Annotated in this window: 61 protein-coding genes and 1 other RNA gene (2 of these 62 only partly in view); 30 read left to right on the top strand and 32 right to left on the bottom strand. The window is 66.0% G+C overall.

Annotation, left to right across the window (positions count from 1 at the left end; translation table 11 throughout):
• From atpD to F3H87_RS08480, 3 genes are all read left to right on the top strand, one after another.
• On the top strand, positions 1-1,245 hold the 3' portion of the coding sequence (atpD, locus tag F3H87_RS08470; RefSeq protein ID WP_149788144.1) for a F0F1 ATP synthase subunit beta. Its footprint begins 180 nt before the window's first position; the window shows 1,245 of its 1,425 coding nt (coding positions 181-1,425); its start codon lies beyond the left edge, outside the window; its stop codon occupies positions 1,243-1,245.
• Between the two features lie 12 nt (positions 1,246-1,257).
• Positions 1,258-1,689 (top strand): F0F1 ATP synthase subunit epsilon, encoded by a 432-nt coding sequence (locus tag F3H87_RS08475; protein WP_149788145.1) that lies wholly within the window; start codon positions 1,258-1,260, stop codon positions 1,687-1,689.
• Between the two features lie 115 nt (positions 1,690-1,804).
• Positions 1,805-2,155: an H-type lectin domain-containing protein gene (locus F3H87_RS08480; protein WP_149788146.1), complete on the top strand. Its 351-nt coding sequence runs from the start codon at positions 1,805-1,807 to the stop codon at positions 2,153-2,155.
• 22 nt (positions 2,156-2,177) lie between these two features.
• Here F3H87_RS08480 and F3H87_RS08485 read toward each other — a convergent pair whose 3' ends face one another.
• Entirely contained in the window at positions 2,178-3,188 is a 1,011-nt protein-coding gene (locus F3H87_RS08485) for a ribose-phosphate pyrophosphokinase (protein ID WP_149788147.1), read from the bottom strand.
• Positions 3,189-3,292: 104 nt separating this feature from the next.
• Here F3H87_RS08485 and F3H87_RS08490 point away from each other — a divergent pair, with 104 nt between their 5' ends.
• A complete protein-coding gene (locus F3H87_RS08490) occupies positions 3,293-3,892 on the top strand; it encodes a 2-hydroxychromene-2-carboxylate isomerase (protein ID WP_149788148.1) in 600 nt (199 codons plus the stop codon).
• Positions 3,892-4,728: an alpha/beta fold hydrolase gene (locus F3H87_RS08495; protein ID WP_149788149.1), complete on the top strand. Its 837-nt coding sequence runs from the start codon at positions 3,892-3,894 to the stop codon at positions 4,726-4,728. Before F3H87_RS08490 ends, F3H87_RS08495 begins: the two co-directional genes overlap by 1 nt.
• A 3-nt stretch (positions 4,729-4,731) precedes the next feature.
• Here the strand turns inward: F3H87_RS08495 and F3H87_RS08500 are convergent, their stop codons facing one another.
• The 9 genes from F3H87_RS08500 to F3H87_RS08540 all read right to left on the bottom strand — a co-directional run bounded on the left by F3H87_RS08500 (position 4,732) and on the right by F3H87_RS08540 (position 11,183).
• Positions 4,732-5,778 (bottom strand): threonine aldolase family protein, encoded by a 1,047-nt coding sequence (locus tag F3H87_RS08500; protein ID WP_149788150.1) that lies wholly within the window; start codon positions 5,776-5,778, stop codon positions 4,732-4,734.
• Positions 5,778-6,236, bottom strand: a complete 459-nt coding sequence (locus F3H87_RS08505; protein ID WP_149788151.1) for a YcgN family cysteine cluster protein — start codon at positions 6,234-6,236, stop codon at positions 5,778-5,780. Before F3H87_RS08505 ends, F3H87_RS08500 begins: the two co-directional genes overlap by 1 nt.
• Positions 6,233-7,171 carry a bifunctional riboflavin kinase/FAD synthetase gene (locus F3H87_RS08510; RefSeq protein WP_149788152.1) on the bottom strand — a complete coding sequence of 313 codons (939 nt, stop codon included), beginning with the start codon at positions 7,169-7,171 and terminating at the stop codon, positions 6,233-6,235. The genes F3H87_RS08505 and F3H87_RS08510 overlap by 4 nt, the downstream gene beginning before the upstream one ends.
• Positions 7,172-7,240: 69 nt before the next feature.
• Positions 7,241-7,423 carry a hypothetical protein gene (locus F3H87_RS08515; protein ID WP_149788153.1) on the bottom strand — a complete coding sequence of 61 codons (183 nt, stop codon included), beginning with the start codon at positions 7,421-7,423 and terminating at the stop codon, positions 7,241-7,243.
• A gap of 113 nt (positions 7,424-7,536) precedes the next feature.
• Positions 7,537-7,842 (bottom strand): hypothetical protein, encoded by a 306-nt coding sequence (locus F3H87_RS08520; RefSeq protein WP_223228011.1) that lies wholly within the window; start codon positions 7,840-7,842, stop codon positions 7,537-7,539.
• A 95-nt stretch (positions 7,843-7,937) separates the two neighbouring features.
• Entirely contained in the window at positions 7,938-8,381 is a 444-nt protein-coding gene (locus F3H87_RS08525; protein WP_149788154.1) for a MaoC family dehydratase, read from the bottom strand.
• A gap of 101 nt (positions 8,382-8,482) precedes the next feature.
• The gene (locus F3H87_RS08530) at positions 8,483-9,358 is read right to left on the bottom strand and encodes a TIGR01459 family HAD-type hydrolase (protein WP_149788155.1); all 876 of its coding nucleotides are present in this window, start codon (positions 9,356-9,358) and stop codon (positions 8,483-8,485) included.
• Positions 9,359-9,431: 73 nt separating this feature from the next.
• Entirely contained in the window at positions 9,432-9,917 is a 486-nt protein-coding gene (locus F3H87_RS08535; RefSeq protein ID WP_149788156.1) for a VOC family protein, read from the bottom strand.
• Between the two features lie 345 nt (positions 9,918-10,262).
• The gene (locus tag F3H87_RS08540; protein ID WP_149788157.1) at positions 10,263-11,183 is read right to left on the bottom strand and encodes a manganese-dependent inorganic pyrophosphatase; all 921 of its coding nucleotides are present in this window, start codon (positions 11,181-11,183) and stop codon (positions 10,263-10,265) included.
• A 139-nt stretch (positions 11,184-11,322) separates the two neighbouring features.
• On the opposite strand from F3H87_RS08540, the gene F3H87_RS08545 reads away from it, so the two are divergent.
• A complete protein-coding gene (locus F3H87_RS08545) occupies positions 11,323-11,991 on the top strand; it encodes a DUF2161 domain-containing phosphodiesterase (RefSeq protein WP_149788158.1) in 669 nt (222 codons plus the stop codon).
• On the opposite strand, the gene F3H87_RS08550 is transcribed toward F3H87_RS08545, so the two are convergent.
• Complete coding sequence (locus tag F3H87_RS08550; protein ID WP_149788159.1) at positions 11,966-12,952, bottom strand: TraB/GumN family protein; 987 nt, start codon at positions 12,950-12,952, stop codon at positions 11,966-11,968. The genes F3H87_RS08545 and F3H87_RS08550 overlap by 26 nt on opposite strands.
• A gap of 115 nt (positions 12,953-13,067) precedes the next feature.
• Positions 13,068-14,090 (bottom strand): nucleotidyltransferase family protein, encoded by a 1,023-nt coding sequence (locus F3H87_RS08555; RefSeq protein ID WP_149788160.1) that lies wholly within the window; start codon positions 14,088-14,090, stop codon positions 13,068-13,070.
• A 283-nt stretch (positions 14,091-14,373) separates the two neighbouring features.
• On the opposite strand from F3H87_RS08555, the gene F3H87_RS08560 reads away from it, so the two are divergent.
• The 3 genes from F3H87_RS08560 (at position 14,374) to F3H87_RS08570 (ending at position 17,347) form a co-directional block, all read left to right on the top strand.
• Entirely contained in the window at positions 14,374-14,661 is a 288-nt protein-coding gene (locus tag F3H87_RS08560) for a co-chaperone GroES (protein ID WP_149788161.1), read from the top strand.
• A 72-nt stretch (positions 14,662-14,733) separates the two neighbouring features.
• Positions 14,734-16,377 carry a chaperonin GroEL gene (gene groL, locus F3H87_RS08565; protein ID WP_149788162.1) on the top strand — a complete coding sequence of 548 codons (1,644 nt, stop codon included), beginning with the start codon at positions 14,734-14,736 and terminating at the stop codon, positions 16,375-16,377.
• A 115-nt stretch (positions 16,378-16,492) separates the two neighbouring features.
• Positions 16,493-17,347, top strand: a complete 855-nt coding sequence (locus F3H87_RS08570; protein WP_149788163.1) for a DMT family transporter — start codon at positions 16,493-16,495, stop codon at positions 17,345-17,347.
• Here the strand turns inward: F3H87_RS08570 and F3H87_RS08575 are convergent.
• Positions 17,317-17,757: an NUDIX domain-containing protein gene (locus F3H87_RS08575; protein ID WP_149788164.1), complete on the bottom strand. Its 441-nt coding sequence runs from the start codon at positions 17,755-17,757 to the stop codon at positions 17,317-17,319. The genes F3H87_RS08570 and F3H87_RS08575 overlap by 31 nt on opposite strands.
• 60 nt (positions 17,758-17,817) lie before the next feature.
• Between F3H87_RS08575 and F3H87_RS08580 the strand changes: the two genes are divergently transcribed.
• From F3H87_RS08580 to F3H87_RS08590, 3 genes are all read left to right on the top strand, one after another.
• Positions 17,818-18,546: an alpha/beta fold hydrolase gene (locus F3H87_RS08580; RefSeq protein WP_149788165.1), complete on the top strand. Its 729-nt coding sequence runs from the start codon at positions 17,818-17,820 to the stop codon at positions 18,544-18,546.
• Positions 18,543-19,688: an alpha-D-ribose 1-methylphosphonate 5-triphosphate diphosphatase gene (locus tag F3H87_RS08585; RefSeq protein WP_149788166.1), complete on the top strand. Its 1,146-nt coding sequence runs from the start codon at positions 18,543-18,545 to the stop codon at positions 19,686-19,688. Before F3H87_RS08580 ends, F3H87_RS08585 begins: the two co-directional genes overlap by 4 nt.
• Positions 19,689-19,763: 75 nt before the next feature.
• The gene (locus tag F3H87_RS08590; RefSeq protein WP_149788167.1) at positions 19,764-20,180 is read left to right on the top strand and encodes an Hsp20/alpha crystallin family protein; all 417 of its coding nucleotides are present in this window, start codon (positions 19,764-19,766) and stop codon (positions 20,178-20,180) included.
• Between the two features lie 18 nt (positions 20,181-20,198).
• Here F3H87_RS08590 and F3H87_RS08595 read toward each other — a convergent pair whose 3' ends face one another.
• The 7 genes from F3H87_RS08595 to F3H87_RS08625 all read right to left on the bottom strand — a co-directional run bounded on the left by F3H87_RS08595 (position 20,199) and on the right by F3H87_RS08625 (position 27,313).
• A complete protein-coding gene (locus F3H87_RS08595; RefSeq protein WP_149788168.1) occupies positions 20,199-20,876 on the bottom strand; it encodes a nitroreductase in 678 nt (225 codons plus the stop codon).
• 44 nt (positions 20,877-20,920) lie between these two features.
• Positions 20,921-22,036 (bottom strand): TFIIB-type zinc finger domain-containing protein, encoded by a 1,116-nt coding sequence (locus F3H87_RS08600; protein WP_149788169.1) that lies wholly within the window; start codon positions 22,034-22,036, stop codon positions 20,921-20,923.
• A 43-nt stretch (positions 22,037-22,079) separates the two neighbouring features.
• Positions 22,080-23,189 (bottom strand): SPFH domain-containing protein, encoded by a 1,110-nt coding sequence (locus tag F3H87_RS08605; RefSeq protein WP_149788170.1) that lies wholly within the window; start codon positions 23,187-23,189, stop codon positions 22,080-22,082.
• Between the two features lie 42 nt (positions 23,190-23,231).
• Positions 23,232-24,158, bottom strand: a complete 927-nt coding sequence (locus F3H87_RS08610) for a DUF2927 domain-containing protein (protein WP_188129201.1) — start codon at positions 24,156-24,158, stop codon at positions 23,232-23,234.
• A 34-nt stretch (positions 24,159-24,192) separates the two neighbouring features.
• On the bottom strand, positions 24,193-25,392 hold the full coding sequence (locus F3H87_RS08615) for a toxic anion resistance protein (protein ID WP_149788171.1): 1,200 nt from the start codon (positions 25,390-25,392) through the stop codon (positions 24,193-24,195).
• Between the two features lie 31 nt (positions 25,393-25,423).
• Positions 25,424-26,293 (bottom strand): 5-bromo-4-chloroindolyl phosphate hydrolysis family protein, encoded by an 870-nt coding sequence (locus tag F3H87_RS08620; protein ID WP_149788172.1) that lies wholly within the window; start codon positions 26,291-26,293, stop codon positions 25,424-25,426.
• Positions 26,294-26,464: 171 nt separating this feature from the next.
• Positions 26,465-27,313, bottom strand: a complete 849-nt coding sequence (locus F3H87_RS08625; protein WP_149788173.1) for a pseudouridine synthase — start codon at positions 27,311-27,313, stop codon at positions 26,465-26,467.
• A 62-nt stretch (positions 27,314-27,375) separates the two neighbouring features.
• Here F3H87_RS08625 and F3H87_RS08630 point away from each other — a divergent pair, with 62 nt between their 5' ends.
• Positions 27,376-27,825, top strand: a complete 450-nt coding sequence (locus F3H87_RS08630; protein ID WP_149788237.1) for a nucleoside deaminase — start codon at positions 27,376-27,378, stop codon at positions 27,823-27,825.
• A gap of 62 nt (positions 27,826-27,887) precedes the next feature.
• Complete coding sequence (locus F3H87_RS08635; protein ID WP_149788174.1) at positions 27,888-28,328, top strand: DsrE family protein; 441 nt, start codon at positions 27,888-27,890, stop codon at positions 28,326-28,328.
• A 44-nt stretch (positions 28,329-28,372) separates the two neighbouring features.
• On the opposite strand, the gene F3H87_RS08640 is transcribed toward F3H87_RS08635, so the two are convergent.
• Complete coding sequence (locus tag F3H87_RS08640; RefSeq protein WP_149788175.1) at positions 28,373-29,065, bottom strand: metal-dependent hydrolase; 693 nt, start codon at positions 29,063-29,065, stop codon at positions 28,373-28,375.
• A gap of 124 nt (positions 29,066-29,189) precedes the next feature.
• Here F3H87_RS08640 and F3H87_RS08645 point away from each other — a divergent pair, with 124 nt between their 5' ends.
• From F3H87_RS08645 to rpmG, 8 genes are all read left to right on the top strand, one after another.
• Entirely contained in the window at positions 29,190-29,846 is a 657-nt protein-coding gene (locus F3H87_RS08645; RefSeq protein WP_149788176.1) for a ceramidase domain-containing protein, read from the top strand.
• 31 nt (positions 29,847-29,877) lie between these two features.
• Complete coding sequence (gene gatC / locus F3H87_RS08650) at positions 29,878-30,165, top strand: Asp-tRNA(Asn)/Glu-tRNA(Gln) amidotransferase subunit GatC (protein ID WP_149788177.1); 288 nt, start codon at positions 29,878-29,880, stop codon at positions 30,163-30,165.
• A 4-nt stretch (positions 30,166-30,169) separates the two neighbouring features.
• Positions 30,170-31,657: an Asp-tRNA(Asn)/Glu-tRNA(Gln) amidotransferase subunit GatA gene (gene gatA, locus F3H87_RS08655; protein WP_149788178.1), complete on the top strand. Its 1,488-nt coding sequence runs from the start codon at positions 30,170-30,172 to the stop codon at positions 31,655-31,657.
• A gap of 35 nt (positions 31,658-31,692) precedes the next feature.
• Positions 31,693-32,427 (top strand): hypothetical protein, encoded by a 735-nt coding sequence (locus F3H87_RS08660; protein WP_149788179.1) that lies wholly within the window; start codon positions 31,693-31,695, stop codon positions 32,425-32,427.
• Positions 32,428-32,522: 95 nt separating this feature from the next.
• The gene (locus F3H87_RS08665; RefSeq protein WP_262974977.1) at positions 32,523-33,155 is read left to right on the top strand and encodes an N-acetylmuramoyl-L-alanine amidase; all 633 of its coding nucleotides are present in this window, start codon (positions 32,523-32,525) and stop codon (positions 33,153-33,155) included.
• Between the two features lie 12 nt (positions 33,156-33,167).
• Positions 33,168-33,562: RNase P RNA component class A (gene rnpB / locus F3H87_RS08670), an RNA gene on the top strand.
• A gap of 411 nt (positions 33,563-33,973) precedes the next feature.
• The gene (locus F3H87_RS08675; RefSeq protein ID WP_149788181.1) at positions 33,974-34,684 is read left to right on the top strand and encodes a DUF533 domain-containing protein; all 711 of its coding nucleotides are present in this window, start codon (positions 33,974-33,976) and stop codon (positions 34,682-34,684) included.
• A 122-nt stretch (positions 34,685-34,806) separates the two neighbouring features.
• Positions 34,807-34,974 (top strand): 50S ribosomal protein L33, encoded by a 168-nt coding sequence (rpmG, locus tag F3H87_RS08680; RefSeq protein WP_005630270.1) that lies wholly within the window; start codon positions 34,807-34,809, stop codon positions 34,972-34,974.
• Positions 34,975-35,119: 145 nt separating this feature from the next.
• Here rpmG and F3H87_RS08685 read toward each other — a convergent pair whose 3' ends face one another.
• Both F3H87_RS08685 and F3H87_RS08690 read right to left on the bottom strand, forming a co-directional pair.
• Positions 35,120-35,899, bottom strand: a complete 780-nt coding sequence (locus F3H87_RS08685; RefSeq protein ID WP_149788182.1) for a Bax inhibitor-1/YccA family protein — start codon at positions 35,897-35,899, stop codon at positions 35,120-35,122.
• A gap of 111 nt (positions 35,900-36,010) precedes the next feature.
• Complete coding sequence (locus tag F3H87_RS08690; protein WP_149788183.1) at positions 36,011-36,241, bottom strand: DUF1127 domain-containing protein; 231 nt, start codon at positions 36,239-36,241, stop codon at positions 36,011-36,013.
• Between the two features lie 115 nt (positions 36,242-36,356).
• On the opposite strand from F3H87_RS08690, the gene F3H87_RS08695 reads away from it, so the two are divergent.
• Positions 36,357-37,232 carry a LysR family transcriptional regulator gene (locus tag F3H87_RS08695; protein WP_149788184.1) on the top strand — a complete coding sequence of 292 codons (876 nt, stop codon included), beginning with the start codon at positions 36,357-36,359 and terminating at the stop codon, positions 37,230-37,232.
• Here the strand turns inward: F3H87_RS08695 and F3H87_RS08700 are convergent.
• Positions 37,222-38,181 carry an NADPH:quinone oxidoreductase family protein gene (locus tag F3H87_RS08700; protein ID WP_149788185.1) on the bottom strand — a complete coding sequence of 320 codons (960 nt, stop codon included), beginning with the start codon at positions 38,179-38,181 and terminating at the stop codon, positions 37,222-37,224. The two genes, F3H87_RS08695 and F3H87_RS08700, sit on opposite strands and share 11 nt — an antisense overlap.
• Positions 38,182-38,436: 255 nt before the next feature.
• Here F3H87_RS08700 and F3H87_RS08705 point away from each other — a divergent pair, with 255 nt between their 5' ends.
• The 3 genes from F3H87_RS08705 (at position 38,437) to F3H87_RS08715 (ending at position 41,092) form a co-directional block, all read left to right on the top strand.
• Entirely contained in the window at positions 38,437-38,808 is a 372-nt protein-coding gene (locus F3H87_RS08705) for a helix-turn-helix domain-containing protein (RefSeq protein ID WP_149788186.1), read from the top strand.
• 51 nt (positions 38,809-38,859) lie between these two features.
• Positions 38,860-39,654: a histidinol-phosphatase gene (hisN, locus tag F3H87_RS08710; RefSeq protein WP_149788187.1), complete on the top strand. Its 795-nt coding sequence runs from the start codon at positions 38,860-38,862 to the stop codon at positions 39,652-39,654.
• A gap of 103 nt (positions 39,655-39,757) precedes the next feature.
• The gene (locus F3H87_RS08715) at positions 39,758-41,092 is read left to right on the top strand and encodes an 8-oxoguanine deaminase (RefSeq protein ID WP_149788188.1); all 1,335 of its coding nucleotides are present in this window, start codon (positions 39,758-39,760) and stop codon (positions 41,090-41,092) included.
• 50 nt (positions 41,093-41,142) lie between these two features.
• On the opposite strand, the gene F3H87_RS08720 is transcribed toward F3H87_RS08715, so the two are convergent.
• Positions 41,143-42,018 (bottom strand): 3-hydroxybutyryl-CoA dehydrogenase, encoded by an 876-nt coding sequence (locus tag F3H87_RS08720; RefSeq protein ID WP_149788189.1) that lies wholly within the window; start codon positions 42,016-42,018, stop codon positions 41,143-41,145.
• A gap of 159 nt (positions 42,019-42,177) precedes the next feature.
• Between F3H87_RS08720 and F3H87_RS08725 the strand changes: the two genes are divergently transcribed.
• Positions 42,178-43,005: a DUF6473 family protein gene (locus tag F3H87_RS08725; RefSeq protein WP_149788190.1), complete on the top strand. Its 828-nt coding sequence runs from the start codon at positions 42,178-42,180 to the stop codon at positions 43,003-43,005.
• Between the two features lie 59 nt (positions 43,006-43,064).
• Here the strand turns inward: F3H87_RS08725 and F3H87_RS08730 are convergent, their stop codons facing one another.
• The 6 genes from F3H87_RS08730 to F3H87_RS08755 all read right to left on the bottom strand — a co-directional run bounded on the left by F3H87_RS08730 (position 43,065) and on the right by F3H87_RS08755 (position 47,455).
• Complete coding sequence (locus F3H87_RS08730) at positions 43,065-43,991, bottom strand: electron transfer flavoprotein subunit alpha/FixB family protein (RefSeq protein ID WP_149788191.1); 927 nt, start codon at positions 43,989-43,991, stop codon at positions 43,065-43,067.
• Positions 43,991-44,749, bottom strand: coding sequence for an electron transfer flavoprotein subunit beta/FixA family protein (locus tag F3H87_RS08735; protein ID WP_149788192.1), 759 nt, complete (start codon positions 44,747-44,749; stop codon positions 43,991-43,993). The genes F3H87_RS08730 and F3H87_RS08735 overlap by 1 nt, the downstream gene beginning before the upstream one ends.
• A 445-nt stretch (positions 44,750-45,194) precedes the next feature.
• A complete protein-coding gene (locus F3H87_RS08740; protein WP_149788193.1) occupies positions 45,195-45,767 on the bottom strand; it encodes a cob(I)yrinic acid a,c-diamide adenosyltransferase in 573 nt (190 codons plus the stop codon).
• Between the two features lie 4 nt (positions 45,768-45,771).
• A complete protein-coding gene (locus F3H87_RS08745) occupies positions 45,772-45,978 on the bottom strand; it encodes a twin transmembrane helix small protein (protein WP_149788194.1) in 207 nt (68 codons plus the stop codon).
• A gap of 69 nt (positions 45,979-46,047) precedes the next feature.
• Positions 46,048-46,875, bottom strand: coding sequence for an SDR family NAD(P)-dependent oxidoreductase (locus F3H87_RS08750; protein WP_149788195.1), 828 nt, complete (start codon positions 46,873-46,875; stop codon positions 46,048-46,050).
• Positions 46,876-46,912: 37 nt separating this feature from the next.
• Positions 46,913-47,455, bottom strand: a complete 543-nt coding sequence (locus F3H87_RS08755) for an SH3 domain-containing protein (RefSeq protein ID WP_149788196.1) — start codon at positions 47,453-47,455, stop codon at positions 46,913-46,915.
• A gap of 153 nt (positions 47,456-47,608) precedes the next feature.
• On the opposite strand from F3H87_RS08755, the gene F3H87_RS08760 reads away from it, so the two are divergent.
• The 3 genes from F3H87_RS08760 to F3H87_RS08770 all read left to right on the top strand — a co-directional run bounded on the left by F3H87_RS08760 (position 47,609) and on the right by F3H87_RS08770 (position 52,430).
• Positions 47,609-50,035 carry a DNA topoisomerase IV subunit A gene (locus tag F3H87_RS08760; protein WP_149788197.1) on the top strand — a complete coding sequence of 809 codons (2,427 nt, stop codon included), beginning with the start codon at positions 47,609-47,611 and terminating at the stop codon, positions 50,033-50,035.
• An 84-nt stretch (positions 50,036-50,119) separates the two neighbouring features.
• Complete coding sequence (locus F3H87_RS08765) at positions 50,120-51,307, top strand: DUF898 family protein (RefSeq protein ID WP_149788198.1); 1,188 nt, start codon at positions 50,120-50,122, stop codon at positions 51,305-51,307.
• A 4-nt stretch (positions 51,308-51,311) separates the two neighbouring features.
• A complete protein-coding gene (locus tag F3H87_RS08770) occupies positions 51,312-52,430 on the top strand; it encodes a M48 family metallopeptidase (RefSeq protein ID WP_149788199.1) in 1,119 nt (372 codons plus the stop codon).
• On the opposite strand, the gene F3H87_RS08775 is transcribed toward F3H87_RS08770, so the two are convergent.
• Positions 52,411-53,209, bottom strand: partial view of a cytochrome P450 gene (locus F3H87_RS08775; RefSeq protein WP_149788200.1) — the 3' portion only. Its footprint extends 587 nt past the window's final position; 799 of the gene's 1,386 nt are visible here — the last part of the coding sequence; its start codon lies beyond the right edge, outside the window; the stop codon is at positions 52,411-52,413. The two genes, F3H87_RS08770 and F3H87_RS08775, sit on opposite strands and share 20 nt — an antisense overlap.

Genomic DNA, 53,209 nt, shown 5'->3' on the forward strand with positions numbered 1-53,209 from the left:
ACCGAAGGTCTGGTTCGCGGTCAGGACGTCACGGACACCGGCGGCCCGATCTCGGTTCCCGTGGGCACCGCCACGCTGGGTCGCATCCTGAACGTCATCGGCGAGCCGGTGGACGAAGGCGCACCGCTGAAAGTGGAAGAACGCCGCGCGATCCACCAGCCCGCGCCCGAATTCAGCGAACAGTCGACCGAATCCGAGGTGCTGGAAACCGGCATCAAGGTGATCGACCTGCTGGCGCCCTACGCAAAAGGCGGCAAGATCGGCCTGTTCGGCGGTGCCGGCGTGGGCAAGACGGTTCTGATCATGGAACTGATCAACAACATCGCCAAGGTGCACTCGGGCTACTCGGTGTTCGCCGGTGTGGGCGAACGGACCCGTGAAGGCAACGACCTGTATCACGAGATGATCGAATCCAACGTGATCAAGCCCGATAACCTGGAAGAATCGCAGGTGGCGCTGGTCTACGGCCAGATGAACGAACCTCCGGGGGCCCGTGCCCGCGTGGCGCTGACCGGCCTGACGCTGGCGGAACAGTTCCGCGATGCATCGGGCACCGACGTTCTGTTCTTCGTCGACAACATCTTCCGCTTCACGCAGGCGGGGTCCGAGGTGTCGGCGCTTCTGGGCCGTATCCCTTCGGCCGTGGGTTACCAGCCGACGCTGGCCACCGACATGGGCGCGATGCAGGAACGCATCACCTCGACCAAGTCGGGTTCGATCACCTCGATCCAGGCCGTGTACGTGCCTGCGGACGACCTTACCGACCCGGCGCCGGCCACGACCTTCGCCCACCTCGACGCAACCACGGTTCTGTCGCGTGCGATCTCGGAACTGGGTATCTACCCGGCCGTGGACCCGCTCGACTCGACCTCGCGCCTGCTCGACCCGGCCATCGTCGGCGAAGAGCATTACCAGGTGGCGCGCGACGTGCAGGGTATCCTTCAGCGTTACAAGTCGCTGCAGGACATCATCGCCATTCTCGGCATGGACGAACTGAGCGAAGAGGACAAGCTGACCGTGGCCCGCGCCCGGAAGATCCAGCGTTTCCTGTCGCAGCCCTTCGACGTGGCAAAGGTGTTCACCGGCTCGGACGGTGTGCAGGTGCCGCTTGAGGATACGATCAGCTCGTTCAAGGCGGTTGTCGCCGGTGAATACGACCACCTGCCCGAAGGGGCGTTCTACATGGTGGGCGGCATCGACGAAGTGATCGCCAAGGCCGAAAAGATGGCTGCCGACGCGGCCTAAGGAGGGCCAATCATGGCAGATACGATGCAATTCGACCTCGTCAGCCCGGAGCGGAGCCTTGCTTCGCTTCAGGTGGCGTCGGTGCAGATCCCGGGTGCGGATGGCGACCTGACGGCGATGAAGGATCATGCGCCGCTGATCACCACCCTGCGCCCCGGTGTGCTGACGGTTCAGGGGCCGGAGGGTGAGGCCAAATACGTCGTGACCGGCGGTTTCGCCGAAATCAGCGGCGAAGGCACCACCGTTCTGGCCGAACGCGCCGTGCCGGCCACGGACATGACCGAAGAGGTCTATCACGACATGGTCCGCAGCGCGCACGAGGCTCACGCCAAGGCGCGCGAGACCTTCCAGAACGAGCCGGGCCTGGTCGACGACGCGGCCAAGCTGCTGGCCGACATGGTGGCCATGGGTGGTCATATCGGGCTGAACCCGCCGAATTTCTGAGGCGGCACGGATATCTGAAAAGGCCCCTGCATCGCCGGGGCCTTTTTTTCTTTTACTCCAAAGTTTTGCCGGATTTGTCCGGTATCCGGCGCGCAAGTGAAAGAGTGTTGAGCGCATGAAACGGCTGGCGACGCACAGAATCGGGATCGACCAGGGCGACAACGTCCTGTTCTCGGATTACGAGGACGGGGGCGAGATGTGGACCGGCGAAGGCCCGCGCGAACGCCGCAAGCCGGTCAGGTTCAGCGATACATTTCGATCGGTGCCGGCCGTGCATTGCGCGCTCAGCATGTGGGACGTGGATCACGCCCATAACGTGCGCGCGGATGTCAGCGCCGAGAATGTCACCGAAACGGGGTTCGACCTGGTCTTTCGCACCTGGGGCGATACGCGCGTCGCGCGGGCCCGCGTCGGCTGGATGGCCATCGGCGAGGTCGCCGATGACGACGATTGGGACCTTTACTGAAATTGCCCGGCAAGGCGCCCGGTTACAGGATGCCTTCGTAGATCGGCGCCAGTGTCTCGTTCTCGAACAGCGACGACACGCTGGTGCCGTGCCAGATGTTCAGGATTGCCTGCGCGAACATCGGCGCAGTGGGCAGGATGCGGATGTTGCGCGCGGATTTGACCGCATCGCTCGGTTCGATCGAATCCGAGATCACCAGCGATTTCATCACCGAATTGGTGATCCGCTCGACCGCCGGGCCAGACAGGACGCCATGGGTGATATAGCTGTGCACTTCGGTCGCGCCGTGTTCCATCAGGACCTCGGCCGCCTTGCACAGCGTGCCGGCGGTGTCGCAGATATCGTCGACGATGATGCATTTCTTGCCCGAGACATTGCCGATGACGGTCATTTCGGCGATCTCACCCGGCTTTTCGCGGCGCTTGTCCACGATGGCCAGCGGTGCGTTGATCCGTTTGGCCAGCTCGCGCGCACGCGCCACGCCGCCCACATCGGGGCTGACGACCATCACGTCGCCCAGGCTGTCCTTGAACTGGTTCAGGATATCCAGCGCAAAGATCGGTGAGGCATAGAGGTTGTCCACCGGAATGTCGAAGAACCCCTGGATCTGCGCCGCGTGCAGGTCCATCGTCAGCACCCGCTCGATCCCGGCCTCGACCATCATGTTGGCGACCAGCTTGGCCGAGATCGGTGTGCGGGCCTTGGTGCGGCGATCCTGTCGTGCATAGCCGAAATAGGGCACAACCGCGGTGATGCGCGCCGCCGACGACCGGCGCAGCGCATCGGAAATGATCAGCAATTCCATGAGGTTGTCGTTGGCCGGGTTCGAGGTCGACTGGATCACGAACATGTCCTCGCCCCGGACGTTCTCATAGACCTCGACAAATATCTCCTGATCGTTGAACCTTTCGACCCGCGCATCGACCAGTTTCTGCGACATGCCGCGATGCATCGACATTCGGCGCGTGATGGCATTGGCCAGCGGAAGATTGGCATTGCCGGAAATCAGCTTGGGTTCGGTGATGGTGGGCATGGCAGCGGTTCCAGGAGGTGTGGGAAATGACAGATTCGTGACGTTGACACTGCCTAGCATCTGAATACGGTCGGGCAAACCTATGCATTCGGGGAACTGCGCAAATGGCTCATATCGACTACTTTTTTTCAACGCTGTCACCTTATTGCTATCTTGCCGGCACCCGGCTGGAGGAGATCGCCGCACGCCATGGCGCGACCATCACCTACAAGCCCTTCGATCTGCTGGCCGCGCTGCCCCGGACCGGAGGGTTGCCGTCCAGTCAGCGGCACCCGTCGCGCAACGCCTATCGCGCGCAGGAATTGCCGCGCACGGCCCGGAAACTGGGGATGCCGCTGAACTTCCAGCCCGCGCATTTTCCAACCAATGCCGCGCCCTCGTCCTATGCGGTCATCGCGGCGCAGGCGGCGGGCGGTGGCGACCTGGGGGCGCTGGTGCATGCGATCCCGCGCGCCGTCTGGGTCGAGGATCGTGACATCGCGCAGGACGACGTGATCCGCGATTGCCTGGGCGCGGCCGGTTTCGATCCCGCGCTGGCCGACAAGGGCCTGCTGGCGGGGGCCGAAACCTATGCCGCCAACCTGGAAGAGGCGGTCGGCCGCGGCGTTTTCGGGGCGCCCTTCTACATCACGGACGACGGCCAGATGTTCTGGGGGCAGGACCATCTGGACGATCTCGACGCCTGCCTGGCAGGCGATCTCTGATGCCCGTCGACAAGCGCGGCGGCGTGGACACGCATTGGGTGCGCATGGGGCATGGCCGGCGCAAGGCGCTGCTGCTGCACTGTTCCATGGGCCATGCCGGTGGCTGGCAGGGTATGGCGCGGGCGCTGGACGACATGCTGGACATGGTGGCCTTCGACCTGCCGGGCCATGGCCGCAGCGCCGACTGGGACGGGGTCAGCGACCTGCAGACGGTGTCGATGCAGATGGCGCTGGATTTCCTTGACCCCGCACAGCCGATGGACCTGATCGGCCACAGCTTCGGCGGCACCATCGCGGCGCGCATCGCTGCCGAACGGCCGGAACTGGTGCGCAGCCTCGTGCTGATCGAGCCGGTGCTTTTCGCCGTGGCGCTTCAGGATCGTCCCGACCTGAAAGAAGTGCATGGCGAGGAGATGCACGACTATTTCAGCGCGATCGAGGCCGGTGAACTGGAACAGGCCACGCGCATCTTCAGCCGGTTCTGGGGCGATGGCCGCGCGTGGGACACGATCCCCGAGCCGCAACGCGCCGCGATGATCAAACGCATTCTTCTGGTCGAGGCGGGGGCGCCGCAGATCTATGGCGACCTTTCTGGCCTTCAGTCCAGCGGCGCGCTCAACCGGATCGGCCACCCGACGCTGCTGATCGAGGGCGCGGCCTCGCCGCGCTATATCGCGGCGATCAATGACGGGCTGATGGCGCGGCTGCGCCGGGCCGAGCGCGTGGTGATCGACGGGGCGGGGCACATGGTGCCGATCACCCATCCCGACGAGGTCGCCGCACAGGTGCGTGGCTTCCTTGAAACCGTGCCCGAGGAACAGCCCACGTTGCCGTGACGGTCAGCCCTTTGCCAGATCCACGAACCGGTCGATCTGGTCGTCGCCGATCGACCAGTCGGTGACCATCCGGCTGGGCAGCAACTCGTCCGGGTCGCCGCTGTCGGCATCGCCCGCCAGCAGGTAATAGACCGCGCCGCCATCCTGCAGCCGCTTGTGCACCGCGCGCGGCATGTCGGCGAAGATGATATTGGCCTGCGGGTCGTGCAGCATCCGAACGCCCGGCACGCCCGCCAGCCCGTCGGCCAGCCGGCGGCAATTGGCGTTCGCGGCCCGCGCGCTGGTCAGCCACAGGTCGTCGGTCAGATAGGCCTCCATCTGGGCCGAAAGATAGCGGTGCTTGGAAAACAGATGCGCACCCCGCTTGCGGCGCAGCTCGAACTCCCACGCCTTGCCGGGGTCGAAGAATATCACAGCCTCGACACCGGGGCAGCCGTTCTTGGTGCCGCCGAAACTGACCGCGTCGATCCCGGCCTTCCACGTCATTTCCGACGGCGTGCAGCCAAGCGCCACCAGCGCGTTGGCAAAACGCGCACCGTCAAGATGCGCCTGCTGGCCGAAATCGCGGGAAACGGCGGTCAGCGCGGCGATCTCGTCCACGGTATAGACGCGACCCCTTTCGGTGGCCTGCGTGATCGACACCGGCCCACGCTGCGGCCCGTGCACGCCACGCGTTTCCTCGGCGGCGAACGCGGCGCGCAGGCTGTCGGGGGTCATCTTGTCGCTGTCGCCCACCAGCGTCAGCTTGGCGCCGCCGGTATAGAATTCGGGCGCGTTGCATTCGTCCTCGTGGATATGGGCCACGGGCGAACAGAACACCGTTTCGAAGGGCTGGCACATGCAGGCCAGCGCCAGCGAATTGGCCGCCGTGCCGGTGGCGACAAGGTGAATGGCGGCCTCGGGCGCCTCGAATACCTCGCGGATGCGGGCGGTGACACGCTCCATGATGGCATCGGCGCCGTAGGGCAGGGCATAGCCCCGGTTGGCGTCCAGCATCGCCTGCATGATCTGCGGATGGGCGGGGCCCGCGTTGTCGGAAGCGAAAAACATCAGGTCGGCTCCTCGATTATGTGCTCTTCCCAGTCGTCTTCATCGACCTCGAACTCGGGCACCGTTCTGCCCTGCATCGACACGCCCGCGCGGTGGACGGTGTCGGCATCGCCCGAAATCAGCGGGTGCCAGTCGAAAAGCGGGCGACCCTGCCACAGCAGCTTATAGGCGCAGGTTTCCGGCATCCAGTACAGGTTGCGATCCATGTTCTGCGGTTTCAGCACGATGCATTCGGGCACGAACTGGTGGCGGATATCGTACTGGCTGCACCGGCAGGTGGCGTCGTCGAACAATCGGCAGGCGACGTTGGTCAGCGCCACCTCGGCGGTGTCCTCGTCCTCCAGCTTGTTCATGCAGCACTTGCCGCAGCCGTCGCACAGCGCCTCCCATTCGGCGCGGGTCATGCGTTCCAGCGGCACGGTTTCCCAGAACCGGGGGCGAAGCGCGGGCGCGGTCATGGCGCGGCCAGGATCTGTCGCGCGCGGGTGCAATCGTCCTCCATCTGGGCGATCAACCCGTCGAGGCTGCCGAACTTTTCCTCGGGCCGCAGGAACTCGACCAGCCCGATCGACAGCTGGGCCCCGTAAAGATCGCCCGAGAAATCGAAGATGAAGGTCTCCAGGTTCGGCCGCTCGCCATTGAACATCGGCCGCACCCCGATCGAGGCCGCGCCGCGATAGCTGCCCCTGTGCGGCCCGCCCAGCACGTCGACCAGCACCGCGTAGACGCCGAAGCGCGGCGGGTGCAGGTTGTCGATCGACATGTTGGCGGTGGGATAGCCCAGTTGCCGGCCGCGCTGCTCGCCGCCGATCACCTCGCCCTCGATCCGGTGCCAGTGGCCCAGCATCGCGGCGGCGTCGCGTGGGCGCCCCTCGCTCAGCGCGTTGCGGATCGCGGTCGAGGATACCTCGCCATCGTCTCCGGCGATCAGCCTGGCGACGGTCACGCCGAACCCCAGTTCGCGGCCGAACCGCTCCAGGTCGGTGGCATTGCCCGCGCGGCCCTTGCCGAAACAGAAATCGGCGCCGACGACGACATGGCGCAGGCCCAGCCCGCGGTGAATCACCTTGTTGGCGAAATCCCCGGGGCTGAGCCCGGCCAGCGAGGCGTTGAAATTCAGCTCGTACAGCCGCTCGACCCCCAGCTTTTCCAGCCGGTGCGCGCGCGCCTCACGGCCCATCAGGCGAAAGGACGGGGCGTCGGGCGCGAAATACTGGCGCGGGTGCGGTTCGAACGTCACCACGCCCAGCGGTGCGCCGATATCGGCACCGGCCTTGCGGGCAAGGTCGATCACAGACTGGTGGCCCAGATGCACGCCGTCGAAATTGCCGATCGCCGCGCTGGCGCCCCGGTCGTCCCCGGCCACGAAGGTATAGTCGCGGATGATACGCATGGGCGCAGGGTTAGCCCCCCGCGCAGGCAGGTGCAAGCGCGATGGTGCGGCCGGCCGGGCGCCGCCGGGTCAGGACTGGTGCGGCCCGCGCAGTTCAAGCATGGCAAGGCGAATCCGGCGCCAGTTGTCGGCCTCGTCCCGGTCGCCCTTGTCCTCGCTTTCGCGCATGCGGCGGGCGGCTTCGGCGATGGCCCTGGGTCCGCGCGCCTGCATCAGGGCGCGGGCGTATTGCGTGGTCTGCATCGTATCCATGGTAAGACACCTCCGGTTCGATTTCCCGGTGTCACCGGGGCATCAAAGGTGCCGTGGCGATGGCCTGCAATCAACAGGGCAGGGGCCGGGGGGGCGATTCCGGCGGTAAGCCGCTAACGAAGGCAGAGGTACAGGCGCTCGATCGAATAGGCATATTGCCCGGTGGGAATATTGCGCGTGCTGGTGAACTCGGCCCGTTTCTTGTGGCCTTTCGAACAGATGCGGGCGGCTTCGGCGTTTGCCTTCTGGATCGCCGCGGCGCGGACATCCGGCGTTGCGAATTCCAGCATGTTCCCGTTGAGCTGGATGCTGACACTGTCACCGTTGTACTGGGACACTGCCGGATTGATATTGTCCACGGTAACACCACAAGCGGCCAGAACCACGCAACAGGCCACGAAAAGAACCGGCTTTTTCATTCTGCACTCTCACTTCATTACTCGTTGCCTACCAATCGCCCGGAAAGGCGGCGGGAGTCAACTTATAAGATAGTAAAAGTTTTTCAGTTCTCGTATCAGTCGAATTTCCCCGTGGGTGCCAGAACCGTCGCCTCGCCGATCAGCACCTTCTTGCCATCGACAAGGCAGCGGGTTTCCAGTTGCACGCGGCGCTTGGCATAGTCGATGCCGATCACCTCGACCTCGGCCAAGACGGTATCGCCGGGGCGCACCGGGCCCAGGAATTTCAGCGACTGGCCCATGTAGACGGTGCCGTGGCCGGGCAGTTGTTCGCCGATCACGGCCGAGATCAGCCCGGCGGTCAGCATCCCATGCGCGATGCGGCCTTCGAAGATCGTGTCGCGGGCGTAATCGTCGTCCAGATGCACCGGGTTCCGGTCGGTCGAGACCTGGGCGAACATCTCGATATCCTCGTCGGTGACGGTTTTGCGCAGGTGGCGCACCATCCCCATTTCGATTTCCTCGATGGTGATCGTTCCACGCGGCAGGTTGTCCAACATCCGGCCCTCCGTCTGCTTGTCCGGGTAATTTTCAGACGGTTTCCCGTCATGTCTGGCAACTTTATTACTTCGCAGGCGCAGAAAATCAAGCGCAAAATGCCTCAGCGCAACTGGCCTATGGCATAGGTCGGGTTGGACATTTCCCTTTCAAGATAGCTGTTTAGCGCCGCTTCGTCGGGCTGCTGCGTTGTCTTTGTTTCCTGCCGGGCCAGCCCGCCGGTGATGAAGAGGGAATCGATATCCTCACCCAGCGCACCCTGGATGTCGGTGGCGATGCCATCGCCCACCGCCAGAATCGCGTTGTCGCGGATATCGCGCCCCAGCGCCGCCAGCCGCCTGCGCGCCAGATCGTAGATCGGCGGGTGGGGCTTGCCGAAATAAAGGCTTTCGCCCCCCATCTCGGTATAAAGCCGCGCCAGCGCACCGGCGCACCATTCGCGCCGCTCGCCCCGGTCCACCACGATATCGGGATTGGCGCACAGCAGCTTCAGCCCCTTCTGCTTGGCATACAGGAATTGCGGGCGGTTCACCGCCGGGTCGGCCATCGGATCGAACGGGCCACAGCAGACGATGCCCTCGGCGTCTTCCAGATCGACAAGCTGCACGTCGACCGGGTTGTCGATGATCGACATTGGTTCAAAGAACTCTTCGTCGCGCTCCCATTCGCCCATGAACCACAGTTTCCGCCCGACCGCGCCAAGGAACATCGCCGAGCGGGCGCTGTCGCCGCTGGTGGCGATGGTGTCCCAGGCGTCCTCGGGCACGCCGAACTGGCGCAACTGTTCTTCGACCCCCTTGCGCGGCTTGGGCGAGTTCGTGACCAACACGACAACCCCGCCATTCGCGCGATAGGCCTGCAATGCCGCCACGGCCGAGGGGATCGCGCGCACCCCGTCATGCACGCATCCCCAAAGATCGACGAACATCGCGTCGTAGAGATGGGAGATGTCGGAAAGGGCTTCGATGATCCGGGGCATGGGGGAACCTGTCGCAAGTAGCTCTGCCCCGGTATGACCGAGACAGGCAGGCATTTCCACCGCGAATCCCGCCTCAGCGCGCCTCGGCCAGCAGCGCGTTCAGATCGAGCGGCGCGTTTGCCATCGCCAGCTCGCCCTTCGCGTCGCGCGGCCAGTCCTCGGGCGCACGGTCGCGGTAGATCTCGATCCCGTTGTTGTCGGGGTCGCGGAAATAGATCGCTTCCGACACGCCGTGATCGGCGGCGCCGTCCAGCTCTACCCCCGCATCCAGCACGCGCTTCAGCGCAGCCCCCAGCGCGGCACGGTCTGGATACAGGAACGCCACGTGATACAGCCCCGTATGGTGGGGCGCGGGCGGCGTTCCGCCCCGGCTTTCCCAGGTGTTCAGCCCGACATGGTGGTGATAGCCGCCGGCCGACAGGAACGCCGCCTGCCCGCCGTATCGCTGTTGCAGTTCAAAGCCCATGACATCGCGGTAAAAGGCGAGAGAGCGGTCAAGGTCGGCCACCTTCAGATGGACATGGCCGATGCGGGTTTCGGGATGTGTTGTATAGGTCATTTCGTATCTCCGTTTGCAGCGAAGATACTGGCTGCTGGCCTCATGCGGTAGGCACAGCCGCGCACGGGGTCTGTGCGGGCTGCGAAAGGTATGGTTCGATTGCGTCGCAACAGAAGGGCATCGCACGGTCGCGGTCGGGCGATCCGACGATCGGTGTTTGGCAGTTTATCGCGCAGCCACCTCGTCCCCCAGATCGTGGCACTTGCGGCAGCCAATCGCCCGGCCGGGGGGGCGGCCGTGCGATGCCCGGGCCGCTTCGCGGCTGTTCCGGGCAGGGTGCTCGGTTCAAACCTCGTGAAAGGGCCTTCCGGCCGTCACCAACCGCACACCCGGCCATCCCCGCGATCAGACGGTAAGGTTCGGGATGATCTGTTTCTTGCGGCTCATGATGCCGGGCAGAACCACGGTGTCGCCGCTGACCGTCGCGCCAAAGCTTTTCTCGGCCAGCGTCCTGACCAGATCGTTCGGCACCAGCAGCGTGGCCTCTTCGTTCAGGATGTCCACGACGAACAGCAGCACCTGGTCGGCGCCGTCTTCTTTCGCCACGTCCACCATCGAGGCCATCAGGCTGTCCTTGCGGTCCAGCACCAGCTTGGGCGCGGTGGTTTCCAGAACGCTGACGCGGAAATCCTTGCCGCCCACGGTGTATTCCTTGCTGTCCATGCGCAGCAGTTCGGCATCGGAAAAGGCGGACACGTCCGACTTCGCCGCGAACATCTCGGACGCGTAGGCGCCGATATCGACACCCAGATCGGCCGCCAGCTTTTCGGCCACGGCGCGGTCGTGATCGGTGGTGGTGGGGCTGCGGAACTCCAGCGTGTCCGACAGGATGCAGGACAGCATCAGGCCCTTGATCCGGTCCGGCGCGCTGGCGGCATCGTCACCCATCAGGTCGTGCAGGATGGTCGCGGTGCAGGCCAGCGGGCGCACCGTGATGTCGATCGGGCCCCTGGTTTCCAGCCCGCCCACCAGCTTGTGGTGGTCGATGATGGCGGTCACGTCCAGCGCGCTCACGTTGGCAGGCAGCTCGGCGGGGTTGTTGGTGTCGACGATCACCGCCTGTGTGCCGTCTGCGATCTCGGTCACGATGCGCGGCTTGGGGCAGTCCCAGCGGGTCAGGACAAAGGCGGCCTCGGTATTCGGTTCGCCCAGCAGGACGGCCTCGGCCGGGGTGTTCTTTACCTCGTTCAGGTACCAGGCCCAGATGATGGGCGAGCCGGTGGAATCGGTGTCGGGGGATTTGTGCCCGAATACAAGAGTGGTCATTGGCTGTGCCTCGTTCGAATGCGCATTTTCGCGCGCCTTATAGGAGGGTGTCGCGGGCTTGTCACCTGCTGCGTCGCAGCATGTCGGGCGATGCATGGCGGAATTGCACCAGCCCGCCCCGCAGGCTAGGGGTTTGGCCATGGCACGGGTGGCGGAAACCGATCTCTATGCGCCGGTCAAGGCGTTTCTCCAGGCGCAGGGATTCGAGGTCAAGGCCGAGATCGCGGGCGTCGACGTAATGGCCTGTCGCGACGATGCCCCGCCGGTGATCGTCGAGTTGAAGGCGGGGTTTTCGCTGGCCCTGCTGCACCAGGCCTGCGAAAGGCTGGCGGTGTCCGAGACGGTGTATGTCTGCGTCCCGCGGCAGACCGGGCGGGCCAGCTGGAAGGCGCTGCAGGCGAATGTCCGGCTGTGCCGGCGGCTGGGGCTGGGGGTGATGACGGTGCGGTTGCGCGACGGGCTGGTCGAGGTTCATGCCGATCCCGGCCCCTATGCCCCGCGCCGCGCGCCGCGCAAAACCGCGCGGTTGTTGCGGGATTTCGCGCGGTTGCAGGGCGACCCCAATACCGGCGGCACGCGCGGGCAGGTGATGACGCCCTACCGGCAGGACGCGCTGACGATCGCCGCGCATCTGGCGGTGTCGGGCGCGGCCAAGGGCGCCGAGGTCGCGCGCGCCACCGGCGTTGCCAACGCCACGCGCGTAATGGCAGACAACCATTACGGCTGGTTCGTCCGTATCCGAACCGGCATCTACGACCTGACCGGCGCCGGCCGCGCGGCGATCACGGATCGAACGCCAGCGGCGTGATGGTGAACCCCTGCTGTTCCAGCAGATGCAGAACTCCTGTCTCTCCCGGCAGATGCGCAGCACCGGCGGCGATGAAAACTGTCTTGCCCTCAGCCTCGGTCAACAGCAGGTCGACCCATGCCCGGTTGCGTTTTGTCAGCAGCAACTCCTCGAATATGGCAAAGTCCCGCTCGGCCTCCGCGCCGCCTTCGGTCAGGGACAGATGCCGGGAAAACTCCCAGATCAACGCGATCTCGCCCGCCAGGTAGCGTTGCAACAGGGTGTGTTGCAGATCGTCCGCCCGGTCGGCAAAGGCGAAGGACAGGCGCAGGATCTCGATCTGCTTGTCCGCCGGGTATATGTCGAACAGCGTCATCGCGGTGCGCCAGTCCTCGAGCGAGCGATCGGGCACGTCCGTCGCGGCGGCGGCCCTGGCCAGGCTTTCGTCGATGCCTTCGGCCGACAGCGCACCGTTGCGGGCCTGGCACGGGCCGATGCCCAGCATCATCGAGCCCCAGATCGGTTTCATCTTGGCGGCCATGAAGCCGGGAAAGCCGCGGGCCGCCATCTCGGCCTTGAACAGCTGCCATTCCCCGTCCTCGAGCAGGTCGGGCAGGGTGGGGCCGTCGGTGATGAACATCAGCCCGGGGTCCGAGCCGAAGGCGGCCTGCAGCCGGGCCTTGTCGGCGCGGTTCATCTCGAAATAGGCGCTGTCGGCCCGGGTAATGTACGGGGTCAGCGCGGCGGCATGGGCCTCGGTCCGGTCGTGCCGGATGTGGTAGGTGCCGAAGATCGTCAGGCGGGTATCGCCCCGCTCGGCCTGCCACAAAAGCCCCGTGGGGTAGGGCGTGTCGGCAATAGCGGCATCCAGCGTGGCGCGCGTGTCGGCGGGCAGCCCGGCGATCAGGTCGGTGCCTTCGCACAGCGCCAGGGCGGGCCCGGCAAGCCCGAGGAACACGAGAAACCCGATCACGATGCGCATGGCTTTTCCTTTTGCTTCTGCGGCAGGCTACGCGCCCGGAGCGGCGGTAGCAATTCCGGCAGGATTTTACCGTATCCGCAGATCATGCCGGTGCATCGGACCTGCTTTTCCGGGATCATGTCGACAGCGCTTCGAGAATGGCCTTTGTCCTGGGCATCCGTTCGAGGGTCGCCGAGATACGCGACCGCCAGGCCGGTCCGCGTTCCAGGGCTGTTTCAAGGGCCTCCTTCAGGTCTTCCGGGCGGTCCTGGTGCAAGACCTCGATCAGGAATTCCGCCTGGGCACGATCCTTTCTCGACTTCAATTCGTCCGGGCCTCCGCGGCGCCTGTCCGCAACGATCAGTTTGTGGATGGCAAACCGTTCGGGACGGGGGACCTGAATAAGGACGCCGGACCGGTAAAGAAGTGGGGATTGCAGTGGTTCGGCAATCAGGTAGTTGAGAAAATGCAGGCTTTGCGCACTGACACCAAGGGCGGGAAGGTCACGAAGTTCCTCTGTTGCGCTGAATGACGGGGTCAGGAATTCAACCAGCGTCTGACGATCCGTCTGCCGCCATTTCCAGACCCGGCCCTTGTCCAGGACCGGAACGGGATCGAATTTCATCTCGGTAAATACCTCGGCCAGCGGGGTGTCGACGTTGTCCCCCAGGGCAAGCGACAGGCGTCCGAAGCTGGCAATGTCGATATCGTCGGTCATGGCGGCCCGGTCAAAACCGATTCTTATGCCCAGTTCGCCTTCGTAGCATCTGAAAGCCTGAGTGCCGACCAGAGTTCCGCCAAGGCGAAACACGCCGACCCTGGCCATGGCGGAGATCACCTGGCCGGTTCCGACATCCGTCATCAGATACCCTTCGGCGCGGAGCGTCCGCATCAGGCGCGCGCGTTCACGCTCGGCCTGCTTTTCGGTTGTGGCGATTGCTTTCTGTCGTGAAAACCTTTCTCTGAGGTCTTCGCTGTCTTCGCCAATATACCGATCGATGATTTCGTTGCCGATCCGGTAATGATCGTACCAATAGGCCTTTTTGCCGATGGATTTCAGCTTTGGCGATCCACGCAGGTCGGAGACCGAGCTGTCCTTCAGGGATCGCAGGAGGTCGGTCCAGGCGGCTGTCCCGGTTGCGGAATGATAATCGACCATCGGCTTACCCCACGAAATAATTATTGTGGGGTAAGAGTAACCCAACTCTCTGCCCCACGAAATACTTTTTGTAGGGTAGGGTATTCCGCCTCCGCCCCGGATTTGCCGAAGGGTAGGAACAATGCGCTTTGCAGGCACGGCAAAAATTTTGATCCCGGATGTTGACTCGGATTTTTGTTGTCCCTAGCTATGCGCCGTTAGCACTCGATGCACATGAGTGCTAACGGTCCCTCGGGGAGCGAGGGGCCTTTAGGGAGAAACTTTGAGCCAAGGAGCCTCAGAGATGGCATTTACACCGCTTCATGACCGCGTGCTTGTTCGCCGCGTGGAGAGCGAAGAGAAAACCGCCGGCGGCCTGATCATTCCCGACAGCGCCAAGGAAAAGCCCGCGGAAGGCATCGTCGTGTCCGTTGGCGCAGGCGCCAAGGACGATGACGGCGATCGCATCGCAATGGACGTCAAGGAAGGCGACAAGGTGCTGTTCGGCAAGTGGTCGGGCACCGAGGTCACCATCGACGGCCAGGAAATGCTGATCATGAAGGAAAGCGACATCATGGGGATCATCGCCTGAGGCCGTGCGCCGCAGGACGACTGAGACCCGACCGCTTTTCCCGACAACCATTCAAGTTCAGGAGAGACTGATATGTCTGCCAAGGACGTCAAGTTCGACACCGATGCCCGCAACCGTATGCTCAAGGGCGTCAACATTCTTGCCGATGCCGTCAAGGTGACCCTCGGCCCGAAAGGCCGCAACGTGGTTCTGGACAAATCGTTCGGCGCCCCCCGCATCACCAAGGACGGTGTGTCGGTCGCCAAGGAAATCGAACTGGAAGACAAGTTCGAGAACATGGGCGCGCAGATGGTGAAAGAAGTCGCCAGCCGCACCAATGACGAGGCCGGCGACGGCACCACCACCGCGACCGTTCTGGCCCAGGCCATCGTCAAGGAAGGCATGAAGGCGGTTGCCGCCGGCATGAACCCGATGGACCTCAAGCGCGGGATCGACCTGGCCACCTCGAAAGTGGTCGACCACATCAAGAACGCCGCACGCGAAGTGAACGACAGCGCCGAGGTTGCGCAGGTCGGCACCATTTCCGCCAACGGCGAGGCCGAGATCGGCCAGCAGATCGCCGACGCGATGCAGAAGGTCGGCAACGAAGGCGTCATCACGGTTGAAGAGAACAAGGGCCTCGAAACCGAAACCGACGTCGTCGAAGGCATGCAGTTCGACCGCGGCTACCTGTCGCCCTATTTCGTGACCAACCCCGACAAGATGATTGCAGAACTCGAAGATTGCATGATCCTGCTGCACGAAAAGAAACTGTCGTCGCTGCAGCCGATGGTTCCGCTGCTGGAATCGGTGATCCAGTCGCAAAAGCCGCTGCTGATCATCGCCGAGGACGTCGAAGGCGAGGCACTGGCCACGCTGGTCGTGAACAAGCTGCGCGGCGGCCTGAAGATCGCGGCCGTCAAGGCGCCGGGCTTTGGCGATCGCCGTAAGGCCATGCTGCAGGACATCGCGATCCTGACCGGCGGCCAGGTCATCAGCGAAGACCTGGGCATGAAGCTGGAAAGCGTCACGATGGACATGCTGGGCACCGCCAAGAAGGTGTCGATCACCAAGGACGAAACCACCATCGTCGACGGTGCCGGCGAAAAGGCCGAGATCGAGGCACGCGTGGCCCAGATCCGCACCCAGATCGAGGAAACCACCAGCGACTACGATCGTGAAAAGCTGCAGGAACGCGTGGCCAAGCTGGCCGGCGGTGTGGCCGTCATCCGCGTCGGCGGCATGACCGAGGTCGAGGTGAAAGAGCGCAAGGACCGCGTCGACGACGCGCTGAACGCAACCCGTGCCGCCGTGCAGGAAGGCATCGTTGTGGGCGGCGGTGTCGCTCTGGTTCAGGGCGCCAAGTCGCTGGAAGGCCTGGAAGGGGCGAACCCCGACCAGAACGCCGGTATCGCTATCGTGCGTCGCGCGCTCGAAGCGCCGCTGCGCCAGATCGCGGAAAACGCCGGTGTCGACGGTTCGGTCGTCGCGGGCAAGATCCGCGAAAGCGAAGACCTCAAATTCGGCTACAACGCGCAGACCGATGAATATGGCGACATGTTCAAGTTCGGCGTGATCGACCCGGCCAAGGTTGTGCGCACCGCGCTGGAAGACGCCGCATCGGTTGCCGGCCTGCTGGTCACCACCGAGGCGATGGTCGCCGACAAGCCGCAGAAAGAAGGCGCAGGCGCCGGTGGCGGTATGCCCGACATGGGCGGCATGGGCGGCATGATGTAATCAGCCGCACGTTTCGTGCCGATGATCTGGGGCCGCCCGCTTGGGCGGCCCCTTTTCTTTGCGTGGCAAAGCTGCAAGGTGGCGGTTACGGTTTCCAACCCCGGCAGGAGCACCGATGATACGCCTTGCAGCCCTGACCGCGCTGACCATGCTGGCCTTTGCCGCCAATTCGCTGCTGAACCGCGAGGCGCTGGCCGATGGCCAGACCGGCCCGGCGGTGTTTGCGCTGATCCGCGTGGTCTCGGGCGCGCTGTGCCTGTGGGTGCTGGTGCGATTGCGCGGCGGCCCGTCCCGCCCCATCCTGCGGCCCTGGGGCGTGGTCAGCCTGGCGCTTTACGTGCTGGGGTTTTCCTTTGCCTATGTCACGCTGCCGGCGGGGGTCGGGGCGCTGATCCTGTTCGGCGGCGTGCAGGTCACGATGTTCGCGGGCGCCGTGCTGGGCGGTGAGCGCGTGGCGTGGCCGCGCTGGGCAGGGGCGGCTGTCGCCTTTGCCGGGCTGGTCTGGCTGCTGTGGCCCGGCGCGCAGGCCGCGCCGCCCGTTGCCGGGGCGCTGCTGATGCTGGCCGCGGCGCTGGGCTGGGGCGTCTATTCGCTGCTGGGGCGGGGCGTGCCCGATCCGCTGGCCGCCACCGCGTCCAATTTTGTCTGGGCCGTGCCGCTGGCGGTGCTGGCCTATGCCGTGCTGCCTGACGCGGCCTCGGCCCGCGGGGCGCTGCTGGCGGTCGTTTCGGGCGCGGTGACATCGGGGCTGGGCTATGCGCTGTGGTATGCGATCCTGCCACGGCTGACCGCCACGCTGGCGGCGGTGGCGCAGCTTAGCGTGCCGGTCATCGCCACCGCCGGCGGCATTGCCCTGCTGGGCGAAGAACTGAACGCGCGGTTCCTGATCGCCACGCTGCTGGTTCTGGGCGGGATCGGCCTGTCGCTGCTGCGCCCGCCTCAGCGCAGGATCGGCTCCAGCGGGTCGTAAAGCAGCCCCTCGCCCCAGGCGACTGCCGGCAGGCTGTCGGGCTTGAAGCGGATGCCGTCCATGTCGGTGCGCGAAAAGAACCGCCGCTCGGTCACGATCCCCTCGGGGTCGCGCCACGTATCGCTGAGCGTTCCGGCGGTGATGCGGCAGCGGAAATAGATATCGACCTGGTGAAAGCTGCCCGTCGGGTCGTGAAACTCGTTCACCAGGCAGGGGTCGCCCACCGCGATGCGCAGCCCGGTTTCCTCGTGCACCTCGCGCGCCAGGTTGTCGGGCAGCGATGCGCCGCGTTCGGCCCCGCCGCCGGGCACGCACCACAGGTCGGACAGGCCGCCGGGCCAGGCATTGACCAGCAACAGGCGGTTTTCGTGCAGGATCACCGCGCGCACGGCGATACGGGGGCTGGTCATGGCCGGGCCTTTCGCGTCATCGCCCTTTTGTAGGCGGGGTTTTGCGTCTATCTCAAGGGCATGAAACGCCTTGCGCTTGTTCTTTCCCTGCTGTTGCCCGTGCCCGCATTCGCGGATTGCGTGGTGCTGCTGCATGGGCTGGCGCGGACCGAGGCGTCTTTCCTGCTGATGCAGGAGGCGCTGGAGCGGCGCGGCTATCGCGTGGTGCGGCAGGGCTATCCCTCGACCGAACAGACGATTGCGACCCTGGCCATCGACACGCTGCCCGAAGCGGTGGAGGCCTGCGGCGACGAACGGGTGCATATCGTCACGCATTCGATGGGCGGTATCCTGACACGCTATTGGCTGATCGGGCACCGTCCCGAAAGCCTGGGCCGGGTGGTGATGCTGTCGCCGCCCAACCAGGGATCGGAAATCGTGGATACGCTGGGCCGGATCGAGGCGTTCGGCTGGTTCAACGGCCCCGCGGGCCAGCAGTTGCGCACCGACGAACAGGGGCTGCCCGCGCATCTGCCGCCGGTCGATTTCGACCTTGGCGTGATCGCGGGCGACCGTTCGCTCAACCCGATCTTCTCGGCGATCATCGAGGGGCCGGACGATGGCAAGGTTTCGGTCGAATCGACGCGCGTCAGCGGGATGACCGACCATATCGTATTGCCGGTGACCCACACCTTCATGATGAACAGCCCGCTGGTCATCGCGCAGGTGGTGCGGTTTCTGGAACTGGGGGCCTTCGATCGGGACATGACCCTGACCGAGGCGGTGGAGTTTCTGGCGGAGCGGGGATGATGCAGGCGGAATTTACTCTGACCGGCGCGCAGGTGTTGAGCGACGGGGCGCTGGACGATGGTGTGCTTGGCATTTCGGGCGGCCTGCTGTCCGACCGGGCGACGGGCGCGCAGGTCGCGTTGCCCGGCTGCACGGTATTGCCCGGCATCGTGGATATTCACGGCGATGGGTTCGAGCGGCACATGGCCCCGCGGCGCGGCGCCATGACCGACCTGACGGTGGGGCTGGCCGGGGTCGAGGCCGAGCTGGCCGCGAACGGGATCACCACCGCGATGCTGGCACAGTTCTGGAGCTGGGAGGGCGGAATGCGCGGCCCCGACTTCGCCCTGCGGGTGCTTGAGGCACTGGAACGATACCAGCCCATCGGCACCGATATGCGTATCCAGTTGCGGCTGGAAACGCATCTGCTGGACGATTACGACGCGATGGAACAGGCGGTCGCGCGGTTCGGCGTGGGGCAGGTGGTGTTCAACGATCACCTGCCGCACGAGGCGCTGGCGCGCGGCAAGCGCCCGCCGCGCCTGACCGGGCAGGCGCTGAAATCCGGCCGCAACCCCGAGGCGCATCTGGCGATGCTGCAGGACCTGCACGCAAGGCGCAACGACGTGCCGGCGGCGGTCGTGGCGCTGGCCGGGCGGCTGGCGGCGCGCGGCGTGATGCTGGGCAGCCATGACGACCCCGATGCGGACACGCGCGCCACATGGCGCGCACGCGGCGTGCCGCTGTCGGAATTTCCCGAAACCCACGCGGCCGCGCAGGCCGCGCGCGACGGCGGCGACGGTATCGTGCTGGGCGCGCCCAACGTGATGCGCGGCGGCAGCCATGCCGGCAAGGTATCCGCGCGCGACATGGTGGCGGCGGGGCTGTGCGATGCTCTGGCCTCGGATTATTTCTATCCCGCGCCGCTCAGGGCTGCGCAGATCCTGGGCGAGGCGATCGGCCTGCCGGCGGCATGGGCGCTGGTCTCTGACGGGCCGGCGCGGTTGCTGGGCCTGTCCGACCGGGGCCGCATCGCGCCGGGGCTGCGCGCCGACCTGGTGGTGCTCGACCCCGCCGGGCGGGTCTGCCTGACGGTGGCGGGCGGGCGCGTCACCCATGCCAGCGGTATCGGCGCGGCGGCGCTGATCGCGGCGCGTATTTGACGCGCGTCAATGCGACTCGGCCCGCGGCACGGCATTCTGTCGCCGTTCCACGGTTCAAACACAGGAGGCTTTGGTATGGTTGAGAAAACGCAATCCGGCGGTCTCTGGCCCGCCCTTTACGATCCGTTCCGGCAGATGGGGCACAGGCTGGCCGAATGGCTGTCGCCGGCGTCCGATGCATCGACCGACGGCAGCAGCTATCGCATTTCGATGGAACTGCCGGGCGTCGCCGAGGGTGATATCGACCTGTCGGTGCATGACGGCGTGGTGACGGTCAAAGGCGAAAAGTCCGACACGCGTGAGGAAAAGGGCGACACCTGGTATTTCAGCGAACGTCAGTATGGCAGCTTCAGCCGCACCTTCCGACTGCCCGCGGATGCCGATGACGGCAAGGTCGAGGCGCATCTGAAAGACGGGGTGCTGACCATCGCCGTGCCCCGCAAGAGCCCCGAGCCGAGCAAGGCCACCAAGGTCACCATCAACCGCGGCTGATCGCGCGGGGCCGGTGCGTCAGTCGCGGACCCAGGTGATCACCTCGTCGGGGCTGGCGCGTTCGGTGCGAAAGCCGTTGGCAGGGTGATCGGGATCGGCATGGCCCAGCGAGATCGCGCAAAGGATCAGGCGGGTGTCGGGAAGGTCGAGTTCCCGGCGCACCGTCGGGGCATAGGCGGCGATGGCCGCCTGCGGGATCGTGGCGATGCCAAGCGCCTGCGCGGCCAGCGTAAAGGCGGCGACGAAACCGCCGCAATCCATCGCGCCATAGGCACCCAGATCGGCCTCGGACGTGACGATGGCGACATGCGGGGCACCGAAGAAGCGGTAATTCTCCAGCATCTGTGCCCTGCGCGCACCACGATCCTCGCGCGCGATGCCGACCGCGTCGTATAGCTGGAAGCCGCAGGTGCGGCGGCGATCCTGGTAAACGCCGGTATAGCGCAGCGGCCAGTCGAGGTCGGGCCTGGGCGCGTCGGTTTCGACCGCCTGCAGCAATGCCTGGCTGAGCCGTTCGGTGGCCGCCGGATCGGTGACGCTGACCTGCCAGGGCTGCGCGTTGCACCAGCTTGGCACGCGTTGGGCGGTCTGCACGATCTTCGCGATCACCCCATGCGGGACGGGATCGGGCAGGAAGGCGCGGCAACTGTGGCGTTCGCCCAGAAGGTCCAGCAACGTCTGGTAACGGTCGGTCATGCGTCGGTCTTTCCTGTTTTCCGGTGTCACGCGGGTCATGCGCATCAGAGCTGCCCCTGGTTCAGCGCCACGACATAGCCCACGCCCGCCGCCACGATCAGGCCCAGTATCACGGCAATCGCGATCTTCCAGGCCGACCACGGGCGTTCGCCCTGCACCCGGCCGGTGCGGCCGTTGACGACGAAACGGTATGTCTTTCCGCGATACTTGTAGGCGGCCAGCCAGACCGGCAGCAGCACGTGCTTGAAGGTCACGTCGCTGACATCGGTGTCGATGTCGTGGATGCGCTGGCGGTCGCCACCGATGTCGAAACGCACGTCACGCTCGATCACGCGGTGCATGATCTGGCGTGCCTCGCCATAGCCTTCCTCGACATCCACAGTATATCCCTCGGCCCGGAACCCGGCCAGGTATTCCGGCTGATAAGGTTCCAGCGCGGCCAGGTCCCACGGTTCCAGCGCGTCGGTGAACCGCTTGGGCAACGAGCGCGAGGCCAGCACCAGCACATCGTCAAAGAACCGCTGCACCCGTCCCGATGCGGGCCGCCAGCGGATCTTCATCACGCGCTGCGCCTGCCGTTTGCCGTTCACGGTGACGTGGCGGGTTTCGTAATAGATCGTGCCGCGTTCGCCGCGATACCGGCTGCGGGTCTGGGCGTCGAACGTCCAGTAGGGGACATAGATGCCGTCCATGCGCCGCCCCTTGCGGGCGTATTTCTGCAACCCGTTCGGCGCGAACCACAGCCGGCCCAGCCAGTCGGTCATCGCCTTGCGCGCGGCCCCTTCATCCAGGGCAAAGGGCAGCACGCCGCGCGGCTTGATATGGCGATGCGTGCCGGTATCGGCCACCACGGGCGTGGCGCAGAACGGGCATTCGGTGGCATGGGTCGCGCCGGTGAATTCGACCTGCGCGGCGCAGTTGGGGCAGGTGGTGACGCGGGTTTCCTCGATCTCCTGCGCGGGGAGCTGATCGTGGATCGCGCGTTCGAAATCCAGCTCGCGTATGCCGCCCTGCCACGGCCCGTGATCGGCGACGGGTGCGGTGTTGCCGCAATGATCGCAGACCAGTTGCCCGGCTTGCGGATCGAAACGGAAATCCGCCCCGCATTGATCGCAGGGAAAGCGGTGTTCCTCGACAAGGGCGGCGGCGGTTTCGCTCATGGCCTCATGGGGTCTTTGTGTCGGGCGGGGTGCGGCGCCGAGGTCACGCCCCGGGCGGGGGCGGCGGTGGCAGGATGGTGAACAGTTGCGCCAGTTCCTGCACGTCCTCGGCGCGCATCCAGCCGTCCTGCCCCGGCGTCCAGACAAAGCTGTCGCGGGTCAGCTCGCCCGAACCGGCCATCTTGCCCATATCGGCCTTGGAAAACGGCCCCTTGGTCTGCCCGCCCTCGGCAATGTGCCAGACATGTTCGACCGGCGGCGGCGGCGGTGCTGCGGGTGCCGCGGCGGGCTGCGTGGCGCCCCACGGGCCCTGTTGCGCCATCTGGTTGGCCATCGCCATGCCCATCCCCATGCCAAGCCCCGCGCCCATGCCGGCCCCGGCCTCGCCGCCGCGGGCCATCGCCTCGGCCGCGGAATATTGCGTGAACTTGCCCAGGTCGCCCACCAGCCCCATGCTGGTGCGCTTGTCCAGCGCCTGCTCCACCGCCGGTGGCAGGCTGATATTCTCGATATAGAATTCGGGGATCGTCAGCCCGTATTCCGCCACCTTCTGCGAGATTTCGCCGGCCACCAGCTTGCCCAGTTCGCGGGTGTTGGCGGCCATGTCCAGAACCGGGATACCCGACCCGGCGATGGTGCGGGAAAATTCCTGCACGATGATGTTGCGGATCTGGTAACTGATCTCGTCCATCGTGAATTCGCCATCGGTGCCCACGATCTCGATCAGGAATTTCGCGGGGTCCGTCACCTTGACCGCATAGGTGCCGAAAGCGCGCAGGCGCACGGGGCCGAATTCAGGGTCGCGGCACATGATCGGGTTCTTGGTGCCCCATTTCAGGTCGGTGAACCGGGTGGTGTTGACGAAATAGATCTCCGACTTGAAGGGCGACCTGAACCCGTGATCCCAGTGCTGGAGCGTGGTCAGGATCGGCATGTTGTTGGTTTCCAGCATGTAAAGGCCGGGGGTGAACACATCCGCCAGCTGGCCCTCATGCACGAAAACCGCCGCCTGCCCCTCGCGCACGGTCAGCTTGGCACCGTACTTGATCTCGTGCCCCTCGCGTTCGAAGCGCCAGACCATCGTGTCGCGGCTGTCCTCTGTCCAGTGGATGACGTCGATGAATTCGCCGGTCAGGAAATCGAGAATACCCATGATTTTGTCCTTTCATGCCACCCGCACCAAGGCGGGAGAGGATTACGATGGCCCTCCGGCCAGTTCGCGCGCACGCGCGGAATAGATCGGGCGCGCCTCGTCCGGGGTCATGCCGGGTTTCAGGCGGGGATCATAAAGCATTTTCAGCAGCATTTCGTCATGCGTGGTCAGCAGGGCGAATTCGTCGTCGTCGTTGAAGATCGACGGCCGCGCCAGCGGGCTGTCATTGGCCAGCCCCAGCCCCTGCGCCACCTCTTCGTGGATGCAGGAGCGGCGCAGAAGATCGGGGTGCTCGGCCCGCACGACCGCGATGGCCTTGCGATAGACATGATCGTTCCTTGTGTCGGAGAACGCGATCACCAGGCAATGGATCGAGCGCGGGATGGTGCGGATGATATCCAGCGAGTTGGGATTGATATTGGGCACCAGTGCCTGGATGCGGGGCAGGGCTGCGGCGCGGTCGTCCTCGCTCAGCACCATGATGTGAAAGTTCCCGTTCGCCCCGGTCGAGATCGGATGCCCGGTGATGCGCGCCAGCCGCGCGACATAGCGGTCGATCACCAGCCGGTCGGTGGCGCGCTGCGCCTGCGACACCGATGCGCCGAATTCCACGGTCACGCGCACCGGGCTGGTCCAGCGCCGCAACTGCCCGGGCGTGCCCCGCGCCGATCTCAGGCCCTGGCCGCGCTCGTACTCGTCGAAAAAGGCCAGCTTTTCGAAGTTGCGGATCAGCATTTCGGCGTCATAGGGCGTGTCCGGCCCGCCGCCGTCGGTGCGCAACAGGCCCTGCGCCAGCAGGTCGGCCTGCACGCGGGCGTAATAGGTCGCCAGCGTGGCGCTGGCCTCGGACGGCATGTTGCGCGGCTCGGCCGGGGCGGTGCGCGGCTGGTCGGGGCGCGGCTCGGGCCGGACCGAGTTGCGCGGCGCCATGCCGTCACAGCCGGCAAGAGCGACGGCCCCGGCCAGCATCAGCGTGGAAAGACGGCGCCGCCGCACGGGCGGGTTATGCCCCGGGCACCGCGGTGCCGGCAGTGTCGCCCACACCGTCGCGCCGCGCCTTGGCCGAGGCCAGCGTATCGCGCAGCTCGGCCTCCATCTTCTTCAGCTCCTCTTCGGCCTTCGCGCGGCGTGCCTTGCCCTCGTCGGCGATCTGCAGCGATTCCTCGATGGTGCCGATCAGGTCGGCATTGGCCTGCTTCACCGCCTCGATATCGAAAACGCCGCGTTCCATTTCCTCGCGGATCATCCTGTTGCTGTCGCGCAGATTCCTGGCATTGGCGGTCAGCAGCTCGTTGGTCAGGTCGTTGGCATCGCGCACGGCCGAGGCCGCCTCGGCCGACCGCTGGATCGTCACCGCCTGCGCAAGCTGGGTTTCCCACAGCGGCACGGTGTTCACCAGGGTCGAGTTGATCTTGGTCACCAGGCTCTTGTCGTTTTCCTGCACCAGCCGGATCGAGGGCAGCGATTGCATCGTCACCTGCCGGGTCAGTTTCAGGTCGTGCACCCGGCGTTCCAGGTCGTCGCGCGCGGCGCGCAGGTCGCGCAGCTCCTGCGCCTTCATCACCTGGTCATTTTCCGGCGCGGCGGCGACTTCGGCCTCTTTCGCGGGGATGTCGGTGCCGTCCAGTTCCTTCAGCTTGGCCTCGCCCGCCGCGATGTAAAGCGCCAGCTCGTCATAGAAGGCCAGCGTCTTTTCATACAGCATGTCCAGCGACTTGATGTCCTTCAGCAGCGTATGTTCGTGTTTCAGCAGGTCGTCGGTGATCCGGTCGATCTGGCCCTGCACCTTTTCGAAACGCGCGGTGAACTTGGCAAAGGGCGCGGCGCGGCCCAGCAGCTTTTCCCACCAGCTGCGTTCGCGCCGCACGTCCAGCTCGCTGACCGAGAAGCCGCGGATCGTGGTGACGATGCCGCGCAGGCTGTCGCCCGCCGGGCCCACGTCCTTGTTGCGCACGTCGCTCAGCATGGCCTGGCTGATTTCCTGCAACTCGGCCTGCGCCGCCGACCCGAAGGACACGATCGAATTGGTGTCGCCCATGTCGATCTCGTCCATGCGCTTGCGGATTTCCGCCCCCACCGGCGCGTCCGCGTCGTCCAGCGAAACGATGGCGCCCGCCTCGCCCGGTTCGGGCAGGATGACGGCATTCACCTCTTCCACCATCGCCAGTGCATCCTGCGCTTTCTTCTGAATTTCGGTCGACATGGTTCTATCCCCCTTACCAGGTTGCGCGCGCTTACTCGGTCCGCACGCCTTCGCGCTGCAAACGGTCGCGCAGCACGTCGATTTCGATTGTCAGGTCGCTGTGGTCGTCCAGCAGCATCTTCTTGGTCTTGGCGTCGAACTGCTGCTCCAGATCGGTCAGCAGCGACAGGTAATCGGTTTTCGCCTGCGCGCTCTGGCTGCGGGCATAGATGTCGGAGAATTTCACCGTCGCGTCGCGCGCGCCCATCAGGTAGACGCCCATGTATTTGCGCGCCGCGGTCAGGTCGCGCGGGTCGTTTTCGACCGTGCGCAGCATGTCGCGCACCGTGGTCTGGAACCGCGCCACGCGGTCGGCCACACCCCGGTCGCCCGCGCGTTTCACGGCATCCGTCATGGCGGCAAGGTGCTTTTCGGCCTCTTCCACCGCGCGCGCCACGCGGTCGGTCTGGAACTGGTCGATGCCTTCCATGCCCTTGTCGGACATCGGGTCCAGCCCGAAGGACATCCCGTGCAGCACCGCGCCGAGAACGGCAAAGATGCCGGCCTCCGGCACGCCGAAGCCGGCGAATCCCGCCAGCCCCAGCCCCGCACCGGTCAGCACCGAGCCCAGCAGTTTGCGCGGCACGGCAGGGCGGCGGGCGACCTTGCGGTTGTCATACGCTTCCTGCGCCAGCACGCCCTCGCGGGTCAGCCAGGCCGCCAGGATCAGCAGTCCCAGCGCGACCAGGTATTGCGCCATCTGCACCGGATCGGCGGTAAAGGCCCGCCAGATCAGCAGAAGCGGCAGAAAGAACAGCAGGTTCACCCGCGCCCCCGCGCGCGACCGTGCCGCGCCGCGATAGGTGCCGGGGGCCGCGGGATCGCCGCCGGGGCTGTGTTTGCCGCCGAACCGTTGCGCCATACCTTACGCCCCCCCTGCAACGGAGACATAAAGAAACAGGATGACCAGCAGAAAATACGAAAGTTTCTGCAACCCCGACCCGGACATACGCCCCTCTTTCTGCGCTTCGACTTGCGAAAAAGGTAGGGGATAGTGGCGGCGCTTGCTAGGGGGAAGATGGGCGCCCGCGCGTCAGCGGCGGGGTTTGTCCCGGCGCGAGGCCGGGCGGGCAGGCCGTTGCGGCTGTTTCGCGGGGCCGCGCGGGGGGCGGCGGACGGTCTTGGCCTTCGGGGCCTCGGCGGTGTCTTCGGCGCTCAGCCCCAGCTGGTCGCGCAGGACCTTGCGGCGCACCTCTTCGACGGCGCCGCGCGCCAGCGTGCCCAGCTGGAACGGCCCGTAAGAGATGCGAATCAGGCGGTTCACGCCCAGCCCGACCGCCTCCATCGCGCGGCGGATCTCGCGGTTGCGGCCTTCGCGCAGGCCCACGGTCAGCCAGGCATTCGCGCCCTGCTGGCGGTCCAGCGTCACGTCCATCGGCAGGAACGCTTCGCCCTCGATGGTGATGCCCTTGCGCAACGGGTCCAGTATCCGGTCCTCGACCCGGCCCTTGACCCGCACGCGGTAGCGCCGTAGCCAGCCGGTCGAGGGCAGTTCGAGCTTGCGCTTGACCTCGCCATCGTTGGTCAGCAGCAACAACCCCTCGGAATTCAGGTCGAGCCGCCCGACGCTCATCACCCGCGGCATGTCCTTGGGCAGCGCGTCGAAAATCGTCTCGCGCCCCTGTTCGTCGCGGGCGGTCGTCACCAGCCCGGCGGGCTTGTGATACAGCCACAGGCGCGGCGGTTCGGGCGGGGCAAGCGGCTTGCCGTCCACGGTGATCGCGTCGTTCGCGGTGACGTTCAGCGCGGGGCTGTCGATCTGCTTGCCGTTCACGGTCACGCGGCCGGCCTCGATCAGGCGTTCGGCCTCGCGCCGGCTGGCGCGGCCGGCACGGGCGATGACCTTGGCGATACGCTCGCCGGATTTGGGTGCGTCTGTCATGGCCGGTATATGCCGCAAAGCGCGGGCTTGCGAAAGCGCCCTTTGCGGGGCATGTGCAGGGGATGGAGTTCGTCAGCCATATGCAGGCCGCCCTGGACGAGGCGCGCGCCGCCGCCGGTCGCGGCGAGGTGCCGGTCGGCGCCGTTGTGGTGTCGCCCGTAGGCGCGGTCGTGGCCCGCGCCGGCAACCGCACGCGCGAACTGCACGATCCCACCGCCCATGCCGAGATACTGGCGATCCGCGCCGCCTGCGAAACGCTGGGGCAGGAACGGCTGACCGGGCATGACCTGTACGTGACGCTGGAGCCGTGCCCGATGTGCGCGGCGGCGATTTCCTTTGCCCGCATCCGGCGGCTGTATTACGGCGCGGCCGATCCGAAATCGGGTGGCGTGGCGCATGGCGCGCGGGTGTTCGCGCATCCGCAATGCCACCACGCGCCCGAAATCTATGACGGGATCGCCGCCGACGCGGCCGAGGGTCTGTTGCGCGAATTCTTCGCCGACCGGCGCTGAACGGGCTTGCCCTTGGCCGGGCAGCACCGTTTGGTGGACGGATCGACAAAGGAGGAAACGCAATGTCATTCATCAAGCGGGCAACCGCCGCCGCCGCCGTGCTGACCCTGTCGGCCACGCTGGCATGGGCCGAACCGGCCGCCAAGGTGGCGATCCACGTGGACGAGGACAACGTCAAGACGATGAACATGGCGCTCAACAACGCTGCCAACATCGCCAAGTATTACGAGAGCCAGGGCCAGGAGGTGGTGATCGAGATCGTCACCTACGGCCCCGGTGTGCACATGCTGCGGCAGGACACGTCGCCGGTGAAGGACCGTATTTCGGCCATGTCCCTTGAAATGGACAATATCCAGTTCTCGGTCTGCCTGAACACCGTGCAGGCGATGACGCAGCAGCTGCAGACGGATGTGCCGCTGCTCGACGAGGCGACCGAGGTGCCCTCGGGCGCGGTGCGGCTGATGGAGCTGCAATACGACGGTTACGCCTATCTGCGGCCCTGACCGGGCCTTGCGGGCACGCCGCCGCGGACGGCGTGCCCGGCACCTCAGAAGCGCATCGGCTTCATCACCTCGGCCTCGATCACGTCGACACCCGGCAGCGCCTCTTTCATCGCGTCGGCCGACTGCTCCAGCAGCGGGAAGGTCTTGTAGTGGCAGGGGATCACCGTCTTGAAATCGAAGAAGGTCCTGGCCGCATAGGCCGCGCGCTTCATGTTCATGGTGAAATGCCCGCCGGCGGACAGGATGCCGATATCGGGTTTGTGCAGGTCGTTGAATACCTTCATGTCGGCCATCACGTCGGTGTCCCCCGACAGGTAGACCGTGTGCCCGTCACCCTCGATCATGTAGCCGCATTCGGTGCCCACCACCTTGGGCCCCTGGTCGGTCGCCATCGAGGTCGAATGCACCGCGTGCACCATCGTCACCTTCGGTCCGCCCAGGTCGATCGTGCCGCCCTTGTTGAAACCGATGGTCTGGACATGCTCGTGCTCTTCCCAGTAACTCATAAGGTCGTACTGGCCGACCACCGGCACCTTCAGCCTGCGCGCCAGTGACAGGGCATCGACGACATGGTCGAAATGCGCATGGGTCAGCAGGATATGCGTCGCGCCTTCGACGGCGGCGTCGTGCTGATCCTCGGGCAGGACGGGGTTGCCGGTCAGCCACGGGTCGATCAGCAGAACCTGCCCCTCGATTTCGAACCGGAACGAGCCGTGCCCAAGCCATGTGATCTGCATGTATCTTTCTCCCTTTCGGTGTTCGCGTTGCTTCGCCCGGCAAGGTAACATGGCGGGCGTGACTGAAAAGGGGTATTGAACCGCGGCCGCCGGACGGTATCTGCAACGGGCATGGAGGGCGCGGATGGACTGGACACGCCAGATCGACAGCTATTGCGAAAGGCTGGGCCCGGATTACTGGGCCGAGCCGGTGAATGCGCTGACCAACCTGGCCTTCGTCATCGCCGCCGCGATCATGTGGCCACGGGTGCGGGGCCTGCCGCTGGCGCAGGCGCTGTGCGTCGTGCTGGCGGTGATCGGGGTCGGGTCGTGGCTGTTTCACACCCATGCGACCGCCTGGGCCGCGCTGGCCGACGTGCTGCCGATCCTGATCTATATCCTGGTCTATATCTACGCCGCCAACCGCGCCTATTGGGGCCTGCGCCCCTTGCCCGCGCTGGGGCTGACGGCGCTGTTTCTGCCCTATGCGGCCGCCACCGCGCCGCTTTTCGGCATGATCCCCGGACTCGGATCGTCGGCGGGCTATGCGCCGGTGCCGCTGCTGATCGCGATCTATGCCGTGCTTTTGCGTCACCGCCTGCCCCGGGTGGCGCGCGGGCTGGCCATCGGTGCCGGGCTGCTGATCGCCTCGCTTATCTTTCGCACGATCGATGAACCGTTATGCGGCGTGGTGCCATTCGGCACGCATTTCATGTGGCATATCCTGAATGCCACCATGCTGGGCTGGATGATCGCGGTTTATCGCCGCCACATGCTTGCGGGTCAGGCGGCGCGGCGCTAAACGCGTGTGGACTGAAAAACGGAGATCACTCATGTCGATCGACCTCGAAACCGCGGCCAAGGTGGCCAAGCTTGCCCGGATCAAGGTGGAAGAGGACGCGCTGCCGGCGCTGGCCTCGGAATTCAACACCATCCTCGGGTTCATCGAGCAGCTGAACGAGGTGGATGTCGCGGGCGTGGAGCCGATGACCAGCGTCACGCCCCAGCGCCTGAAGCGGCGCGAGGATGTGGTGACCGATGGCGGGATGCAGGACAGGATCCTGTCGAACGCACCCGATGCCCGCGAAGGGTTCTTTGCCGTGCCCAAGGTGGTGGAGTAAGCGCATGACCGACCTGAACCGCCTGACCCTGGCCGAAGCGCGCGATCGCTTGCGCGCAAAAGAAACCACCAGCGTCGAACTGACCGAGGCCTGCCTGAGCGCCATCGACGCCGCCGACGCGCTGGGCGCGTTCGTGCACAAGACGCCCGAGATCGCGCTGGAGCGTGCGAAGGCCGCCGACGAACGGCTGGCGCAGGGCGACGCGCCCGCCATGTGCGGCCTGCCCATCGGGATCAAGGATCTGTTCTGCACGAAAGGCGTCGACAGCCAGGCCGCCAGCCGCATCCTCGAAGGGTTCAGGCCCGAGTACGAATCGACCGTCAGCCAGCAATTGCAGGATGCCGGGGCGGTCATGTTGGGCAAGCTGAACATGGACGAATTCGCCATGGGCTCGTCCAACGAAACCTCGTGCTACGGCAACGCCGTCAATCCGTGGCGGCGCGGTAACGACGACGCGGCGCTGACGCCGGGCGGCTCGTCCGGCGGCTCGGCCTCGGCGGTGGCGGCCGATCTGTGCCTTGCCGCGACCGGTACCGATACCGGCGGCTCGATCCGCCAGCCCGCGGCCTTTACCGGCATCGTGGGGATCAAGCCGACCTATGGCCGCTGTTCGCGCTGGGGCATCGTGGCCTTTGCCAGCTCGCTCGACCAGGCCGGGCCGATGACGAAAACCGTGCGCGACGCCGCGATCATGCTGGAAACCATGTGCGGGCATGACCCGAAGGATTCCACCAGCGCCGACCTGCCGGTGCCGGATTTCGAATCGATGCTGACCGGCGATATCAGGGGCAAGGTCATCGGCATCCCGAAGGAATACCGCATGGATGGTATGCCCGAAGAGATCGAAAAGCTCTGGGCCGACGGCACCGCGATGCTGCGCGACGCGGGCGCCGAGATCCGCGATATCAGCCTGCCGCACACGAAATACGCGCTGCCTGCCTATTACGTGATTGCGCCCGCCGAGGCATCGTCGAACCTCGCGCGCTATGACGGGGTGCGCTATGGCCACCGGGCGAAGCTGGCGCAGGGCGACGGCATCACCGAGATGTACGAAAAAACCCGCGCCGAGGGCTTCGGCCACGAGGTGCAGCGCCGCGTGATGGTGGGCACCTACGTGCTGTCGGCGGGGTTCTACGACGCCTATTACAACCGCGCCCGCAAGGTGCGCACCCTGATCAAGCGCGACTTCGAACAGGTCTTTGCCGACGGGATCGACGCGATCCTGACGCCGGCCACCCCCTCGGCCGCCTTCGGCCTGGGCGAGATGAACGATGCCGATCCGGTGCAGATGTATCTGAACGACGTGTTCACCGTCACGGTGAACCTTGCCGGTCTGCCCGGCATCTCGGTGCCTGCGGGGCTGGATGCCAAGGGGCTGCCGCTGGGGCTGCAACTGATCGGGCGGCCGTGGGAAGAGGGCGATCTGCTGAACACCGCCTATGCGCTGGAACGTGCGGCGGGTTTTGTGGCAAAACCCGATAAATGGTGGTAAGTCGCCCCAAAACATAATCAGGCAGGATACAGATCATGCGTGTCTTTCTTTGCTGTGCGGCGTTTCTGGGGCTGGTGGCCTGCGCGCCGCCCGTCCCCGACAGCGGTCAGGGCGTCGGTTTCGGCGACTACAGCACCTATCAACGCCAGCAGGCCGAACGCGAGGCGATGCTGACCGGCACGGCGATCCCGCCGGCAGGGGCGGTGTCGGACGAGGCGCCCGGCACCGGCCGCAACCTGCCGCAGGCCCAATCGGTTTCGGTTGCAGGGCAAAGCGATGCCGAACGGCTGGCCGCGGATACCGCGGCGGCGCTCAATTCCGGCGAGGCCCCGGTTCAGGCAAGCCCCTCGAACCCGCCGCCCGAGGCGGTGAATGCCGCCGGGATCAGCCAGGAAAACAACTTCGACAACGTGTCGAACCTGCGGACGATCGAAAGCGACGCGCAGCGCATCGCGCAGAACCGCGCGCAATACCAGGTGATCCAGCCCGAGGCGCTGCCCTCGCGCGTGGGCGCGTCGTCGCCCAACATCGTGGATTTCGCGCTGAGCACCACCAATCCCAGGGGAACGTCGCTTTACCGCCGCACAGGCCTGTCGGGGCAGACCCGATATCAGCGCAACTGCGCCAAATACGCCTCGCCCGACCGCGCGCAGGAAGAATTCCTTGCCAGGGGCGGCCCCGAGCGTGACCGGCTGGGGATCGACCCGGATGGCGACGGGTTCGCCTGCGACTGGGACCCCGCGCCTTTCCGCAAGGTGCGCGGGGGCTGATCGCGCTGACGGGCGCAATCTGGCATCCCTCGCCGAATTGCGGGCCGCGGCGCGATGGCGCCCGGCCCGATCTGATTGTCCTGCATTACACCGCGATGGACGGCGCGCAAGCCGCGCTTGAGCGGCTGTGCGACCCGCAGGCCGAGGTGTCGGCGCATTACCTGATCGGCGCGGATGGCACCGTCTGGCAGATGGTCGACGAGGCGATGCGCGCCTGGCACGCGGGCGCGGGGCAGTGGGGCGGTGTCGTGGACGTCAATTCCCGCTCGATCGGGATCGAGCTGGACAACCTGGGCACCCACCCGTTTTCCGAACCGCAGATGCAGGCGCTCGACTCGCTGCTGGCCGGTGTGATGGCGCGCTGGTCGATCCCGCCGGAGCGGGTGATCGGGCATTCCGACATGGCGCCTGAGCGCAAATGCGATCCCGGCCCGCGCTTCGACTGGCAGCGGCTGGCGCGGCAGGGGCTGTCGGTCTGGCCGGATGCGAAACCGCGCGGTTTGGCGGCGAAACCGCGCGATTTCTGGACCGAGTCCAGGATGCGCGCCTTTGCGGACGCGCTGCGCACATTCGGCTACCCGGTGCCGCCGGGCGGGCTGGCGCCGCTGGCGATGCTCGATGCGTTTCGCGCCCGGTTCCCCGGCCTGTCCGACGGACCCGCCATCCTGGCCGCCGCGCAAGACCTTGCCGCCCGCTTTCCCGTTGACCGGGACGCTTCCAGCACATAAGTCCGCGAATGCGCGGAGGGCCGGATGGCCGCGGGGGTGCAAACCCACGAGGAAAGTCCGGACTCCACAAGACGACGGTGCCGGGTAACGCCCGGGCAGGGAAACCTGACGGAAAGCGCCACAGAAATGAAACTACCCCGGCCTGTCCGGGGAAAAGGTGAAACGGTGGGGTAAGAGCCCACCGGGGGGCTGGCAACAGCCCCCGCACGGCAAGCCCCACCGGGAGCAATGCCGAATAGGGTCCCCGCGCGGGCTGATCGGGCAACCGATATCGCCGCAGGGCAAGTCCTGGCCCAGGGGATCGGGTAGGCAGCTGGAGGGGCACCGGCAACGGTGCCCTTAGATGAATGGCCATCCAGAGGGGGCGACCCCTTGGACAGAATCCGGCTTACAGGCCCTCCGCGCATATCTTTCCGGGGTCTGGCGGGACAGCGCCATGCAGGTTTGGCATATTGGCCGGACAAAATTTTTTACCGCCTGAGTATTTCGCAACCGAAGGGCATCGCATGGCCGCGGTCGGGCGATCCGACCTCTGTTGCGGTCACTTTATGGCGCGGCCACATCCTCCCCCTAAGCATGGCACTGGCGGCAGCCAATCGCCCGGCCGGGGGGCGGCCGTGCGATGCCCGGGCCGCTTCGCGGCTGCTCCGGGCTGGGTGCATCGTTCAAACGCCTTGAAAAAAACCAACACTGTTCTCTACCGCGCAATCCGCGAAGGCCCGGTGCGGTTACAACGGGTGCATCTTCCTGCCCCCTCACTGTCAGGTGACTGTTGCACAGACTGTGCTAATCTGGCCGAAACAACCGGAGGGATTGTCATGAGTTTCGTCAAGACGCTGGCCACGCTGGCCGTCGGGTTCGCCGCCGCGCGCGGTGTGCAGAAGGTAAGGGAAATGGGCGGTATGGCGGGCCTGAAGGACGCCATGCGCAAGGCCGGGGACCCGGGCGGTATGGCCGACCAGATGGGCGGCATGGCGCAGAAGATGGGCCTGCCGGTCGACCAGGCGCAGATGCGTGACATGTTCGCGCGTTTCGGCGGGCAGGCGGCGGATGCCACCGACGCCACCGAACAGGGCCTGGGCAACCTGATGGGCGCCATGACCAGCGCGGCCGGTGTCGGCGCCAGGGGCATGGGCGAGATGATGGAGGCGCTGACCAGGGGCACCGCCATCGGCGCCACCACGGAGGAGAACGCCCGCCTGATGATCCGCGCGATGATCCAGGCCGCCAAGTCGGATGGCGAGATCGACGCCGACGAGCGCAAGACGATCCTCGATCACCTGAGCGATGCCAGCGACGAGGAAATCGCCTTTGTCGAGGCGGCGCTGGATGCACCCGTCGATCCCGTCGCGCTGGCGCAGGACACCGGCGACGCGATGCGCGCGCAGGTCTATTCCGCCGCGCTGATGGCGATTGCGGTGGATACCGGGGCGGAACGCAGCTATCTGCGGGCGCTGGCGCAGGCGTTGCAGCTGGACGACGCCACCGTTGCAGACCTGCACAAGTCGATGGGGCGGCCCGCCTTGTGACCCCTTCGCCGGTTTTTCAGGCCGGAGCCGGGTTTCGCTGTTGACTCTCGGCCCGCCCTCGGTAAAAGGCGGGCTTCAAGAGATTTCACGGGCGCCATGCCGCCCTGTGCAGGAGAGCGACAATGGCGAAGCCGACCACCATCAAGATCCGCCTGAACTCGACCGCGGGCACCGGCCACTTCTACGTGACCAAGAAAAACGCACGCACCATGACCGAGAAGATGACCGTGCGCAAATACGACCCGGTCGCGCGCAAGCATGTCGAGTACAAGGAAGGCAAGATCAAGTAAGATCGCCTGACCCGGACCAGATCGAAAACGCCGCGCGGGCAAGGGCCAGCGCGGCGTTTTTCTTTGTGCGGGCCCAGGGTGGGCGGTGGAACGAAAAAGGGCCGGTCGCATGACCGGCCCTTTGATCTGTCTCGTTCAGGCTGCGTTATTCGCGGTTGCCCAGAAGTTGCAGCAGGAACATGAACATGTTGATGAAGTCGAGGTAGAGCCGCAGCGCGCCCATGATGGCGGACTTGCCCAGCCACTCGCTGTCGCCGTGATGGGCGTGGGCGAGATACTCGTTCTTGATGTCCTGCGTGTCATAGGCCGTCAGCCCGGCAAAGATCAGCACGCCGAGGATCGAGATGGCGAACATGATCGCGGGCGAGCCCAGGAAGATGTTGATGATCGACGCCACGATCAGGCCGATCACGCCCATGATCAGGAAGCTGCCCCAGCCCGAGATGTCCTTCTTGGTGGTGTAGCCCCAGAGCGACAGGCCGGCAAAGGCGATCGAGGTCACCAGGAACACCTGAATGATCGAATAGCCGGTGAACACCAGAAAGATCGAGCTGAGCGACAGCCCCATCAGCACGGCAAAGACGTAGAACACCAGTTGCACGCCGGCCGCCGACAGGCGGTTTACCGCGGCGCCGAAGCCGAAGAAAACAAAGGCCAGCGGTGCGAACATGATCACCCATTTCAGCGGCGACAGGTACAGTGCCTGACCCAGCCCGGTCAGGAACTGACCGTCGCGGATCATTACGGCACCTTCTGTGGGCACACTGGTGACCGCCAGCCCGGCAATTGCCCAGGCGGCAAGGAAGGTGATGAACGTGCCCACGGACATGGTGCCGTAGACCTTGTTCATGTGGGCGCGCAGTCCCTGGTCAATCTGGGCGGCGCCTACGCCTGCCGCCGTCCTGATTGTGTTGTATTCAGCCATTAAAGCCTCCGATGCGAAACCGTTAGTCCGAGGATACGGACCTTGTCGCAAATATCGGTAAGCCCGGGCGCCGTTTCAAGAGTTTTGCGCACCGGTTTATGACTTTTCCTGTCAGCTTTGGCGCCGGGGGGCCGCCGACCAGTGTGCCGGGGCGTCCCAGAACGGGCGCGCGGCCTCGGTTTCGGCCTCGTCTCGGCTGATGCCGATATCGTCCAGCGCCGCATCGTCCAGCCGCGACAACGCGTGGCGCTGGCGGCCAAGGGCGAAAAGCTCGGACAGGCCGGGGCGGCGGCTGCGCCACACCGGCAGAAAGCGGGACAGCGCGTGGGAAAGGGCGACCATGGCTTTTCCTTTCTCGATGGTTTGGGGTTGTTTCATCAATTTCGTTGAACATGTAGGTCGTGCCGTGCTATTTTGGAAACGAATGTTTTTGACCTAATCCATCAGGGTTTGTGATATGAGAAATCTGGACGTCACCACGCTGCGCTCGTTCGTGGCGGTGGCCGAACTGGGCGGGGTCACCCGCGCTGCGGCGCATTTGAACCTGACGCAATCGGCCGTGTCGATGCAGCTCAAGCGGCTGGAGGAGCTTCTGGCGCTCAACCTCTTCGACCGGACGGGGCGGCGTATCGCGCTGACACTGAACGGCGAGCAGTTGCTGGGCTATGCCAAGCGGATGGTGCAACTGAACGACGAGGTGATGATGCGCCTGACCGACCAGGCCTTCGAGGGCGAGGTCATCCTGGGCGCGCCGCACGACATCGTCTATCCGGTCATTCCGCAGGTGCTGAAGGCGTATAACGCCGCGTTTCCGCGGGTGAAGGTGACGCTGCGGTCGTCAAGCACGGTCAAGCTGCACGAGGCGCTGGAACGGGGCGAGGTCGACCTGATCCTGACCACCGAATCCGCGCTGCGCCCCGGCGGCGAAACCCTGACCGAGGTGCCGCTGCGCTGGGTCGGGGCAAGGGGCGGGCAATGCTGGCGCCTGCGGCCGCTGCGGCTGGCCTTTTGCAAGTTCTGCGCCTTCCGCCCCATCGCCATGCGCGAACTGGACAAGGCGGGGATCGACTGGGAAATGACGGTGGATTCCGATGACGACCGCTCGATCGAGGCGCTGATCAGCGCCGATCTGAGTATCGGCGCCCTGCTTGAGGACAGCATCCCCCCGCACCAGGAGGCGATCCCGCAGGGCAGCGGCCTGCCCGAGCTGGGCACGCAGCAGATCAATCTTTACGCCCCCACCGCCGATGGCGGCGGCATGATCGACGAGTTGCGCAAGGTGCTGCGCGCCTCGTTCGCCGGCAAACCGGCCGAGTTGCGGCTTACGGCGTGATCACCACCTTGCCGGTGGACTGGCGGCTGCGCAGCAGTTCCAGCCCCTCGCGGGTGTTTTCCAGCGGCAGGATATGGCTGACATGGGGCTTCAGCCGCCCCTCCTGATACCAGCCCAGCAGGGTGCGCAGGCTGCCCGTCACCACCTCGGGGCGGAACTTCATGTAGCCGCCCCAGTAGACGCCCAGCACGCTCAGGTTCTTGACCAGCAGGTGATTGGCGGGAATCCGGGGCACCTCGCCGCTGGCGAAACCGATGGGCAGCAGCCGTGCCTCGGGCTTGCAGGCGCGGAACGCCGCCTGCCATTGTTCGCCCCCCACCGGATCATAGACCACATCGGCGCCGCCCAGATCGCGGACGCGGGCGCGGATATCCTCGGTTTTCGCGTCGAGCAGGTGGTCGGCCCCGGCCTGCCGCGCGATCTCCAGCTTGTCGGCGCCGCGCGCGCAGGCGATCACCGTCGCGCCCATCAGCTTGCCCACCTCGACCGCGGTCAGGCCCACGCCGCCCGCCGCGCCCAGAACCAGCAGGGTTTCGCCCGGCTGCATCCGCGCCCGGTGGTCCAGCGCCACGTGGCTGGTGCCATAGGCGATCTGAAACGCCGCCGCGTCCGCCGCGCTCATGCCGTCGGGCAGGGGCACCGCGCGGTCGGCGGGGAAACAGCCATACTCGGCCAGCCCGCCCTGTCCGCCGAACACGGCCACGCGCGTTCCCGGCGCGGGCCCCTGCGTGCCGGGCCCCAGCGCATCGACCACGCCCGCCACCTCCATGCCGAGCGTAAAGGGCGGCTCGGGCATGTCCTGATACTTGCCCTGTTCCATCAGCAGGTCGGCGAAATTCAGCCCGCAAGCCTCGATCCTGACGCGAATTTCACCGGCGCCCGGATCGGGGACCGGGCATTCGGTCAATGCGGCAGGCCGGCCTGCCCCGGTTACACGAAAAGCGCGCATCGGCATCTCCAATCGACATCGGCGGCAAGATGCGCGGCGCGCCCGGCGGTGTCAAACCGGCACCGGGACAATCACCCAAAAATTGAGTCTCAAAGGAATAGTATCTCGCATTTGGGGTGAAAAGGCATTGTTGGACGCGGGAATATGCGCCATTCTGATTTGGGGTGAGAGGCATGGCCGCGCGGGCGCTTATTATTGATAGGCACCGGCAAGCCATCAGTCTTTCCGAGACACTAACGCGATGGAGTTCTAGAAATGGCACATCCTGTAGATGTCCACGTGGGTAAGCGCATTCGTCAGCGCCGCTGGCTGGTCGGTATGACCCAGCAGCAACTGGCCGAAAGCGTCGGGATCAAGTTTCAGCAGATCCAGAAATACGAAACCGGCGCCAACCGGGTCAGCGCATCACGCCTCTGGGACATCGCCGAGGCGCTGGATGTGGAGGTCAGCTTTTTCTTCGAAGGGCTGAGTTCCACGTCGCAGGATGGCAGCACGCCGCAGGACATGCCGCAGGACCTGATGGGCGACAAGGAGGCGATGGACCTGGTCCGGTCGTATTACGCGATCCCCGAGAACCAGCGCCGCCGGCTTTTCGAACTGGCGCGTGTCCTGTCCGACGTGGCTTGAGGCATACCGCGCGCTGCGCTAGGGCTGCATTACCAGCCCGGAGCGCAGCGCATGCAGCATGATCAGGATATCGTCGAGACCGCCCATGCGATGGCCGATGCCGCGCGCCGGGCGGTTCTGCCATTCTTCAGGGCGGCGGACCTGACCGCCGACAACAAGGATGCCGGCGGTTTCGATCCGGTGACCGAGGGCGACCGCGCCACCGAATCCGCGATGCGCGCGGTGCTGGCCGAACGCCGCCCGCAGGACGCCATCATCGGCGAGGAATTCGGCCCCAAGGCGGGCGACAGCGCCATCACCTGGGTGATCGACCCGATCGACGGCACGCGCGGTTTCCTGTCGGGCACGCCCACCTGGGGCGTGCTGATCGCGGCGTCGCGGGACGGCGCGCCGGTGTTCGGCGTGATCGACCAGCCCTATATCGGCGAACGGTTCTGGGGCGGGCTGGGACAGGCGGCGATGTCAGGCCCGCATGGTACGCGGCCATTGGCGGTGCGTGGCGACCGCTCCCTCGACCAGTCCATCCTGTTCACCACCTTCCCCGAGGTCGGCAGCGCCGAGGAGGCGGCCGGTTTTCACGCCGTTGCGGGGCAGGCGCGGCTAACCCGCTATGGCATGGATTGCTATGCCTATGCGCTGCTGGCCGCCGGTCATATCGACCTGGTGATCGAGGCCGGGTTGTCCAACTACGATATTCAGGCCCCGATGGCGGTGATCGAGGCCGCGGGCGGTATCGTCACCGACTGGCAGGGCGGCCCCGCGCAGGAGGGCGGCCGCGTCATCGCCGCCGCCGGGCGGGAGCAGCACCAGGCGGCGCTGGAGATACTGGCGCGTCACGCCCCTTGATCGCGGGCCCGGCACCGGGCTAAGTGATCGCGCGCGCTTCTTGCCCTTTTCCGGTGCGCCCTTGATGCCAGAGGGGGCGTGCTGGCATGAAAAGGGGCAAGGAATGGCCGAGATCCTTCTGAAATCCGCGCAAACCGTCCTGACGATGGACGACGACCGGCGCGAACTGGCGCAGGCCGATATCCTGATCCGCGACGGGGTGATCGCGGATATCGGCACCGGGCTTGCCACCACGGGCGAAACCGTCAGCGCCACCGGCTGCGTGGTGACGCCGGGCCTTGTGAACACCCATCACCATCTTTACCAGACGCTGACCCGCGCGGTGCCGGGCGGGCAGGATGCGCTGCTGTTCGGCTGGCTTCAGACGCTTTATCCGATCTGGGCGCGGTTCGGCCCCGAGGAAATGTTCGTCAGCGCCCAGATCGGGCTGGCGGAACTGGCGCTGTCGGGCTGCACGCTCAGCTCGGACCACCTCTATCTCTATCCCAACGGCGCGCGGCTGGACGATACGATCGCCGCGGCGCAGGAGATCGGGCTGCGCTTCCACCCCACCCGCGGCGCGATGAGCATCGGCGAAAGCGATGGCGGCCTGCCCCCCGACAGCCTTGTCGAACGCGAGGCCGATATCCTGAACGATTGCATCCGCGTGGCCGACGCCTTTCACGACCCGGCCGAGGGCGCGATGCTGCGCATCGGTTTTGCGCCCTGTTCGCCGTTTTCGGTCAGCCGCGACCTGATGCGCGATGCCGCGATCCTGGCGCGCGACAAGGGCGTTATGCTGCACACCCACCTGGCCGAGAACGACGAAGATATCGCCTATTCCGAGGCCAGTTTCGGCTGCCGCCCCGGCCAGTATGCCGAGGATCTGGGCTGGACCGGCCCCGATGTCTGGCACGCCCATTGCGTGAAGCTGGACGGACGGGAAATCGACCTGTTCGCCCGCAGCCGCACCGGCGTCGCGCATTGCCCCTGCTCCAACTGCCGGCTGGGCAGCGGCATCGCCCCGGTGCGCGCCATGCGCGATGCGGGCGTGCCGGTGGGGCTGGGCGTCGACGGATCGGCCAGCAACGACGCCGGCAACCTGATGCTCGAGGCGCGGCAGGCGATGCTGTTGCAGCGGGTGGCGAACGGCGCCGACGCGATGAGCGCGCGCGAGGCTTTGGAAATCGCGACGCGCGGCGGGGCCGATATCCTGGGCCGGCCCGATTGCGGGCGGCTTGCGCCGGGCAAACGCGCCGATATCGCGATCTGGGACGTAAGCGGCATCGAAACCGCCGGAAGCTGGGACCCGGCCGCGCTGCTGCTGGCGGGGCCCACGCGGGTCCGGCACCTGTTTGTCGAAGGTCGGCAAGTGGTGCGCGACGGCCAGATCGCCACCATCGACCTGCCGCGCGTCATCGAACGTCAGAACAGGCTGGCCCGCGCGCTGGTGGCCTGACTTCATCTTGCCGCAAGTACTCTGGGGGTTTGGGGGCAACGCCCCCAATCTCACCGAGTCGGCACCGGCTCGTCGCCGCGATAATCGTAAAAGCCGCGTTTCGTCTTGCGGCCCAGCCAACCAGCCTCGACATATTTCGTCAGCAGCGGGCAGGGGCGGTATTTCGTATCTGCCAGCCCGTCATGCAGCACGTTCATGATGGCAAGGCAGGTGTCCAGCCCGATGAAATCCGCCAGTTCCAGCGGCCCCATCGGATGATTCGCGCCCAGCTTCATCGACTGGTCGATCGAGCGCACGTTGCCGACCCCTTCGTACAGGGTATAGACCGCCTCGTTGATCATCGGCATCAGGATGCGGTTGACGATGAAGGCGGGGAAATCCTCGGCCGAGGCGGCGGTCTTGCCGATGCGTTCGACCACGGCAAGGCACGCCTTGTAGGTCGCCTCGTCCGTGGCGATGCCGCGGATCAGCTCCACCAGTTGCATCACCGGCACCGGGTTCATGAAATGGAACCCCATGAATTTCTCGGGCCGGTCGGTGCGGCTGGCCAGCCGCGTGATCGAGATCGACGAGGTGTTCGAGGTCAGGATCGTGTGCGGCTTGAGATGCGGCTGCAGGTCCTCGAAGATCGCCTGTTTCACGGTTTCGCGTTCGGTCGCGGCCTCGATGATCAGGTCGGTGGGGCCCAGGTCGGTCAGGGTCATCGTGGTCCTGATGCGCGCCATGGCGGCATCCTTTTCCGCCTGGCTGATCCTGTCGCGGCTGACCTGACGCTCCAGGTTCTTGTCGACCGTCGCAACCGCCTTGTCCAGCGCCTCCTGGCTGATATCGCTCATCAGCACGTCATAGCCCGCCAGCGCCATCACATGGGCGATCCCGTTGCCCATCTGCCCGGCGCCCACGACGCCGATGGTCTGAATTTCCATGCGCTGCCTCCTGTCTGCTTCCCCCGCACAATAGGCACGCGCGCGCGCCGGTCGCAAGGGCGGGCTGACCGGTGCAATTCGCCGAGAATACGCCGCTTAACGGTTTCGCAACGCTCCGGGCCGATTCTGGGCGCGGGTGAGACAAAAACGGTGGGAGCCATGACATATCAACAGCCGGGGCCGCAGGGTCTCGATTACAGGGCGTGCCGCTATGGCACGTCGCGCCTGACATTTCGCGGACCCGCGCGGATGCTGGACAAACCCTATATCGCGTTTCTCGGATCGACCGAGACCTACGGGAAATACATCCCCGTTCCGTTTCCCGCACTGGCCGAACAATCGTTGCAGGTGCCCTGCGTGAACCTGGGCTGTGTGAATGGCGGGCATGATACCTATCTGCATGACCCTTACGTGGTGGAAATGGCCGCGCAGGCGCGGGTCTGCGTGGTCCAGATCGGCGGCGCGCATAACATGTCGAACCGGTTTTACACGGTGCATCCGCGCCGCAACGACAGGTTTCTCAGGGCTTCGCCGCTGATGCGCCAGATTTTCCGCGATGTGGATTTCACCGATTTCGCCTTTACCCGGCACATGCTGGAAAGCCTGCGCCGCTTCGCGCCGGATCGTTTTGCGATGCTGCGCGAAGAGTTGCAGGCGGCGTGGGTCGCCCGCACGCGGCTGCTGGTTCAGCGGCTGGGCGGCCGGGCTGTGCTGCTGTGGTTCGCCGGGCATCGCCCGCCGGACGGGCCGGACGCGAAGGGGCTGGGCCCCGATCCGCTGTTCATCGAGCGTTGGATGATCGACGCGTTGCGCGAGGATGTGGCGGATATCGTCGATGCCACGCTCGGCACCGCGGCGCAGGCCGCGGGCGGGGCGGGGATGGTGGTGCCGCCGGGCGAAGAGCCGGTCGCCGCCGGGATGCCGGGCCCCGCCGCCCATGCCGAGGCGGCGGAGCGGCTGTTGCCGGTTCTGCGCCGGCACCTGTGACCACGAAAAAGGCCCGCCTGTTCCAGCGGGCCTTTCCCTTGTCGAACCGTTTGGGCGGTTCAGAGTTTCTCGATCAGTTCCGGCACGGCCTCGAACAGGTCGGCGACAAGGCCGTAATCGGCCACCTGGAAGATCGGCGCCTCTTCGTCCTTGTTGATCGCGACGATGATCTTGGAGTCCTTCATCCCCGCAAGGTGCTGGATCGCACCCGAGATGCCGACGGCGATATACAGGTCCGGCGCGACGACCTTGCCGGTCTGGCCCACCTGCCAGTCGTTCGGCGCAAAGCCCGAGTCGACGGCCGCGCGCGATGCGCCAACGGCGGCACCCAGCTTGTCGGCCAGTTTCTCGATCAGCGCGAAATCGTCTTCCGAGCCGACGCCACGGCCGCCCGACACGACGATCCCGGCCGAGGTCAGTTCGGGGCGGTCGCTTTCGGCCACCTTGTCCTCGACCCATTCCGACAGGCCCGAGGCAGCGGCGCCGCCCACGGTTTCCACCGCGGCCGAACCGCCGGTGCCGGCAGCGTCGAAGCTGGCGGTGCGGAAGGACACGACCTTTTTCGCGTCGCCCGATTTCACCGTCTGGATCGCGTTGCCGGCATAGATCGGGCGCTCGAACGTGTCGGCATCCACGACGCCGGACACGTCGGTCAGCATCATCACGTCCAGCAGCGCCGCCACGCGCGGCAGCACGTTCTTGGCGTCGGTGGTGGCGGGCGCCACGATGTGATCGTAATCGCCGGCCAGCGACACGATCAGGTCAGCGGTCGATTCCGCCAGCCGGTGCCCCAGTGCGGCATCCTCGGCCACCAGCACCTTGGCCACGCCGTCGATCGTCGCGGCCTCTTTCGCGGCGTCGGCGGCCGATGCGCCCGCGCACAGCACCGTCACATCGCCCAATGCCTTGGAGGCCGTGACCGCCTTGGCGGTCGCGTCCATCGACAATTCGCCATTGTTGACTTCGGCAAGAAGAAGAACAGCCATCACACCGCCCCCTTTTCCTTGAGTTTCGCCACAAGCTCGTCGACCGAGCCAACCATCTCGCCGGCCGCGCGTGCCGGCGGCTCGGAGGTCTTGACCACGCTCAGCCGCGGGGTCACGTCGACGCCGTAATCGGCGGCGGTCTTTTCATCCAGCGGCTTTTTCTTCGCCTTCATGATGTTCGGCAGCGAGGCATAGCGCGGCTCGTTCAGGCGCAGGTCGACGGTGACGACCGTGGGCATCTTGACCTTGATGGTCTGCAAGCCGCCATCGACCTCGCGGGTCACCACGGCGCTGTCGCCCTCGATGTTGACCTCCGAGGCGAAAGTGGCCTGGCTCCAGCCCAGCAGCGCCGACAGCATCTGCCCGGTGGCGTTCATGTCGTTGTCGATCGCCTGCTTGCCCGCCAGCACGAGGCCGGGCTGTTCCTCTTCCACGACCTTGGCCAGGATCTTGGCCACGGCCAGCGGCTCGATATCCTGGTGCACGTCGTCGGCGGCCACCACCAGGATCGCCCGGTCGGCCCCCATCGCCAGCGCCGTGCGCAGCGTTTCCTGCGCCTGCTTGACGCCGATCGACACGGCGACCACCTCTTCGGCGGCGCCTTTTTCCTTCAGCCGGATCGCCTCTTCCACGGCAATCTCGTCGAACGGGTTCATCGACATCTTCACGTTGGCGAGATCGACACCGCTCCCGTCCGCCTTGACGCGGACCTTCACGTTGTAGTCGATCACGCGTTTCACAGGCACAAGCACCTTCATTGGCGTGGTCTCCCTTACAGTTGTCACGAGCCGCGTCGGCGACTCCTCCATGCGCTCTCCCGCGCTTGATATATTCTCGCGCCCGGAGGAAACAGGGAAAAAACGCCATGTTTGCGTCTTGCGACGTCGCGTCCCGCCGATTCCCCTGCTCGGACCGCTGCGCCGCTGACCAGGGTCAGCGGTTCGCGCCCGCCCGCGATGCGGGCCGGGGCTTCGCCCTTCCGGTCGCCACAACGTCCACCGGACGTTGCGCCGCTGACCAGGGTCAGCGGTTCGCGCCCGCCCGCGATGCGGGCCGGGGCTTCGCCCTTCCGGTCGCCACAACGTCCACCGGACGTTGCGCCGCTGACCAGGGTCAGCGGTTCGCGCCCGCCCGCGATGCGGGCCGGGGCTTCGCCCTTCCGGTCGCCACAACGTCCACCGGACGTTGCGCCGCTGACCAGGGTCAGCGGTTCGCGCCCGGAACCCAGAGGACGTCGGTCTTGCCGTTGTCGTTGGCGATACGCGCGGCGACGAAGAACCAGTCGCTCAACCGGTTGAGGTATCTTACGGCATCGGGGTTCACCGGCTCGACCGTGGCAAGCTCGACCGCCAGCCGTTCGGCCCGGCGGGCAACCGTCCGGCAGACATGCAACTGCGCGGCAAGGGCGGAACCGCCTGGCAGGATAAAGCTGCGCAGCGGTTCGAGGTCGCCATTCATGGCGTCGATCTCGGCCTCCAGCCGGGCGACCTGTTCGGCCACCATGCGCAGCGGCGGGTATTCGCGCGTCGAATCCTTGTCCATGTCGGGCGTGCACATGTCCGCGCCCAGATCGAACAGGTCGTTCTGGATACGCGCCAGCGCCTCGGCCATTCCGTCCGCCGCATGAAGCCGGGCCACGCCGACAAAGGAATTCAGCTCGTCCGAAGTGCCGTAGGTGGTGACGCGCAGCGAATGCTTGGCAACCCGTGTCCCGTTGCCCAGGGCGGTTTCGCCCTTGTCCCCGGTTCTGGTGTAGATCTTGTTCAAGACGACCATATGCTCAGTTCCCTCCGCCACGCAGCCAGACGAACAGCAGGATCAGCACGACCGCAAAGAACTGCGCGGCGATGCGCAGCTTCATCATCTGGTTCGATTTCTTGGCGGCCTCCATCGTGCCCTTGCCGAAATGCGAGATGCCCAGAATCAGGATGCCCACGACCGCCAGGCAGGCCGCGGCAACCACGAAGAAAAGCGGGTCGTCTGCCATTTGCCCTTCGTCCCTTGTTGGTTTGCCTGTCCCATGTAGGCGGTGCGGCGGGAAAAGCGAACCGGAAATTCACCCCCTGGCCAAAATCCAGTCCAGCGCCCGGGTGGGCAGGATGCGGCGCAGCGCGCCCGCGATATGGGTCGGCGTGGTCACGTAATACCGCGCCCGCGGCCTGCGCGCCTCAAGCGCGCGGATCAGCTTTTTCGTCACCGCCGAGGGCGGCAGTTCGAACATGTCCTTGCCGCGCGCCTCGTAGAGCCGTTTCAGCAGCCTGGCGCGATACTGGTCTGCGCGGGGGCTGTTTTCCCAGTCGATCCAGCGTTCGAAATGCGGGATCGAGTTGACGCGGATCTTTGACGTGACGGGGCCGGGTTCGATCAGCACGACATGGATCGGGGTGTCGCGCATCTCGATCCGCAGCGTGTCGGTCAGCCCTTCGAGCGCGAATTTCGTGCTGTTGTAGGCCGCGCGCCAGGGCTGCGCGACCAGCCCCAGGACCGACGAGCAGTTGACGATCCGCCCGTGCCCCTGCGCGCGCATCACCGGGATCACGCGGGTCGTCAGGTCGTGCCAGCCGAACAGGTTGGCCTCGAATATCGCGCGCAGGGCGTCGCGCGGCAGATCCTCGGCCGCGCCGGGGCAGGCATAGGCGCCGTTGTTGAACAGCGCATCCAGCGTGCCGCCGGTGGCGGCCAGCACCTGTTCCAGCGCGGCGGCGATGCTGTCGGGATCGCTGTAGTCAAGCTGCACGGCCTCGAACCCCTCGGCGGCCAGCCGGTCCACGTCGGCCTGCTGGCGGCAGGCGGCAAAGACGCGCCAGCCCTGCGCGCGCAGCCCGTGCGCCGCGTCATGGCCGATGCCCGAGGAACATCCGGTGATAAGGATCGATCTGCTCATGCGCGCGATTTCTGGCGAAAACCGCGCGGTTTGGCAATCACCCGGCGGCGGCTGTCACCAGCGTGTCGGACATCCAGCCGATCCGCCCGGTTCCGACGACCCGCAGTTTCAGCCATCCCTCGCCCGGATCGCCCAGCACCTCGACGACCTCGCCCAGCCGCAGCTTGGCGATGATCCCGTGTTTCGTGCCGGGACCCGTCCGCAGGTTCACCACGCTGCCGCTGATCTCGCGGATGTCCTTTGGCGGTGGCGCGGCCGGTTCCGCCGCGGCGAGCGTCACGGTGGCCGGTCGGGGCGTGGCGATGGCCGCGGCCTTTTCGATTGCGGGCGCGATCCCGGCGGGGGCGGCGACGGCGGCGGTGATGCCGGGCAGGCCGGTCAGGTCGAGCGCCGCGCGCGACACCTCGGCCCCGGGGCGGGGTGCGCCGGCGATCCCGGTCACCGGGACATGGGGCGCCCTGAACACGGTATAGGATTCGGCCTGCAGCGACCCCGCGCGCGGCTCGTAACCCGGGCCGCCGCTCAATTCATAAAAACCCCAGCCGAGAAAGGCAAAAGTCACAAGGATCAAACGCCACATACCGAACCCCCCAAAACGCAGCACCACACCGGCGGCAAAATTCCGCTTACCTTTCTTATACACGATTCGGAATGAGTCTTGAGGGGTATTTCCGGCGCGAATTCCCCCAATGCCGCTTTACGGGGAATCGCGCTGCGTCTATCAGACATGCCTATGAGCGATGTGAACGACGATCCCGAGGGCGGCCTGCCCAGCATGTCCGAACCGCTGCGCCGCGCCATCGGCGAGCGTTACCTGACCTATGCGCTGAGCACGATCATGCACCGTGCGCTGCCCGATGCGCGCGACGGGCTGAAGCCCGTGCACCGGCGTATTTTGTATGCCATGAGCCGGCTGCGCCTGTCGCCCACGGGGAAGTTCCTGAAATCCGCCAAGATCAGCGGCGACACGATGGGCGATTTCCACCCCCATGGCGACGCGGCGATCTATGACGCGATGGCGCGGCTGGCGCAGGATTTCGCGGTGCGTTACCCGCTGGTCGACGGGCAGGGGAATTTCGGCAATATCGATGGCGACAACCCCGCCGCCAGCCGATACACCGAGGCGCGGATGACCATCATGGCCGAGGCGCTGCTTGAGGGGCTGGATGAGAACGCCGTCGATTTCCGCCCCAACTATGACGGTCGCCTGACCGAACCGGCGGTGCTGCCCGCGGCCTATCCGAACCTTCTGGCCAACGGGTCGTCGGGGATCGCGGTTGGCATGGCCACCAATATCCCGCCGCACAATATCGACGAGCTGATCGGCGCCTGCCTGCACCTGATCAAGACGCCCGACGCGCGCGACGATACCCTGCTGCAATACGTACCCGGCCCCGATTTCCCGACCGGCGGGATCATCGTCGAGCCGCCCGAGAACATCGCCGAGGCCTATCGCACCGGGCGCGGCGCGTTCCGCCTGCGCAGCAAATGGGAGACCGAGGATCTGGGCCGTGGCCAGTGGCAGGTCGTGGTGACGGAAATCCCCTACCAGGTGCAGAAGTCCAAGCTGATCGAGAAAATCGCCGAGCTGATCCAGACCAAGAAGGTGCCGATCCTGGCCGATGTGCGCGACGAAAGCGCCGACGATATCCGCATCGTTCTGGAGCCGCGCTCCAAGAACGTCGATCCCGAGGTCTTGATGGGGATGCTGTTCCGCAATTCCGACCTGGAAACGCGGTTCAGCCTGAACATGAACGTGCTGATCGACGGGGTGACGCCCAGGGTCTGTTCGCTGAAAGAGGTGTTGCGCGCCTTTCTCGATCACCGGCGCGAGGTGCTGATGCGCCGCGCCGCACACCGGCTGGCCAGGATCGACCACCGGCTCGAGGTGCTCGAAGGGCTGATGGTGGCGTTCCTGAACCTCGACCGGGTGATCGACATCATTCGCTATGACGACGATCCGAAGGCCGCACTGATGTACGAGGACTGGTCGGCGGGCCACCAGGCGACGATCCGGCGCGCCACGTCCGAGGCCGATTACTTCTCGCCCCTGCTGGGGGTGGATCGCGCGGCGCTGGTGCTGGTGGCCGATCCCACCGCCGACCTGCCCGACGCGCTGGCCGACGAGGGCGAGGCGCAGGGCGGCGTGCCGCAGCGGTTCGACGGGCGCGAAGAGGGGCTTTCGGACATCCAGGCCGAGGCGATCCTGAACATCCGCCTGCGGTCGTTGCGCCGCCTGGAAGAGCTGGAACTGCGCGCCGAGCAGGACAGGCTGATGGCCGAACGCGCCGACATCATGGACCTGCTGGAAGACGACAGCCTGCAATGGGCCCGCGTGGCCGACGAGCTGCGCGAGGTGCGCAAGAAATTCGGCGCCAAATCCGAAGGCGGCGCGCGCCGCACCCAGTTCGCCGAGGCCGGAGAGGTCGAGGAAGTGCCGCTTGAGGCGATGATCGACCGCGAGCCGATCACCGTCGTTTGCAGCCAGATGGGCTGGATTCGGGCGATGACCGGCCATATCGACCTGACCCGCGAGCTGAAGTTCAAGGATGGCGACGGGCCGCGTTTTATCTTCCATGCCGAAACCACCGACCGGCTGCTGGTCTTTGCCTCGAACGGGCGCTTCTATACGTTGCAGGCCGCCAACCTGCCCGGCGGGCGCGGCATGGGCGAACCCCTGCGCCTGATGGTGGACCTGCCGAACGAGGCCGGGATCGTCGATCTGTTCATCCACAAACCGGGGCGCAAGCTGCTGGTGGCGTCCAGCGCCGGTGACGGTTTCGTGGTGCCCGAGGACGACATCGTGGCCCAGACCCGCAGCGGCAAGCAGGTGCTGAACGTCCGGGGCGACGTGCGCGCGCAGGTCTGCACGCCGGTAAGCGGGGACAGCGTCGCCGTGGTGGGCGAGAACCGCAAGGTGCTGGTCTTCGATCTGGCCGAGCTGCCGGAAATGGCGCGCGGCAAGGGCGTGCGCCTGCAGAAATACAAGGATGGCGGGTTGTCCGACGCGCGCACCTTCCAGCGCGAGGACGGGCTGAGCTGGCGCGACCCGGCCGGGCGCACGCGCAACGAAACCGAGCTTGCGGAATGGACCGGCAAACGCGCAAGCGCCGGCCGCATGGCGCCGCGCGGCTTTCCCAGGGACAACAAATTCACCTGAAACCTGCCATACCGGCGTCAGATTCGTCTGTGAGTGATCGTTCCCGGGATTTGAGAGAGCATATTCCGAGAGAGAGGACATGTAATGAGTGAGATCCGTTACGCGGATGCCCGGTATACCGGCCAGTCCGGCCCGATCTTCGGCCTGTCGCTGAAGGTGGCTGTCCTGACGCTGCTTACCCTGGGCATCTATCGCTTCTGGGGCAAAAGCCGGATCAGGCGCTATGTCTGGTCCTCGGCCGAGCTGGATGGCGACCGGTTCGAATATACCGGCACCGGGCTCGAGAAATTCCTGGGCTTCCTGATGGCCGTGGTCTTTCTGGCGGTCTACCTGGGGGTGGTGCAGATCGGGCTGACCTTCATCGGCCTGACCCTGCTGGGCGAGCCGGAAACCGATGCCGGGATGGCGGCGCAGGCGCTGGCCTTCAACCTGACCTTCCTGTCGCTGGTGCCATTCCTGCTGTTCGCCCTCTACCGCGCGCGGCGCTACAAGCTGGCGCGCACCCGCTGGCGCGGCATCCGCTTCGGCATGGACAAGGGGGCCTGGGGCTATGCATTCCGTGCCATCGGCCATTACATCCTGACGATCCTGACGCTGGGCATCCTGTTGCCGCGGCAGAGCTTTCACCTTGAGAAATACATGACCGACCGCATGTGGTTCGGCGACACGCGGTTCGAACAGGGCGGCCGGTGGCAGGATCTGTACGCCCCGATGAAGCATGTCTTCATCGGGCTCGCGGTGATCCTGCTGGGGCTGGCGGCCGGGATTGCGCTGGATATGGGGCTGCTTCTGGTCGCGCTGCCGGTGATCGGCCTGCTCTGGCTGACGATCGGGGTCATCCATTACCGGGTGCAGAGCTTTGCCTATCTGACCAGCCACAAGACGCTGGGCGGCCAGATCGCCTTTGACGCGCGGCCGCAGACCTCGACCGTGATCATGACCTATGTCGTGGGCGGCATCGTGATCGGCCTTGCCGTGGCGATCATCGGCGGCCTGCTGGGGGCGGTGTTCCTGACCACGGTCGAGGGGATAGCCACCGCCATGCCCCCGGTCGGGGTGATGATCCTGCTGATCCTGGGCTATGTTGCGATGATCCTTGGCGCCGGGGCCGCGACGACGGCGCTGATCGTGCAGCCGATCGTCGCGCATTACGTCGATACCTTCACCGCGATCAACATAGACGCGGCAAACGCGATCCGTCAGCGGGTGGCCGATCGCGGCGCCGATGCCGAGGGCTTTGCCGACGCGCTGGATATCGGCGGCGCGATCTGAGGCGATGCGCGGGCAGGGCACCTTTTTCGACGGGGAAACTGCCGGGCGGCACCGGGTCGAGGTGGCGCTGTCGCAGGACCGGCAGGCGCTGACGATCTCGGGCCTGACATTACCTGCTGACCTGCACTGGCCGCTGGCCGACCTGCGCGCGCTGTCGGACCATGCGCAGGACGGGCAGCTTGTCGTGACCCGGCACATGATCACCGGCGACGAGGCCCCGCGCGACCCCGCACGGCTGGTCCTGCGCGATCCCGCGCTGGTGGGCTGGCTGCTTGAAACCCGGCCCTCGCTGCGCAAAAGCGACCTGCATCCGGGCACCGGGCGGCACATCCTGCGCAAGGCGGCGCTGGCGGTCGGGGCCATCGCGCTGATGCTGCTGGTCATCCTGCCGGCCATGGCCGGCACGCTGGCGCGGCTGATCCCGATGGAAGCCGAGATACGCTTCGGCCGCGCGGTCACCGCGCAGATGGAGCGGTTCCTGGGCGCGTCGGAACCGGGCGCGCTGCTGTGCGACGGGGATGCGGGGCAGGCGGCGCTGGACAGGATGCTGACCCGCCTGACCGACGGGCAGGACATCGGCTACGACCTGGATATCCGGGTGTTCGACCACCCGATGCTGAACGCCTTTGCCGCGCCGGGCGGGCACGTGGTGCTGGTGCGCGGGCTGATCGACAAGGCCGAAACCCCCGAAGCGGTCGCCGCCGTGATCGCGCACGAGATCGGGCATGTGGTGAACCGCGATCCCACCCGCAACGCGCTGCGGGTCGCGGGCTCGGCCGGAATCCTGTCGCTGCTCCTGGGCGATGTGGCGGGCGGCGCGGTCCTGGTCGCGGTGGGTGACCGGCTGCTCAACAGCGCCTACTCGCGCGAGGCTGAACGCAATGCCGACGCCTACGCGCTGCGGATGCTGAACGCGGCGGGCATCAGCTCCGAGGGGTTCGGCGATTTCTTCGACCGGCTGGCCGGGGCCGAGGCTGGCCCCGCGCTGCCCGAATATCTGTCCACCCATCCGTTAAGCGCCGAGCGCGCCGAACAGGCGCGCCGGAACGCTGCCGGGCGCAATACGGCCGGGCCGGTCCTGTCGGTGGCGGAGTGGCGGGCGCTCAGGCGGATCTGCGACTGACCGGGCCATCGCCCGCGACCGGCTCGGCCGTCAGCCATACGCCGCCTTCGGGGCGCAGGGTCAGGATCATCACGGGTTTCGGTGCCTTTCCCGGCACGGGGGCAAAGCGATAGCGCGCCAGCAGCGTGGCCAGGACGATCACCGCCTCCTGCAGCGCGAAAGAGGCCCCGATGCAGATGCGCGGCCCGTCGCCGAAGGGCAGGTAGGCATAGCGCGGGATCGCCTTGCGGTCGGCAAAACGGTCGGGCCGGAACGCGTCGGCATCCTCCCACAGCACGCGGTTGCGGTGCAGCGCGTAGATCGGGATCATCACGATATCGCCCGGCCGCACCTCGCGCCCGCACAGCGTGTCGGGCTTTTGCGCGCTGCGGCTGATGATGCCCGCGGGCGGGTAAAGCCGCAGCGCCTCGTCCACGATCTGCCGCACGAAGGGCAGGTTCGCCACATCCTCGCCGGTCGCCGCGCGGTCGCCCAGAACCGCGCGCGCCTCGGTGCGGGCGCGATCCTGCACGCCCTGGTCGAAAGCGCAGAGATAGAGCGACCAGGCCAGGGTCAGGGCGGTGGTCTCGTGCCCGGCGACGATGAAGGTCAGCAGGTTGTCGCGCAACTCGCCGGTATCCATCCGGCGTTTCGTTTCGGGGTCTTCGCCGTCGAGCAGCAGATCCAGCAGGTCGGGCACACCGTCGCGGCGGGCGTCGCGCCGGTTGTCGATCGCGCGATCGGCAACCGACTTCATCTCGCGCAGCGCCGCGCCCGACATGATCCGGCCAGGGCGCGGC

The organism is Lutimaribacter pacificus (assembly GCF_900142185.1).
Lineage (GTDB): Bacteria > Pseudomonadota > Alphaproteobacteria > Rhodobacterales > Rhodobacteraceae > Lutimaribacter > Lutimaribacter pacificus.

Bases quoted from the DNA above. Each gene is read 5' to 3' on its own strand.
- hisN (WP_149788187.1), top strand. From the start codon at position 38,860: ATGCAGCATGATCAGGATATCGTCGAGACCGCCCATGCGATGGCCGAT.
- F3H87_RS08620 (WP_149788172.1), bottom strand. From the start codon at position 26,293: ATGGCGCAACGGTTCGGCGGCAAACACAGCCCCGGCGGCGATCCCGCG.
- F3H87_RS08505 (WP_149788151.1), bottom strand. From the start codon at position 6,236: ATGACCGCGCCCGCGCTTCGCCCCCGGTTCTGGGAAACCGTGCCGCTG.
- F3H87_RS08535 (WP_149788156.1), bottom strand. From the start codon at position 9,917: ATGACCTATACAACACATCCCGAAACCCGCATCGGCCATGTCCATCTG.
- F3H87_RS08715 (WP_149788188.1), top strand. From the start codon at position 39,758: ATGGCCGAGATCCTTCTGAAATCCGCGCAAACCGTCCTGACGATGGAC.
- F3H87_RS08485 (WP_149788147.1), bottom strand. From the start codon at position 3,188: ATGCCCACCATCACCGAACCCAAGCTGATTTCCGGCAATGCCAATCTT.
- F3H87_RS08575 (WP_149788164.1), bottom strand. From the start codon at position 17,757: ATGACCAGCCCCCGTATCGCCGTGCGCGCGGTGATCCTGCACGAAAAC.
- F3H87_RS08750 (WP_149788195.1), bottom strand. From the start codon at position 46,875: ATGAGCAGATCGATCCTTATCACCGGATGTTCCTCGGGCATCGGCCAT.
- F3H87_RS08665 (WP_262974977.1), top strand. From the start codon at position 32,523: ATGGACGGCGCGCAAGCCGCGCTTGAGCGGCTGTGCGACCCGCAGGCC.
- F3H87_RS08595 (WP_149788168.1), bottom strand. From the start codon at position 20,876: ATGACCGACCGTTACCAGACGTTGCTGGACCTTCTGGGCGAACGCCAC.
- F3H87_RS08640 (WP_149788175.1), bottom strand. From the start codon at position 29,065: ATGCAGATCACATGGCTTGGGCACGGCTCGTTCCGGTTCGAAATCGAG.
- F3H87_RS08660 (WP_149788179.1), top strand. From the start codon at position 31,693: ATGCGTGTCTTTCTTTGCTGTGCGGCGTTTCTGGGGCTGGTGGCCTGC.
- groL (WP_149788162.1), top strand. From the start codon at position 14,734: ATGTCTGCCAAGGACGTCAAGTTCGACACCGATGCCCGCAACCGTATG.
- F3H87_RS08600 (WP_149788169.1), bottom strand. From the start codon at position 22,036: ATGAGCGAAACCGCCGCCGCCCTTGTCGAGGAACACCGCTTTCCCTGC.
- F3H87_RS08580 (WP_149788165.1), top strand. From the start codon at position 17,818: ATGAAACGCCTTGCGCTTGTTCTTTCCCTGCTGTTGCCCGTGCCCGCA.
- F3H87_RS08705 (WP_149788186.1), top strand. From the start codon at position 38,437: ATGGCACATCCTGTAGATGTCCACGTGGGTAAGCGCATTCGTCAGCGC.
- F3H87_RS08545 (WP_149788158.1), top strand. From the start codon at position 11,323: ATGGCACGGGTGGCGGAAACCGATCTCTATGCGCCGGTCAAGGCGTTT.
- F3H87_RS08560 (WP_149788161.1), top strand. From the start codon at position 14,374: ATGGCATTTACACCGCTTCATGACCGCGTGCTTGTTCGCCGCGTGGAG.
- F3H87_RS08590 (WP_149788167.1), top strand. From the start codon at position 19,764: ATGGTTGAGAAAACGCAATCCGGCGGTCTCTGGCCCGCCCTTTACGAT.
- F3H87_RS08550 (WP_149788159.1), bottom strand. From the start codon at position 12,952: ATGCGCATCGTGATCGGGTTTCTCGTGTTCCTCGGGCTTGCCGGGCCC.
- F3H87_RS08480 (WP_149788146.1), top strand. From the start codon at position 1,805: ATGAAACGGCTGGCGACGCACAGAATCGGGATCGACCAGGGCGACAAC.
- F3H87_RS08720 (WP_149788189.1), bottom strand. From the start codon at position 42,018: ATGGAAATTCAGACCATCGGCGTCGTGGGCGCCGGGCAGATGGGCAAC.
- F3H87_RS08635 (WP_149788174.1), top strand. From the start codon at position 27,888: ATGTCATTCATCAAGCGGGCAACCGCCGCCGCCGCCGTGCTGACCCTG.
- F3H87_RS08625 (WP_149788173.1), bottom strand. From the start codon at position 27,313: ATGACAGACGCACCCAAATCCGGCGAGCGTATCGCCAAGGTCATCGCC.
- F3H87_RS08570 (WP_149788163.1), top strand. From the start codon at position 16,493: ATGATACGCCTTGCAGCCCTGACCGCGCTGACCATGCTGGCCTTTGCC.
- F3H87_RS08745 (WP_149788194.1), bottom strand. From the start codon at position 45,978: ATGGCAGACGACCCGCTTTTCTTCGTGGTTGCCGCGGCCTGCCTGGCG.
- F3H87_RS08760 (WP_149788197.1), top strand. From the start codon at position 47,609: ATGAGCGATGTGAACGACGATCCCGAGGGCGGCCTGCCCAGCATGTCC.
- rpmG (WP_005630270.1), top strand. From the start codon at position 34,807: ATGGCGAAGCCGACCACCATCAAGATCCGCCTGAACTCGACCGCGGGC.
- F3H87_RS08685 (WP_149788182.1), bottom strand. From the start codon at position 35,899: ATGGCTGAATACAACACAATCAGGACGGCGGCAGGCGTAGGCGCCGCC.
- gatA (WP_149788178.1), top strand. From the start codon at position 30,170: ATGACCGACCTGAACCGCCTGACCCTGGCCGAAGCGCGCGATCGCTTG.
- F3H87_RS08770 (WP_149788199.1), top strand. From the start codon at position 51,312: ATGCGCGGGCAGGGCACCTTTTTCGACGGGGAAACTGCCGGGCGGCAC.
- F3H87_RS08520 (WP_223228011.1), bottom strand. From the start codon at position 7,842: ATGAAAAAGCCGGTTCTTTTCGTGGCCTGTTGCGTGGTTCTGGCCGCT.
- F3H87_RS08765 (WP_149788198.1), top strand. From the start codon at position 50,120: ATGAGTGAGATCCGTTACGCGGATGCCCGGTATACCGGCCAGTCCGGC.
- F3H87_RS08615 (WP_149788171.1), bottom strand. From the start codon at position 25,392: ATGTCGACCGAAATTCAGAAGAAAGCGCAGGATGCACTGGCGATGGTG.
- F3H87_RS08675 (WP_149788181.1), top strand. From the start codon at position 33,974: ATGAGTTTCGTCAAGACGCTGGCCACGCTGGCCGTCGGGTTCGCCGCC.
- F3H87_RS08730 (WP_149788191.1), bottom strand. From the start codon at position 43,991: ATGGCTGTTCTTCTTCTTGCCGAAGTCAACAATGGCGAATTGTCGATG.
- F3H87_RS08500 (WP_149788150.1), bottom strand. From the start codon at position 5,778: ATGTTTTTCGCTTCCGACAACGCGGGCCCCGCCCATCCGCAGATCATG.
- gatC (WP_149788177.1), top strand. From the start codon at position 29,878: ATGTCGATCGACCTCGAAACCGCGGCCAAGGTGGCCAAGCTTGCCCGG.
- F3H87_RS08530 (WP_149788155.1), bottom strand. From the start codon at position 9,358: ATGCCCCGGATCATCGAAGCCCTTTCCGACATCTCCCATCTCTACGAC.
- F3H87_RS08525 (WP_149788154.1), bottom strand. From the start codon at position 8,381: ATGTTGGACAACCTGCCGCGTGGAACGATCACCATCGAGGAAATCGAA.
- F3H87_RS08700 (WP_149788185.1), bottom strand. From the start codon at position 38,181: ATGCGCGCTTTTCGTGTAACCGGGGCAGGCCGGCCTGCCGCATTGACC.
- F3H87_RS08515 (WP_149788153.1), bottom strand. From the start codon at position 7,423: ATGGATACGATGCAGACCACGCAATACGCCCGCGCCCTGATGCAGGCG.
- F3H87_RS08695 (WP_149788184.1), top strand. From the start codon at position 36,357: ATGAGAAATCTGGACGTCACCACGCTGCGCTCGTTCGTGGCGGTGGCC.
- F3H87_RS08755 (WP_149788196.1), bottom strand. From the start codon at position 47,455: ATGTGGCGTTTGATCCTTGTGACTTTTGCCTTTCTCGGCTGGGGTTTT.
- F3H87_RS08735 (WP_149788192.1), bottom strand. From the start codon at position 44,749: ATGAAGGTGCTTGTGCCTGTGAAACGCGTGATCGACTACAACGTGAAG.
- F3H87_RS08540 (WP_149788157.1), bottom strand. From the start codon at position 11,183: ATGACCACTCTTGTATTCGGGCACAAATCCCCCGACACCGATTCCACC.
- F3H87_RS08610 (WP_188129201.1), bottom strand. From the start codon at position 24,158: ATGCTGGCCGGGGCCGTCGCTCTTGCCGGCTGTGACGGCATGGCGCCG.
- F3H87_RS08645 (WP_149788176.1), top strand. From the start codon at position 29,190: ATGGACTGGACACGCCAGATCGACAGCTATTGCGAAAGGCTGGGCCCG.
- F3H87_RS08555 (WP_149788160.1), bottom strand. From the start codon at position 14,090: ATGGTCGATTATCATTCCGCAACCGGGACAGCCGCCTGGACCGACCTC.
- F3H87_RS08495 (WP_149788149.1), top strand. From the start codon at position 3,892: ATGCCCGTCGACAAGCGCGGCGGCGTGGACACGCATTGGGTGCGCATG.
- F3H87_RS08585 (WP_149788166.1), top strand. From the start codon at position 18,543: ATGATGCAGGCGGAATTTACTCTGACCGGCGCGCAGGTGTTGAGCGAC.
- F3H87_RS08490 (WP_149788148.1), top strand. From the start codon at position 3,293: ATGGCTCATATCGACTACTTTTTTTCAACGCTGTCACCTTATTGCTAT.
- F3H87_RS08630 (WP_149788237.1), top strand. From the start codon at position 27,376: ATGGAGTTCGTCAGCCATATGCAGGCCGCCCTGGACGAGGCGCGCGCC.
- F3H87_RS08725 (WP_149788190.1), top strand. From the start codon at position 42,178: ATGACATATCAACAGCCGGGGCCGCAGGGTCTCGATTACAGGGCGTGC.
- F3H87_RS08605 (WP_149788170.1), bottom strand. From the start codon at position 23,189: ATGGGTATTCTCGATTTCCTGACCGGCGAATTCATCGACGTCATCCAC.
- F3H87_RS08690 (WP_149788183.1), bottom strand. From the start codon at position 36,241: ATGGTCGCCCTTTCCCACGCGCTGTCCCGCTTTCTGCCGGTGTGGCGC.
- F3H87_RS08510 (WP_149788152.1), bottom strand. From the start codon at position 7,171: ATGCGTATCATCCGCGACTATACCTTCGTGGCCGGGGACGACCGGGGC.
- F3H87_RS08740 (WP_149788193.1), bottom strand. From the start codon at position 45,767: ATGGTCGTCTTGAACAAGATCTACACCAGAACCGGGGACAAGGGCGAA.
- F3H87_RS08475 (WP_149788145.1), top strand. From the start codon at position 1,258: ATGGCAGATACGATGCAATTCGACCTCGTCAGCCCGGAGCGGAGCCTT.